55 protein-coding genes and 1 pseudogene are annotated in these 55,042 nt (G+C 70.8%); 33 read left to right on the top strand and 23 right to left on the bottom strand.

From position 1 onward, the window contains the following. The first annotated feature begins 70 nt into the window (after positions 1-70). Complete coding sequence (locus ACIO52_RS30055) at positions 71-1,693, top strand: PucR family transcriptional regulator (protein WP_402648623.1); 1,623 nt, start codon at positions 71-73, stop codon at positions 1,691-1,693. 81 nt (positions 1,694-1,774) lie between these two features. After that, entirely contained in the window at positions 1,775-3,817 is a 2,043-nt protein-coding gene (locus ACIO52_RS30050; RefSeq protein ID WP_308248417.1) for an alkyl sulfatase dimerization domain-containing protein, read from the top strand. 3 nt (positions 3,818-3,820) lie between these two features. On the opposite strand, the gene ACIO52_RS30045 is transcribed toward ACIO52_RS30050, so the two are convergent. Beyond that, the gene (locus ACIO52_RS30045) at positions 3,821-4,267 is read right to left on the bottom strand and encodes a cupin domain-containing protein (RefSeq protein WP_308248418.1); all 447 of its coding nucleotides are present in this window, start codon (positions 4,265-4,267) and stop codon (positions 3,821-3,823) included. Positions 4,268-4,330: 63 nt separating this feature from the next. Then, complete coding sequence (locus ACIO52_RS30040; RefSeq protein ID WP_218717419.1) at positions 4,331-5,131, bottom strand: VOC family protein; 801 nt, start codon at positions 5,129-5,131, stop codon at positions 4,331-4,333. Positions 5,132-5,385: 254 nt separating this feature from the next. On the opposite strand from ACIO52_RS30040, the gene ACIO52_RS30035 reads away from it, so the two are divergent. Together ACIO52_RS30035 and ACIO52_RS30030 are read left to right on the top strand one after the other, a co-directional pair. After that, on the top strand, positions 5,386-7,425 hold the full coding sequence (locus tag ACIO52_RS30035; RefSeq protein ID WP_316574624.1) for a CocE/NonD family hydrolase: 2,040 nt from the start codon (positions 5,386-5,388) through the stop codon (positions 7,423-7,425). A gap of 122 nt (positions 7,426-7,547) precedes the next feature. Then, positions 7,548-8,030 carry a gluconokinase gene (locus ACIO52_RS30030; protein WP_402648695.1) on the top strand — a complete coding sequence of 161 codons (483 nt, stop codon included), beginning with the start codon at positions 7,548-7,550 and terminating at the stop codon, positions 8,028-8,030. Here ACIO52_RS30030 and ACIO52_RS30025 read toward each other — a convergent pair. Together ACIO52_RS30025 and ACIO52_RS30020 are read right to left on the bottom strand one after the other, a co-directional pair. Further along, the gene (locus tag ACIO52_RS30025; protein WP_402648618.1) at positions 8,021-8,767 is read right to left on the bottom strand and encodes a M50 family metallopeptidase; all 747 of its coding nucleotides are present in this window, start codon (positions 8,765-8,767) and stop codon (positions 8,021-8,023) included. The genes ACIO52_RS30030 and ACIO52_RS30025 overlap by 10 nt on opposite strands. A 9-nt stretch (positions 8,768-8,776) precedes the next feature. Then, a complete protein-coding gene (locus ACIO52_RS30020) occupies positions 8,777-9,382 on the bottom strand; it encodes a pyridoxamine 5'-phosphate oxidase family protein (RefSeq protein WP_218717421.1) in 606 nt (201 codons plus the stop codon). Positions 9,383-9,515: 133 nt separating this feature from the next. On the opposite strand from ACIO52_RS30020, the gene ACIO52_RS30015 reads away from it, so the two are divergent. Then, positions 9,516-10,343, top strand: a complete 828-nt coding sequence (locus tag ACIO52_RS30015; RefSeq protein ID WP_402648615.1) for an NADPH-dependent oxidoreductase — start codon at positions 9,516-9,518, stop codon at positions 10,341-10,343. A 12-nt stretch (positions 10,344-10,355) separates the two neighbouring features. On the opposite strand, the gene ACIO52_RS30010 is transcribed toward ACIO52_RS30015, so the two are convergent. Next, entirely contained in the window at positions 10,356-11,348 is a 993-nt protein-coding gene (locus ACIO52_RS30010; protein ID WP_402648612.1) for an LLM class flavin-dependent oxidoreductase, read from the bottom strand. Between the two features lie 146 nt (positions 11,349-11,494). Between ACIO52_RS30010 and ACIO52_RS30005 the strand changes: the two genes are divergently transcribed. Together ACIO52_RS30005 and ACIO52_RS30000 are read left to right on the top strand one after the other, a co-directional pair. Then, positions 11,495-12,910, top strand: a complete 1,416-nt coding sequence (locus tag ACIO52_RS30005) for an amino acid permease (RefSeq protein ID WP_402648609.1) — start codon at positions 11,495-11,497, stop codon at positions 12,908-12,910. 133 nt (positions 12,911-13,043) lie between these two features. Continuing rightward, positions 13,044-14,051: a hypothetical protein gene (locus ACIO52_RS30000; RefSeq protein ID WP_402648606.1), complete on the top strand. Its 1,008-nt coding sequence runs from the start codon at positions 13,044-13,046 to the stop codon at positions 14,049-14,051. A gap of 3 nt (positions 14,052-14,054) precedes the next feature. Here ACIO52_RS30000 and ACIO52_RS29995 read toward each other — a convergent pair whose 3' ends face one another. The 3 genes from ACIO52_RS29995 to ACIO52_RS29985 form a co-directional block, all read right to left on the bottom strand. After that, complete coding sequence (locus ACIO52_RS29995; protein WP_402648603.1) at positions 14,055-14,918, bottom strand: class I SAM-dependent methyltransferase; 864 nt, start codon at positions 14,916-14,918, stop codon at positions 14,055-14,057. Positions 14,919-15,038: 120 nt separating this feature from the next. Further along, positions 15,039-16,472 carry an MDR family MFS transporter gene (locus tag ACIO52_RS29990; protein ID WP_218717448.1) on the bottom strand — a complete coding sequence of 478 codons (1,434 nt, stop codon included), beginning with the start codon at positions 16,470-16,472 and terminating at the stop codon, positions 15,039-15,041. An 87-nt stretch (positions 16,473-16,559) separates the two neighbouring features. Beyond that, positions 16,560-17,312, bottom strand: coding sequence for an IclR family transcriptional regulator (locus ACIO52_RS29985; RefSeq protein ID WP_316574631.1), 753 nt, complete (start codon positions 17,310-17,312; stop codon positions 16,560-16,562). 213 nt (positions 17,313-17,525) lie between these two features. Here ACIO52_RS29985 and ACIO52_RS29980 point away from each other — a divergent pair, with 213 nt between their 5' ends. From ACIO52_RS29980 to ACIO52_RS29945, 8 genes are read left to right on the top strand one after another with little or no spacing between them, the layout of a single operon-like run. Continuing rightward, a complete protein-coding gene (locus ACIO52_RS29980; protein WP_218717426.1) occupies positions 17,526-18,563 on the top strand; it encodes an NrtA/SsuA/CpmA family ABC transporter substrate-binding protein in 1,038 nt (345 codons plus the stop codon). A gap of 1 nt (position 18,564) precedes the next feature. Then, positions 18,565-19,380: an ABC transporter permease gene (locus ACIO52_RS29975; RefSeq protein ID WP_316574633.1), complete on the top strand. Its 816-nt coding sequence runs from the start codon at positions 18,565-18,567 to the stop codon at positions 19,378-19,380. After that, positions 19,377-20,141: an ABC transporter ATP-binding protein gene (locus ACIO52_RS29970; RefSeq protein WP_218717428.1), complete on the top strand. Its 765-nt coding sequence runs from the start codon at positions 19,377-19,379 to the stop codon at positions 20,139-20,141. Before ACIO52_RS29975 ends, ACIO52_RS29970 begins: the two co-directional genes overlap by 4 nt. Next, a complete protein-coding gene (locus ACIO52_RS29965; protein ID WP_402648598.1) occupies positions 20,138-21,163 on the top strand; it encodes an ABC transporter substrate-binding protein in 1,026 nt (341 codons plus the stop codon). The genes ACIO52_RS29970 and ACIO52_RS29965 overlap by 4 nt, the downstream gene beginning before the upstream one ends. After that, complete coding sequence (locus tag ACIO52_RS29960) at positions 21,160-22,260, top strand: LLM class flavin-dependent oxidoreductase (protein ID WP_316574635.1); 1,101 nt, start codon at positions 21,160-21,162, stop codon at positions 22,258-22,260. Before ACIO52_RS29965 ends, ACIO52_RS29960 begins: the two co-directional genes overlap by 4 nt. Then, positions 22,257-23,426 (top strand): LLM class flavin-dependent oxidoreductase, encoded by a 1,170-nt coding sequence (locus ACIO52_RS29955; RefSeq protein ID WP_402648595.1) that lies wholly within the window; start codon positions 22,257-22,259, stop codon positions 23,424-23,426. Before ACIO52_RS29960 ends, ACIO52_RS29955 begins: the two co-directional genes overlap by 4 nt. A 16-nt stretch (positions 23,427-23,442) precedes the next feature. Further along, positions 23,443-24,162, top strand: coding sequence for a class II aldolase/adducin family protein (locus tag ACIO52_RS29950; protein WP_402648592.1), 720 nt, complete (start codon positions 23,443-23,445; stop codon positions 24,160-24,162). Next, positions 24,159-25,103 (top strand): ABC transporter substrate-binding protein, encoded by a 945-nt coding sequence (locus tag ACIO52_RS29945; RefSeq protein ID WP_218717433.1) that lies wholly within the window; start codon positions 24,159-24,161, stop codon positions 25,101-25,103. The genes ACIO52_RS29950 and ACIO52_RS29945 overlap by 4 nt, the downstream gene beginning before the upstream one ends. A gap of 57 nt (positions 25,104-25,160) precedes the next feature. Here ACIO52_RS29945 and ACIO52_RS29940 read toward each other — a convergent pair whose 3' ends face one another. Next, the gene (locus tag ACIO52_RS29940; protein ID WP_316574638.1) at positions 25,161-25,709 is read right to left on the bottom strand and encodes a hypothetical protein; all 549 of its coding nucleotides are present in this window, start codon (positions 25,707-25,709) and stop codon (positions 25,161-25,163) included. Positions 25,710-25,802: 93 nt separating this feature from the next. On the opposite strand from ACIO52_RS29940, the gene ACIO52_RS29935 reads away from it, so the two are divergent. After that, the gene (locus ACIO52_RS29935) at positions 25,803-26,966 is read left to right on the top strand and encodes a histidine kinase (RefSeq protein ID WP_316574639.1); all 1,164 of its coding nucleotides are present in this window, start codon (positions 25,803-25,805) and stop codon (positions 26,964-26,966) included. Then, complete coding sequence (locus tag ACIO52_RS29930; RefSeq protein ID WP_402648588.1) at positions 26,963-27,604, top strand: response regulator; 642 nt, start codon at positions 26,963-26,965, stop codon at positions 27,602-27,604. Before ACIO52_RS29935 ends, ACIO52_RS29930 begins: the two co-directional genes overlap by 4 nt. A 68-nt stretch (positions 27,605-27,672) precedes the next feature. Here the strand turns inward: ACIO52_RS29930 and ACIO52_RS29925 are convergent, their stop codons facing one another. Next, positions 27,673-27,819 carry a hypothetical protein gene (locus tag ACIO52_RS29925; protein WP_316574641.1) on the bottom strand — a complete coding sequence of 49 codons (147 nt, stop codon included), beginning with the start codon at positions 27,817-27,819 and terminating at the stop codon, positions 27,673-27,675. 278 nt (positions 27,820-28,097) lie between these two features. Here ACIO52_RS29925 and ACIO52_RS29920 point away from each other — a divergent pair, with 278 nt between their 5' ends. From ACIO52_RS29920 to cynR, 3 genes are read left to right on the top strand one after another with little or no spacing between them, the layout of a single operon-like run. Then, positions 28,098-28,379, top strand: coding sequence for a hypothetical protein (locus ACIO52_RS29920; RefSeq protein ID WP_218717450.1), 282 nt, complete (start codon positions 28,098-28,100; stop codon positions 28,377-28,379). 41 nt (positions 28,380-28,420) lie between these two features. Further along, on the top strand, positions 28,421-29,005 hold the full coding sequence (locus ACIO52_RS29915; protein ID WP_402648585.1) for an NAD-dependent epimerase/dehydratase family protein: 585 nt from the start codon (positions 28,421-28,423) through the stop codon (positions 29,003-29,005). Positions 29,006-29,057: 52 nt separating this feature from the next. Beyond that, positions 29,058-29,942: a transcriptional regulator CynR gene (cynR, locus tag ACIO52_RS29910; RefSeq protein ID WP_218717438.1), complete on the top strand. Its 885-nt coding sequence runs from the start codon at positions 29,058-29,060 to the stop codon at positions 29,940-29,942. A gap of 46 nt (positions 29,943-29,988) precedes the next feature. Here the strand turns inward: cynR and ACIO52_RS29905 are convergent, their stop codons facing one another. From ACIO52_RS29905 to ACIO52_RS29870, 8 genes are all read right to left on the bottom strand, one after another. Continuing rightward, positions 29,989-31,242: a serine hydrolase gene (locus ACIO52_RS29905; RefSeq protein ID WP_402648582.1), complete on the bottom strand. Its 1,254-nt coding sequence runs from the start codon at positions 31,240-31,242 to the stop codon at positions 29,989-29,991. A 333-nt stretch (positions 31,243-31,575) separates the two neighbouring features. Then, entirely contained in the window at positions 31,576-34,311 is a 2,736-nt protein-coding gene (locus tag ACIO52_RS29900) for a fumarate reductase/succinate dehydrogenase flavoprotein subunit (RefSeq protein WP_402648579.1), read from the bottom strand. Next, on the bottom strand, positions 34,308-35,051 hold the full coding sequence (locus tag ACIO52_RS29895; protein ID WP_402648576.1) for an ABC transporter ATP-binding protein: 744 nt from the start codon (positions 35,049-35,051) through the stop codon (positions 34,308-34,310). The genes ACIO52_RS29900 and ACIO52_RS29895 overlap by 4 nt, the downstream gene beginning before the upstream one ends. Continuing rightward, entirely contained in the window at positions 35,048-35,842 is a 795-nt protein-coding gene (locus ACIO52_RS29890; RefSeq protein ID WP_402648692.1) for an ABC transporter permease, read from the bottom strand. Before ACIO52_RS29890 ends, ACIO52_RS29895 begins: the two co-directional genes overlap by 4 nt. Positions 35,843-35,925: 83 nt before the next feature. After that, on the bottom strand, positions 35,926-37,356 hold the full coding sequence (locus tag ACIO52_RS29885; RefSeq protein WP_402648573.1) for an ABC transporter substrate-binding protein: 1,431 nt from the start codon (positions 37,354-37,356) through the stop codon (positions 35,926-35,928). A gap of 17 nt (positions 37,357-37,373) precedes the next feature. Continuing rightward, entirely contained in the window at positions 37,374-37,601 is a 228-nt protein-coding gene (locus tag ACIO52_RS29880; protein ID WP_019046727.1) for a ferredoxin family protein, read from the bottom strand. Continuing rightward, positions 37,602-38,378, bottom strand: a complete 777-nt coding sequence (locus ACIO52_RS29875) for a GntR family transcriptional regulator (RefSeq protein WP_342801980.1) — start codon at positions 38,376-38,378, stop codon at positions 37,602-37,604. A 198-nt stretch (positions 38,379-38,576) separates the two neighbouring features. Next, the gene (locus tag ACIO52_RS29870; protein ID WP_218716304.1) at positions 38,577-39,251 is read right to left on the bottom strand and encodes a PaaI family thioesterase; all 675 of its coding nucleotides are present in this window, start codon (positions 39,249-39,251) and stop codon (positions 38,577-38,579) included. A gap of 192 nt (positions 39,252-39,443) precedes the next feature. On the opposite strand from ACIO52_RS29870, the gene ACIO52_RS29865 reads away from it, so the two are divergent. Next, positions 39,444-40,100, top strand: a complete 657-nt coding sequence (locus ACIO52_RS29865) for an HAD family phosphatase (protein WP_218716305.1) — start codon at positions 39,444-39,446, stop codon at positions 40,098-40,100. A 5-nt stretch (positions 40,101-40,105) separates the two neighbouring features. Here ACIO52_RS29865 and ACIO52_RS29860 read toward each other — a convergent pair whose 3' ends face one another. Then, positions 40,106-40,630, bottom strand: a complete 525-nt coding sequence (locus ACIO52_RS29860; protein ID WP_218716306.1) for a DinB family protein — start codon at positions 40,628-40,630, stop codon at positions 40,106-40,108. Between the two features lie 112 nt (positions 40,631-40,742). Here ACIO52_RS29860 and ACIO52_RS29855 point away from each other — a divergent pair, with 112 nt between their 5' ends. Further along, positions 40,743-41,222 carry a hypothetical protein gene (locus ACIO52_RS29855; RefSeq protein WP_316574648.1) on the top strand — a complete coding sequence of 160 codons (480 nt, stop codon included), beginning with the start codon at positions 40,743-40,745 and terminating at the stop codon, positions 41,220-41,222. Here ACIO52_RS29855 and ACIO52_RS29850 read toward each other — a convergent pair. From ACIO52_RS29850 to ACIO52_RS29840, 3 genes are all read right to left on the bottom strand, one after another. Further along, a complete protein-coding gene (locus ACIO52_RS29850; protein ID WP_316574649.1) occupies positions 41,219-41,479 on the bottom strand; it encodes a hypothetical protein in 261 nt (86 codons plus the stop codon). The genes ACIO52_RS29855 and ACIO52_RS29850 overlap by 4 nt on opposite strands. A 64-nt stretch (positions 41,480-41,543) precedes the next feature. Beyond that, positions 41,544-42,329, bottom strand: a complete 786-nt coding sequence (locus ACIO52_RS29845) for an ABC transporter ATP-binding protein (RefSeq protein ID WP_218716309.1) — start codon at positions 42,327-42,329, stop codon at positions 41,544-41,546. Continuing rightward, positions 42,326-42,997, bottom strand: a complete 672-nt coding sequence (locus ACIO52_RS29840; protein ID WP_316574650.1) for an FCD domain-containing protein — start codon at positions 42,995-42,997, stop codon at positions 42,326-42,328. The genes ACIO52_RS29845 and ACIO52_RS29840 overlap by 4 nt, the downstream gene beginning before the upstream one ends. A 262-nt stretch (positions 42,998-43,259) precedes the next feature. On the opposite strand from ACIO52_RS29840, the gene ACIO52_RS29835 reads away from it, so the two are divergent. Next, positions 43,260-44,921, top strand: a complete 1,662-nt coding sequence (locus ACIO52_RS29835) for a 2-isopropylmalate synthase (protein ID WP_402648689.1) — start codon at positions 43,260-43,262, stop codon at positions 44,919-44,921. Positions 44,922-44,964: 43 nt separating this feature from the next. On the opposite strand, the gene ACIO52_RS29830 is transcribed toward ACIO52_RS29835, so the two are convergent. Continuing rightward, positions 44,965-45,972 carry a YeiH family protein gene (locus tag ACIO52_RS29830; RefSeq protein WP_402648565.1) on the bottom strand — a complete coding sequence of 336 codons (1,008 nt, stop codon included), beginning with the start codon at positions 45,970-45,972 and terminating at the stop codon, positions 44,965-44,967. 107 nt (positions 45,973-46,079) lie between these two features. Between ACIO52_RS29830 and ACIO52_RS29825 the strand changes: the two genes are divergently transcribed. The 10 genes and pseudogenes from ACIO52_RS29825 to ACIO52_RS29780 form a co-directional block, all read left to right on the top strand. Further along, the gene (locus ACIO52_RS29825) at positions 46,080-46,685 is read left to right on the top strand and encodes a YdcF family protein (protein ID WP_402648562.1); all 606 of its coding nucleotides are present in this window, start codon (positions 46,080-46,082) and stop codon (positions 46,683-46,685) included. Positions 46,686-46,721: 36 nt separating this feature from the next. Then, complete coding sequence (locus tag ACIO52_RS29820) at positions 46,722-47,705, top strand: LysR family transcriptional regulator (protein WP_402648560.1); 984 nt, start codon at positions 46,722-46,724, stop codon at positions 47,703-47,705. A gap of 66 nt (positions 47,706-47,771) precedes the next feature. After that, positions 47,772-48,593: a GntR family transcriptional regulator gene (locus tag ACIO52_RS29815; protein ID WP_316574654.1), complete on the top strand. Its 822-nt coding sequence runs from the start codon at positions 47,772-47,774 to the stop codon at positions 48,591-48,593. 5 nt (positions 48,594-48,598) lie between these two features. After that, positions 48,599-51,264, top strand: a pseudogene (locus ACIO52_RS29810) (fumarate reductase/succinate dehydrogenase flavoprotein subunit). Then, positions 51,264-51,491, top strand: coding sequence for a ferredoxin family protein (locus ACIO52_RS29805; protein ID WP_316574655.1), 228 nt, complete (start codon positions 51,264-51,266; stop codon positions 51,489-51,491). Before ACIO52_RS29810 ends, ACIO52_RS29805 begins: the two are co-directional and overlap by 1 nt. 16 nt (positions 51,492-51,507) lie before the next feature. Continuing rightward, complete coding sequence (locus ACIO52_RS29800) at positions 51,508-52,929, top strand: ABC transporter substrate-binding protein (RefSeq protein WP_402648556.1); 1,422 nt, start codon at positions 51,508-51,510, stop codon at positions 52,927-52,929. A gap of 29 nt (positions 52,930-52,958) precedes the next feature. Then, a complete protein-coding gene (locus ACIO52_RS29795) occupies positions 52,959-53,822 on the top strand; it encodes an ABC transporter permease (protein ID WP_342802225.1) in 864 nt (287 codons plus the stop codon). Then, positions 53,819-54,574, top strand: a complete 756-nt coding sequence (locus tag ACIO52_RS29790; protein ID WP_402648552.1) for an ABC transporter ATP-binding protein — start codon at positions 53,819-53,821, stop codon at positions 54,572-54,574. Before ACIO52_RS29795 ends, ACIO52_RS29790 begins: the two co-directional genes overlap by 4 nt. Beyond that, the gene (gene fdxA, locus ACIO52_RS29785; protein ID WP_218716318.1) at positions 54,571-54,906 is read left to right on the top strand and encodes a ferredoxin; all 336 of its coding nucleotides are present in this window, start codon (positions 54,571-54,573) and stop codon (positions 54,904-54,906) included. Before ACIO52_RS29790 ends, fdxA begins: the two co-directional genes overlap by 4 nt. Further along, the coding region (locus tag ACIO52_RS29780; RefSeq protein ID WP_402648687.1) for an FAD/NAD(P)-binding protein at positions 54,903-55,042 on the top strand (140 nt) is incomplete at its 3' end. The genes fdxA and ACIO52_RS29780, both read left to right, overlap by 4 nt.

Genomic DNA, 55,042 nt, shown 5'->3' with positions numbered 1-55,042 from the left:
ATAATCAGCTGATCGGACGAAGAACCCGACCGATGTTCGTCCGATCGGACAAAGCAACGGGAGGTTCGTGATGCCGGAGGACGCCACCACCCTGGGTGAGCTGCTCGCCGCCCTCGACCACACCGTCGCCACCCTCGTCGCCGCGCCGGCGGGGGAGTCGGTCCCGCTGCGCTCGGTCGCGCTCGCCGAACCCGCCGATCTGCCCGACCAGCTCGACACCGAGGGCCCGCTGCCGGAGGTGTATCTGCTCGTGGGCGTCGACGCCGAGGCCATGGTGCGATGGCTGCGCGGGGTGGGTGCCCGCGATCCCGGCCAGCGCCCGCGCGTACTGATGACCAAGAGCGCCAACGACTCGCCCGCCGTGCGGGCCGCGGCGTCGACGGCGGGCATCGCCCTGGTGCATGTGCACCGGCAGGCACGCTGGGACCAGGTGTTCGCGCTGGTACGCCGGATGCTGGCCCGCTCGCCCGGCCAGCGCGCCGCGGCCGACGACCACGACCTGCTCGCCCCCGACACCGACCTGTTCGGGCTCGCGCAGGTGGTCGCCAGGGAGACCGGCGGGATGGTCTCCATCGAGGACCCGCACTCACACGTGCTGGCCTACTCCGCCTCCGACGCCTCCGCCGATCAACTGCGTATCCGGTCCATCCTCGGCCGCGAAGGACCCGGCGACTACCTGCGGATCCTGCGCGAATGGGGTGTGTTCGACCGGGTGCGGCGCAGCGACGAGGTCGTCGACGTGCCCGAACATCCCGAGCTCGACATCCGGCGCAGGCTGGTGGTCGGCATCCGGCGCGGCACACCCCCGCGGATGCTCGGCACCATCTGGCTGCAACAGGGTCACCGCCCGCTGCGCCCCGATGCCGCCCAGGTGCTGCGCGGCGCGTCGGCGGTCGCGGCGCGGATCATCGCGCGCGGACTGGACGCGCCCTCGACCGAGGCCCTGCTGGTGCGCAGGCTCTTCGGCGCGCACGGTGACGGCGTGGACGTCCCGTCCGTGGCGGCCGCGCTGCACCTGCCGACCACCGGCCCCGCCGCGGTGATCGGCTTCGCGCCGGTCGGCCCGGGCGCCGACCTGGCCGCCTCCAGCGCCCTGATCCGCTTGCACGCCAGTGCTTTTCGCGACGACTCGGTGACCGAGGCGATCGATGACCGGGTGTATGTGCTGCTGCCGTCGTATCACTCCGAGCGCAGCGTCGGCTCCTGGCTGCGCAAGCTCGTCGAGCAGCTCGAACAGGCGCGCGGGCTGGTGGTGCGCGCGGCCGTCGCGGCTCCGGTGGCCGGGCTGACGGCGGTCGCGAGCGCCCGCGCCGAAGTCGATCGGGTCCTGGACAGCCCGGCCGCCGCGGCGTCGGGCAGTCGGGTCGCCACGCTGGCCGAGGCCAGGACGGCGGTGCTGCTGGCCGAGATCGTGGGGCTGGTCCGGGACCGCCCACACCTGCACGATCCCCGGCTGAGCGCGCTCGACGCCTACGACCGCGAACACGCCGCCGAACTGCGCCGCTCGGTACTGGCCTACCTGCGGGCACACGGCGAGGTCAGCGCCGCGGCCGCCGTGCTGCGCGTGCATCCGAACACGCTGCGGTACCGGTTGCGCCGAGCCGAGTCCGTGCTCGGCATCGACCTGGCCGATCCCGCCGACCGGTTGCTGCTCGAGATCCAGCTGGCCGCGGTGCCGATCGCCGCGCCCTAACTCGGCTATTGCAGTTATGCTGCAATAGCGACGCCTGGTCGCACCGCCGCGGCGGGACGTGAGCACCTGAGTGAGGTTGTCGTGGTGGACGGGACGAATACCCAGCGGTTCGAGGTGTCGCGCCGCGGCATGCTCGGCGTCGGAGCCGGGACGGCCGCCGCGCTGGCTGTCGGCCTGACCGTCACCAGCTGCGGCGACGACACCGGCGCGATCACACCGTCGAGGACGCAGACGGACCCGACCGAGGCCGTCGCGGACGCCAATCGCGCGCTGGCCGACAATCTGCCCTTCGGCGACACTGCCGATTTCGCCGATGCCGATCGGGGCTGGATCGCCTCCCTCGAGCCGGGCAAGATCACCGACGCCTCGGGAAAGGTGGTGTGGGACACCGACTCCTACGACTTTCTGGCCGGTGCCTGTCCGCGATCGGTGAATCCGAGCCTGTGGCGGCAATCCCAGCTCACCGTGAAACAGGGACTCTACGAGATCGCGCCCGGCTTCTATCAGATCCGCGGCTTCGACCTATCGAACATGACGCTGATCGAGGGCGACACCGGGGTCGTCGTCATCGACCCGCTCGTGTCCGCCGAAACCGCGGCCGCGGGGCTGGCGCTGTATCGCGAGCATCGGGGTGACCGGCCGGTGACCGGTCTGATCTACTCGCACTCCCATGTCGACCACTTCGGCGGCAGCTACGGGGTCCTCGCCCCGCAGGATGTCGCGGCGGGCCGCTGCCCGGTGCTCGCGCCTGTCGGCTTCCTGGAACACGCGGTCGCCGAGAACATCTACACCGGCACCGCGATGGCCCGCCGCGCCGCCTACATGTACGGCGCCGCGCTGCCGCGCGGGCCGAAAGGCCAGGTCGGCTCGGGTCTCGGGCAGACCACTTCGACCGGCACGGTCAGCCTGATCCCGCCCACGCTCGACATCACCCGCACCGACCAGGTCGAGACGGTCGACGGCGTGCGGATGGTCTTCCAGCTCACGCCGGGCACCGAGGCGCCGGCGGAGATGAACATCTACTTCCCCGACCGTCGCATCCTGTGCATGGCCGAGAACGCCACGCACACCATGCACAACATCGTCACCCTGCGCGGCGCGCTGGTCCGCGACCCCCACGTCTGGGCGAAATACCTGACGGAGTCGATCAACCGGTACGGTCGCCGGGCCGAGCTGGTGTTCTCCTCTCATCACTGGCCGATCTGGGGCACCGACCGGATCGTCGAGTTCCTGTCGCTGCAACGCGATCTCTACGCCTACCTCAACGACCAGACGCTGCGGTTGCTGAACAAGGGCTACGTCGGCGCCGAGATCGCCGAGATGATGACGATGCCGCCCGCGCTCACCGCCACCTGGTCCACGCACGGCTACTACGGCTCGATCAGCCACAATGTCAAAGCCGTCTATCAGCGCTACATGGGCTGGTTCGACGGCAACCCCGCCCACCTCTGGGAGCATCCGCCGGTGGACAACGCCCGCCGCCACGTCGAGGCGATGGGCGGGATCGCCGCGGTGTTGCAGCAGGCGCAGCGGGCCTACGACGCCGCCGACTTCCGCTGGGCGGTGCAGTTGCTGAACTACGCGATCTTCGCCGAGCCGGGCAACGACACCGCGAAAGCGTTGCAGGCGAGTGCTTTCGAACAGCTCGCCTACGGCGCGGAGAACGCCACCTGGCGCAACTTCTACCTCAGCGGTGCCCATGAACTACGCCACGGCGCCTTCGGCACCCCGACCGCGGCGAACTCGGCGGCGCTGGCGGCGGCACTGAGCGTGGAGCAGGTGTTCGACGCGATGGCCCTGCGCATCGACGGGCCCAAGGCTTGGGACGTGAAGCTCACCAGCGACTGGCGGATCAGCGACGAGGGCAACCGGATCCACCGCGTGGAATTGCGCAACGGCGTGCTCGTGCACTACGACCGGTTCCCCGGCGACGAGCTGCCCGCGCCGGAGGCCACCCTCACCCTGACACGGCCCGTGCTGATCCGCAGCCTGGCCGGCGGCGGCGATCTGAAGAAGGCAGTGCTCAGCGGTGACATCGTCGTCGAGGGCGATGTCACCGCGCTGACGAAGCTGCCCGGCCTGATCGACAAGCCGGACCCGAACTTCGCCATCGTGACGCCCTAGCCGCTACCGCTTGGCGTAGTCGGCGACGCCCTGCCAATCGAGCATCACGCAGGCTTCGTCACCGACCACCCAGGCGTCGTGGCCGGGCGGCACCAGCATCAGGTCGCCCGGCCCGAACTCCTGCTGTTCGCCGTCGTCCATCACCACCACCATGCGCCCGGACAGGCAGTAGCCCATGTGCGGCGCCTGGCAACTGTCGGTCCCGGCGATCGGTTTGACGTGTAGTGACCACCGCCAGCCCGGTTCGAACACGGCGCGGCCCACCGGTCCGCTGTCGAGATTCACGAGATCGAGCCGGCCTTTGTCCTGCTCGAAGGGCCGGGTTTCCTCGGGTGCGTCGAAATTCTTGCGGGTCAGGGCGGACATCATCGGCTCCTGTGTTGTCGAAGGTGGCCGAGGAGTCGTGTCCACCAGGGCGCGTCCACGCGCTCGGCCCGCGACGGCAGCCACCGCACAGCTCATCGTTCGCCGATAGGGGACTATGCGCAAGCGAACGGCAGTGCGGATTCGCCGTCAGGCGCCGGTGGGGACCTCGCCCACGGCCTCGGCCGGATCGATGACGCCGAACACCTCGCCCTGGGGCGCCTGCAGGATGCCCATCCGCCCGAACGGGCTGTCGTCGGGGCCCATGATCACCGAGGCGCCCAGTTCGGTGGCCTTGGCCAGCGCGGCGTCGGCGCCGTCGACCTGGATCCAGGTGAGCCAGTAGGTCGGCGTGCCAAGCGCGGACGCGTCCATCATCCCGCCGATGGTGTGGGTCTGGCCGGGCAGCGCGAAGGTGGAGTAGACGAAGTTCTCGCCGTCGCCGATCTCGGTGTAGTGCCAGCCGAAGACGGCGTTGTAGAAGTCGTGGGCCCGGTCGTAGCCGCCGGTGTGCAGTTCGTTCCAGCAGTAGGCGCCGTGCTGGTTGTAGACGCCGGCGCCGGTGTGCGCCTTCGCCTCCCAGACACCGAACACCCCGCCGGTCGGATCGGCGCCGATGAACATGCGGCCCACGTCGAGCACGTCGAACGGGGGCATGAACACCTGGCCGCCCGCCTTGCTCACCTTCTCGGCGATCTCGTCGGCGCGCTCGGCCGCGAAGTAGGTGGTCCAGGCCGAGGGCATCGGCATGCCGTCGGGCTTCGGGCCGATGCCGGCGGCGGGCCTGCCGTCCAGTGTCGCCATCAGGTAACCGCCCGCATCGGCGGGCCCGTCCTGGATGTCCCAGCCGAACAGGGCACTGTAGAAGTCACGGGCGGCGGTGGTGTCGTCGACCTGACAGTCGATCCAGCAGGGCGTGCCCTGCGGCCAAGCTTCGTCACGTGTCGGCATTGTCGAACGTCCTTCCTCGGTGATGGATGGAAGCCGGCCGGAACCGCGCCGGCGGGTGCCAGTCAACCATCAGCCTCCGACAGTCGTGCGACCCGCACAGCGCGCTGAACTGGAACAACGGGTATTCACTGCGACAGTCCGAGCGGGCCGACGCTCGGCTCGCCAGGTCGTTACCCCTGTTACAGTTTCCGCGCTCGATCGTGTGGTGGCTAGGTCAACAGTGGAGACGAACGAACCGGTCGGGGAGCGACGCAATGGCAGTGAGAGGTTCCGAACGTGGGTTCGTCCGGATGCTCGTGACGATCCTCGCGGTGATGCTCGTGCTCGGATGCGGCGGCGGACCGGCGGCGGGTGACCCGGCCGAACCGCCCGCGGCCCGGTGGACGGCCCTGCACGACGGGCCGGGCGCCTATCCCGAGGTGCGAGTGGAGCGCGGCGTGCGGATCACCATGAGCGACGGCGTCGTGCTCAAAGCCGACGTCTACCGGCCGGCGAACGCCGCGGGTGAGATCGAGCAGCAGCCGCTGCCGACGATCGTCAGCCTCACGCCCTACTCGAAACTGATGACCGGCCTGATCGAATCCGCCGCCGCCATCCCGGGCCTGCAGGCCACGGCGGTCGACATCGTGCGCAGGCTGAACCTGTCGGCCACGCCGATCAGCGGGTTCGGCGACCTGATGCAGGCACTCGACGGCGGCATGATCCAGACCATGCTCGGCGTCGACCGCAAGCTCATCGGCAGCGGGTACACCGTCGTCGTCGCCGACGTGCGCGGAACCGGCCTGTCGCAAGGCAAATGGGACACCCTCGGCGCCCGCGAACAGCTCGACACCCGAGAGGTGATCGACTGGGCGGCCCGCCAGCCGTGGTCGAACGGGCGGATCGGGATGAGCGGCGGCTCCTATTCCGGCATCAATCAGCTGCGCGCGGCCGAGAACGCCCCCGCCGCGCTGCAGGCGATCTTCCCTGTGGAACCGGGCAGCGACCTGATGCGCGACGTGGTCGCCCCCGGCGGCGGCGTCGGCACCACCTTCCTGCCGCTGTGGCTGAACTCGGTCAACCAGCTCAAACTCGTGCCCGATGTCGCCTCGATGGCCGACGGCACCTTCGACTGGACCTGGTTCCACGATCGCCTCGCCGACCCGACCACCAATTTCGACCTGCTCGCCCAGTCCCTGCTCACCCCCTCGCTGTCGAATATGCCGCCCGCGCTCGACGGCGCCCTCGACGACACCTCCGCGTTCCGCGAGGCGATCATGGGGCATCCCGAGCAGGTCACCGTGCCGACCTTCGTCTACGGCGGCTGGCACGACATCTTCGCCAACAGCGCGACCAAACTCTACGAGCAGATCCCGCTGCCCGCCGGGCGCAAACAGCTCGTCGTCGGCGACACCTATCACGCCAATCCCGGTGCGGGGACCGGTGTTCCGGGCGCACCGCCGCGTCTGGACGTCTTGCAGCGGGCCTGGTTCGACAAGTGGCTCAAGGACATCGACAGCGGCGTGGACACCTTCGGGCCGGTCACGGTCAAGCAGCAGGGCGGTAGCTGGATCACGCTGCCGGAGTTCCCGATGCCCGGTGTCACCCACCGTCGCGTCTATCTCTCGGCCGCGCCCAGCGGCAGTACCGAGGACAGCCTCCACGACGGATCGTTGAGTGCCACCGGGCCGACGACGACCGAAAACCTCACCGTCGCACCCGGTCTGAGCACGATCTGCTCGCGCGACGCGGCGCAGGGCTCGGCCGGGATGGCCGCCGCGCTGGACACCTGCGCGAAGGACTCCCGGATCGCCGAACGCAACGGGCTCACCTTCACCAGCGCCCCGCTCACCGAGCAGACGGTGATCTCCGGTCCGATCAATGTGCGGCTCAACACCGTGCACGACACGACCGACGGCTTCTGGAATGTCACCGTCAACGACGTATCGCCCGACGGCACCTCGACGGTGCTGACCACCGGTCAGCTCACCACATCGATGCGCGCGATCGACGAACGGCGCAGTGCCCGCTCGGTCAACGGCGACCTCACCGCGCCGTTCAATCCGCTCACCGTCGACGATCTGCTGCCCGTGGTGCCCGGCGCGCCCACCGACCTCGACGTCGCCGTCATCCCGACGCAGGCGGTCCTGGCGCCGGGGCATCGGCTGCGCATCGATGTCTACGCGGGCAACGCGCCCAAAGCGCTGCCGTTCCGGCCGATGCTGAACGCGAGCGGCATGGAACCCCAGCACCTGCGTCTGGATCCGGCCGCGCCGAGCTTCGTCAACCTGCCCACCGACCGCCCGATTCCCTGAAACGGCGCACGGATCGACCGCCGGTCCGGCGTTTCCCGAACCCGGTCGCGGCGGGGTGTGTGAGCCTGTAGGGCAGTGGCTCGGACGAGGAGGTCGGTGTGGTGCAACCCGTCATCGTGGTGATGGGCGTGTCCGGATGCGGGAAGACGACCGTCGGCGCGCTCACCGCCGAACGGCTCGGGGTGCCCTACGCCGAGGGCGACGACTTCCATCCCATCGAGAACATCGAGAAGATGGCGGCGGGGATCCCGCTGACCGACGAGGACCGCGCGCCCTGGCTCGACATCGTCGCGGGCTGGCTCGGTGAGCATCAGGAATCCGGCGGTGTCGCCGCGTGCTCGGCTCTGCGGCGCACCTACCGTGACCGACTCCGCCGCGGCGCCCCGAACACCTACTTCGTGCACTTGGCCGCGGGCCGCGAGGAACTGCTGCGCCGGATGACCGGCAGGCTCGGCCATTTCATGCCGACGGCGCTGCTCGATTCCCAGCTGGCCACGCTGGAACCACTACAGCCCGACGAAGCGGGGATCACCCTCAACGCGCTCGAGCCGCCGACCGTCCTCGTCACCGAGGCCGTCGAGGCCTGGCGCGCTGCTCACCGCTGAAGCAGCGGGTGCAGCTGCTGGACCGGCGCCAGCAGCAGTGCACCGCCGACCACCAGCGCGGCCAGGCACAGCACCGCGAAGATCCCCACCCACAGCAGCGCGGGCAGATGGGTGAGCCGGGCCAGCTGGTCGGCGTCGGAGGCGGTGTGACCGGGCTGCCTGCGGCGGCTGCGCTGCAGTTCGATCACCGGGCGGACCGCGGCGGCCAGCAGGAACCAGGCGGCGAGATAGGCGAACGCGGCCTGCATCTGGTCGGTTCCGAACCAGGACACCCCGAACACCAGCGCGCCGAGCACGGCCACGGTCAGCAGCCCATAGATGTTGCGGACCTTGATCAGCACGGCGGCCAGCATCAGCAGCGTCGCCCACAGCATCAGCGTCACCCGGCCCGACCCGAGCAGCGCCGCGTACCCCAGCCCGAGCAGCGCGGGCGCCGGATAGCCCGCGGCGGCGGTGAGGATCATGCCGGGACCGGTCGGCTTGCCGCTGGACACGGTCAGGCCCGAGGTGTCGGTGTGCAGGGTGATCGCGTGCAGCCTGCGCCCGGTGAGCAGGGCGACCAGCGCGTGGCCGCCCTCGTGCGCCATGGTGACCGCGGCCCTGGTGAGCCGCCACAGCGGCCGGTAACCGACCAGGACGAGCGCGACGGCGGCGGTGGCGAGCACCAGCCACCAGGCGGGCGCGGGTTGGGTGGCGAGGAGACGATCGAGCAGCGAGCTGGCGGATCCGGTGTTCACCGCCGCACTTTAGCCGTCCACGGCGGGTGGCGTGGGTTCGCGCGTGAGCTGGGACGGCAGTGGATGATCCGGTTCCAGCGCCGGCAGGCCGTCGATGCTGGTGGCGTTGTCGCCGGCGATGCGGCGGGCGAAATCGGCGTCGGTGCGGCGGGTGTGCGCCTCGTCGAGGATCGAGCGTTCCTCGACGAGGTCGAGATAGGGCACCGACCAGCCGCACGAGTCGGCGATCCGCTCCACCGACACCACGACCACCGCCCGGATACCGGGGTGGTCGGTGCCGAAATGATCACGCAGCGTGGCGAATTCGGCCGAGTCGGGCCGCACCACGCGGCCGGTGCCGAACAGCCGCAGGATGCGGGCGGTGCGGGTGAACGAACAGAACATCACGGTGATCCGGCCGTTGTCGCGCAGATGGGCGATGGTTTCGGAGCCGCTGCCGAACAGATCGAGATAGGCGACGGTGTGATCGTCGAGGACCGCGAAGGTGTCGCGGTAGCCCTTGGGGGAGACGTTGACGTGGCCGCCGGCCGAGGGCGCGGTACCGACGAAGAACATCGGCTGCTCGCCGATGAAGGTTCGTAGTCTGTCGTCGATCCGATCGAACACCTTGCCCATGACGCACTCCCTCGTCCCACCCGTCGGTGGGTTCCCCCGCACCACTGTATCGATCGGCCGTGCCGGGGTCGTCGTTCGGTTCACGCTGAGGGTTACCGCAGACGTGCGCGGCCCGTGCGGCGACGATGGCGAGATGACGCAGACCGCCCCCAGCCCCGTCCACCTCGTGCAGCAGCGTTACGCCGATCCGGCGACCGAGGTTCCCGCGCAGTGGAACCCGGTGCTGGAGGTGCTGCACAGCCACAAGTCGGTGCGCCGCTACCTGCCCGATCCGGTGCCGCCCGCGACGATCCGGCTGCTGGTCTCGGCCGCGCAGTCCGCGGCGACGTCGTCGAATCTGCAGGTGTGGAGCGTTGTCGAGGTGCGCGATCCGGCGCGCAAGGCCCGTCTCGCCGAGGTCGCCGGTGGGCAGGAGCACATCGTGCAGGCTCCGGTACTGCTGGTGTGGACGGCCGACTTCGCCCGTCTGCGCCAGCTCGCCGACGATCGCGGCGTGCCGCTCGACGGCGCCGACTACCTCGAATCCAGCTACGTCGGTTTCGTCGACGCGGCATTGGCGGCGCAGAACGCGGTGGTCGCCGCCGAATCCCTGGGCCTGGGCACCGTCTACATCGGCGCGCTGCGCAACGATCCGGAGCGGGTGGCCGCCGAGCTGGGGCTGCCCGACCACGTGTTCGCGGTCTTCGGCCTGGTCGTCGGCCATCCCGACCCGGCCGAGGGAACCCGGGTGAAGCCGCGCCTGCCGCAGGCCGCCGTCCTGCACCAGGAGACCTACGACCTGGCCGGTCAGCGCGCCCCGATCGACACCTACGAGGAGCGGATCGGCGAGATCTACGCCGACCAGGGTCTGCCGTTCTCCTGGACCGAGCGGGTGCTGGCCCGGCTCGCGTCGGTGGCCTCGCTCAACGGCCGCCACCGCCTGCGGGAGTCGTTGCAGACCCGGGGATTCCGGCTGCTGTGAGCCGGGTCCGGCTCAGCCGTTGATCGCCTTGCTGCTGAGCTCGAGCGAGCGGATCCTGGCGTCGATGTCGTAGACGAGGGTGTTGAGCATCAGCTCGTCGGGCGCGGTGGCGGCCAGCAGCGCGGCCGCCTGTTCGCGCACCGTGTCCGGCGAGCCCTGCAGCTGACCGGCCTTGCGCTGCTCGGCGAAGCGGCGCTCGGCGTCGCTGCCGGGGAAGGCGGCGGCCTGCGCCGGTGTGGCGAGTGCCTGCGGGCGGCCCGCGCGCAGTTGGGCGAAGGCGAGGTCGCGCGGCGCGGCGAGCCGGTCGGCCTCGGCATCGGTGTCGGCGCAGATCGCCGAGGCGGCCACGATCGTGTACGGCTCGCTCAGCACGTCCGAGGGCCGGAAGTTGTCGCGATAGAGGGCCAGCGCGGCGGCGGTGTTGTCCGGGGCGATGTGATGGGCGAACGCGAAGGGCAGCCCGAGGACCGCCGCCACCTGGGCGCTGTAGCCGCTCGAGCCGAGCAGCCACACCGCCGGTTCGGTGCCGCGGCCGGGGCTGGCGACGATGCCTTCGCCGTCGGCGCCGCGGAAGAACCCGATCAGCGCGGTGAGCTCGCGGGGGAACGACTCGCCGCCGAGCCCTTCGGCGCTGCGGCGCAGGGCGCGCGCGGTCACCGGATCGGTGCCGGGGGCACGGCCGATCCCCAGATCGATCCGGCCGGGATGCAGTGCCTCGAGCGTGCCGAACTGCTCGGCCACCACCAGAGGCGGATGGTTGGGCAGCATCACCCCGCCCGAACCGACCCGGATGCGCGAGGTCGAGGCCGCCAGATGCGCCAGCACCACCGCGGGCGCCGAGCTGGCGATGCCGGGCATGTTGTGGTGCTCGGCCACCCAGAATCGGCGAAAGCCCAGTTCCTCGGCGTGCTGGGCCAGCCGCGTGGTGGCGCGCAGGGCATCGCCCGCGCTCACGTCGGCTTGCACCGGCGCCAGATCCAGAACCGACAGCGTGACCGCGCTCATGAGCCTCCTCGACCGTGACGAACCCCCGCAAGGGGCAACTCGTGCGCGGCGGCCGGTATTTCCGTGCCCGCGGTGGGGGTGACTGGGGCCACGCTTGCCGGGCGGTAGCGTGCAGGACTGATCGACGCGACGGAAGGACACGATCCATGTCAGCTGACGGCCCCGGGCTATCCACCGCAGCCGTGCAGGCGCCCACTCCGACGACCGAATCGGAGGGCTACGCGCGGGGGCTGAGCCCGCGCACCATCCAGATGATCGCCATCGGCGGCGCGATCGGCACCGGCCTGTTCTACGGCTCCGGCGCCGCCATCGAGCAGGCCGGGCCGTCGTTGATCCTGGCCTACCTGGCCGCGGGCCTGGCGATCTTCGTCATCATGCGCGCGCTCGGTGAGTTGCTGACCTATCGACCGGTGTCGGGCAGCTTCGCCGAATACGCGCACGAATTCCTCGGCCGCTTCGCCGGTTTCGCCACCGGATGGTCGTACTGGGCGGTGTGGGTGTCGACCTGCATGGCCGAGATCACCGTCGCGGGCAAATACGTGCAGTACTGGTTCGACATCCCGCAGTGGGTGACCGCGCTGGTGGTGCTGGCGGTGCTGTTCGCCGCGAACCTGATCTCGGTCCGGATCTTCGGCGAGGGCGAGTTCTGGTTCTCGGCCATCAAGGTGACCGCGATCCTGGCGATGATCCTGATCGGCATCGGCGTGCTCGTGTTCGGCTTCGGCCATGCCGCGAACCCGACGGTGACCAACCTGTGGGCCGACGGCGGGGTCTTCCCGCACGGCTTCGGGCAGACCCTGCTGGTGCTGCAGATCGTCGTGTTCGCCTATGTGGGTGTGGAACTGGTGGGTGTGACGGCCGGGGAGGCCCGCGATCCGAAGGCCACCCTGCGCAAGGCGATCAATACGCTGCCGTTCCGCATCGGCCTGTTCTATGTCGGCGCGCTCGTGGTGATCATGTCGGTGGCGAGCTGGCGGACCTTCCACGCGGGCCGCAGCCCGTTCGTGGAGGTGTTCGAGCAGATCGGTATTCCCGCCGCCGCGGGCATCATCAACTTCGTGCTGCTCACCGCGGCGCTGTCGTCGTGCAACTCCGGCATCTACTCCACCGGCCGGATGCTGCGCAGCCTCGCGCTGCGCGACGAGGCGCCCGTCGGCTTCGCGAAGCTGAGCAAGCAGTCGGTGCCGTTCACCGGCATCTGCGCCTCGGCCGCGGCGATGGTCATCGGCGTCGTGGTCAACCTGATCTCGCCGGACAAGGCCTTCGCCTACATCACCTCGGTCAGCACCGTCGGCATCATCGTCGTGTGGGGCGTGATCCTGATGTGCCACCTGAAGTATCGCGCCAAGGTTCGGGCGGGGGAGCTGCCCGCCAGTGACTACCGGCTGCCCGGCGCGCCCGTGACGAACTGGGCCGCACTGGGATTCCTCGGCCTGGTCGTGGTCCTGCTGCTGTGGACCGACGGTGGGCGCACCGCGCTGGTCGTCGGCGCGGTCTGGGCGGCGCTGGTGTGCCTGGGCTACTACGCCTTCGGCCGCCGCGGCGTCGCGCACACCGGCTGAGCAGCACCCCCGTTTGCTGGAAAGCCGCTGGCAGACAAGCGTTTTCTGTCATACCCCACCGGTATCGTCGAAGGGTCACACAAACGAGCCCGGCGCGAGTGTGGCCGGGCGGTGCGAGAACGGGGGCACGGGGATGAGTGACGACGACCGTGGCGATCTGCAGCCACCGAGCAGGCATGGGACCACCTGGCGGGAATCGGAATACCGGGTCCTGGCCGATGATCTGCGCGCGGGGGCCGACCTGGCGCGCACCGCGAGGACGGTGGGGCGCACCGAGTCCGCGGTGCGCGCCGCCCTCCGCAATTTCGTGCCACCCGAGGAACGGGTGCCCACGGCCGAGCGGGAACGCTGGATTCGCGGCAGGCTGGTCGCCGAGCCCGAATGGGATTGGTGGGCAGTGGTCGTCGATCAGCACCGCCGCACCCGCAGCGGGCTGTGGTTCACCCGGCACGAACACTGCGCCCGGATCGGCTGGCGCCGACGCACGCCGATGACCGCGCTGGCGCAGGAATTGGGGACCTCGGAGCTGTCGGCGGCCGAGCTGCTGCGCTCGCTCGGGCTCGTCGCGAGCATCGAGGAGGCGGCCGACCAGCTGGGCGCCACGCCGGGACTGGCCCTGGCCAAGCGGGTCTCGGCCCGCCGCGACGACGCCGTCGGCGCCCGGTGGATCCTGGTGATCGACGGCGCGGCGGGCACCACCCGCTCCCGCAACGCCCCGGTCCGCAGGCAGGTCTCCCTGCACGAGACCCGCGCGGCCGCCGAGGCAGAACGCGATCGGGTGCTGGCCTGGCACGCGCGCGTCGGGGCCGGCGAACCGGAATCGACGGTGTGGTGGACGATCGCCGAGCGCGGCCTCGGCGCGACCACCGGCCACACCCGCTGCGGCACCTTCGATCCCACCGCGGCGTTCGGCGGCCCGGTCCGGGCCGAGGCGCTCACGGTCGGTGACGTCATTCGCGTCGGCGTCCCCGACGGCGGCTTCCTCCAGGACCGGATCACCGCGGTCGCGCAGGAGGGCCCGGGCGCGCCGATCGTCGTCGACCTGGCGCCCGTGGCCAATTCACGGGTACGCCGGGTCGTCGAGTTCGCGCCGGGCGAGGTCGTCGACGTGGTGCGTGGCCTGGCGGAACGCGCGAGCTGACGCTCAGTGCCGAGGTGATCCGCGCAGCACCGCCCGGATCACCTCGGTACGCAACGGGAAGTCGAACTCGCCCTGTGCGGTCTCCGGTGTCGCGCGCAGGTAGTCCCGGATGCGGTCGAGCAGCGCGGTGCGCTGCTCCGGGGAGATCACCACGGTGTGCGAATGGGTGCCGATCGTCGTTACCAGCGATTCGGCGGTGCGTCGCTGTGCGTGCGTGAACTCCGCCTTCTCGAATGCCGTGAACAGTGGATGCGCCGGGAGCTGGTCCTCGGTCTCGGACGGGGTGAACGACACCGCCGACCGGGAGATCCGCTGGAGCCCGGCCACCCACTCGGTGCTGTCGTCGTCGGTATTCCAGAACGCCGCGAACACCCCACCCGGCCGCAGGACCCGCGCGATCTCGGGGAACGCGCTGTCCTGATCGAACCAGTGGAACGCCTGCCCGGCGACCACCGCGTCCACCGAGTCGTCGGGCAGCGGAATCGCCTCCGCCGCACCGGCGAGCGCCCTCACCGCCGGATACCGCCGCACCAGCTCCGCGAGCATCGCCGCATCGGGTTCGACCGCGATGGCCGTCGCTCCGGCCGCCAGCAATCCGTCGGTCAGCTTGCCGGTGCCCGCGCCCAGATCGAGGACCACCGGGTCTGTCCGCCCGACCCGGGCCAATGCCCACCGGATCGCGGCCGCCGCGTAGTCCGGCCGGTGCTCGGCGTACACCGCGGCCTGCGCCCCGAACGACCTCGCCCGACTCGCCCGTCGCCCCGCCGGATCCGTCGAATCCCCTGTTCCCCACACCGTCTCGACCCTACCGGCGCGCACCCCGGCGGTGCAGCGCAGCTCCGCCGGTGGCGTCCGATCGTTCGGCACTGCGCCGAGAGCTCGCGTGGCCGAGCGGGTTCGATCGGCCCAGTATCTAGCGCGGGTGTCGTGGCCGCTGGCAGTGAGGGTTCGGTGCCGCGACCGAATGCTCGTGCGGCGTAGCGGGGATCAGTCGACCTGGACGTCGGCGGGGGCGGTGGGCCGTGCGCCGGGCATGGTGGCCGCGGCGGCGAGCAGGACGACCGACATGGCCAGGAGGGTGACGAACACCAGGTGGATCGCGTCGGCGAGTTCGCCGGGGTCAGGGCGGTCGGCCGCGTCGACCCGCGCGTTGACGACGGCGCCGAAGACGGCGACGCCGACCGCGCTGCCGATGGAGCGGGCGAACATGGTCGCCGAGGTGACGACGCCGCGCTCGGACCAGGCCGCGTCGGTCTGGGCGGCGATCAGCGTCGGGTTGGCGACCAGGCCCATGCCCGCGCCGATGAGGAAACAGGCGCCCGCGAGCTGCCACGGACTCGCGTGATCGCCGATCGGGAGCAGCGTCAGGCAGCCGAGGACCGCGATCACGCTGCCGATGAGCGCGGTCGTGCGGAAGCCGAGTCGCAGGTAGAACCGGCCTGCTTGGGAGGCGGTGATCGGCCAGCCGATGGTCAGGGCGCCGACGGTGAGGCCGGCGAGGGTGGCGGTGGTGCCGAGGACGCCCTGGGCGAAGGTCGGGACATAGGAGGTGAGCCCGAGCACGATCGCGCCGATCAGCATCGACACCGCGCTCGCCGCGACGACCACCCGGCGGGTGAAGATCCACAGCGGCAGAATCGGATTCGCGGTGCGGTGCTCGACGACGCCGACGACGACCAGCACGACGGCGCTGCCCGCGAACAGCGCCAGGCTGACGGGGGAGTTCCACGCCCACGACTGGCCGCCCTCGAGCAACGCGAGGATCAGCGCGCCCGCGCCGAGGGTGAGCAGGGCCGCGCCGAGATAGTCGACGTGTCCGCGCGCCCGGCGCGGGGCCGGCTCGGTGAAGTTGCGCAGCAGCATCACCCCGGCCAGCGCCGCCAGCGGCAGGTTGACCAGGAAGATCCAGCGCCAGCTGGCGAAATCGGCGAAGGCGCCGCCGACCAGGGGGCCGAGCACCGCCGATCCGGCCCACACCCCGGCCAGATAGCCCTGTACCTTGGCCCGCTCGGGCAGGGTGTACAGGTCGGCGGCGATGACCATCGTCATCGGCTGGATCGCGCCCGCGCCGATGCCCTGGATCGCCCGGAACGCGATCAGCGCCACCATGCTCGTGGCGAGCCCACACAGCAGCGAGCCCAGCGCGAACACCGCGATGCCGAACAGGATCACCGGTTTGCGGCCGACGGTGTCGGCGATCTTGCCGTAGATCGGCACCGTCACGGCCTGGGTGAGCAGATAGATCGAGAACAACCACGGGAACAGCGCGAATCCGCCGAGATCGCTGGTGATGGTCAGGACGCCGGTGGCGATGATCGTCGAGTCCAGCGCGATCAGACTCGTCGACATCATCAGCGAGGCCAGGATCGCGCCGCGTTCGGAGCGCAGCCCGACCGCGGGACCTGCGGTATCGGTCGCCACCACCGCTCCCTTCATGAGCTCAACTAAACAAATACAAAGTATCGTCCCAGGAATTCGGGTGCACCCGAACGGACCCAAGGGGCGCGGTCAGTCCGCGGCGGCGGCGAAGGTGGCGGCGATATCGGCCGCGGTCACCTTGGCGAGTTCGACGAAGAACGGCACCCGTTCGTCGATCATCAGCGCGACCGGCCCACGCAGGCCGAGCGCGAAACGGCACCGGCCCTGCGGGTCGAGGATGGGCATGCCGATGGTGCGGTAGCCCGGATCGAGCTCCCGGTCGTTGAAGGCGTAGCCGCGGGCCCGGGTCGCGACCAGTTCCGCGCGCATCTCCTCGGCGTTCGACACCGACCGCTCGGTGCCCTCTTCGTAAGGAAGGGAACGCAATTCGTCGTTGTCGACGTCGGACCATGCGAGCAGTGCCTTGCCGAGCGCGCTCGCGTGCAGCGGCAGGCGCACGCCCTGTAGCTCGTGCCCGTCGCTCTCGCGCCAGCGGCTCGTGCCGAGCAACACCGCGTGGATGCCGTGGCGGGTGGCGACCGACCCGGTGGCGCCGGTGGTGGCCGCGAGCTGCTCGAGATACGGCTCGGCGAGGTAGATCTTGTGCTGGCGGTAGGCGATCTGCCCGTACTCGGCCAGCGCGCCACCCATGCGGTAACGGCTCGATTCGGCGTCCTTCTCCAGGAATCCGGCCTGCACGAGGGCGCTGAGCAGTCGGTGGGTGGTGCTCACCGCCAGGCCCTGGGCGCGCGCGACCTCGGAGACGCCCCGTTCCTCGCCGCCGCGGAAGCAATCGAGTACCGACAGGGCCCGGGTCACGGTCTGCACGCTGGAGGTCTCCACGGAGCCGACGGTAACACAGCGGTTCGGCGAGACGCCTCGTCATCTTTCCGATATTCGGAAAGGGATGGGGGTCTGTCGCGGAAGTGGCTATAGATCGCCCGATCGGCGGCTGTCAAGCTTTCCGATCCTTGGAAAGACATACCTCGTTCGGCGACAGGGCCGCTCCTACGCTGCGAAAGCACTACCCGCCCTTCCCCGAACACAGGAGCCCCGATGTCCCGCAGGCTGCCGGCCTTCTCGAGGATCGCGCTCGCGATCGTCCCCGTCGTCGCCCTCGTCGCGGCGTGTGGCTCCGGCTCCACGCCCGAACCGGGCGCGCAGGCCTCGTTCGTTCTCAAGGTCACCGATCCGGGCAATACCGGACCGCTCGCGGTCGGCAAGCGCGACGGCACTTTCGACGCGGCCCTGGCTCCGCTCGGCGCGAAGATCCAATGGGTCAGCACCACACCGGGTTTCAGCTCGATGCTGAAACTGTTCAACACCGAGGAGCTCGACGTCTCCGGCGCCGCGTTCAGCCCCGTCGTGGGGGCGCTGTCCAAGGACGTCGGCGTCAAGATCGTCGCCGTGGCCGATCCCGCCGGTCAGGATCAGAGCGGCATCGTCGTCACCCCCGAGTCCGGGGTCACCTCGGTCGCCGGGCTGGTCGGCAAGCGGATCGCGGTCAACCCCGCGGGCAAGGGCGAGTACATCACCCTGAAAGCCCTGGCACAGGCCGGCATTCCGGCCGACGAGGTGACCAGGGTCCCGCTGCAGCAGAAGGACGCCGCCTCGGCCTTCGCCACCGGCAAGGTCGACGCCTGGGCCTCGTTCCTGGTGCCCTACCAGGAGGCCAAGGCCGCCGGCGCCCGCGAGATCGTCACCGAGAAGGCCATCGGCTCGCACGACAACACCGTGGTCGTGTTCCGCACCGAGGTCCTCGAGCAGCGCCCGGACGTCGCCGCCAAGTACCTGGAAGTGCTGCAGGGACTCACCGCCGAGCAGAAGGCCGCGCCCGCCGACTTCGAAAACGTCTTCGACAAGACCGGTCCGCGCGCGCTGACCGGTGACCGCCTCGCCGACGCCGTGCGGGTGGGCTCCGAGGTCACCGTGCCGCGCCTGCCCGCCGAATCCGACGCCGCCGCCCTGGCCGACGTGGTGAACACCTTCGCCGACAACGGCGTGATCAGCCGTCGGATCACCGCCGCCGACATCTTCTACGACCTGCGCTCCAAGCTCAGCCCCGAGCAGCTGGCAGCACTGAAGGAAAAGTGACATGACCACCCTCGAACTGGCGCCGCCGCTGGCCCGGGTCACCGGGCAGCGTCCCCGGTGGCTGTCCCTCGGCCTGCGTGCCGCGCTGCCCGCGGCCGTCGTGGCGGCCTGGTGGGTCGGCTCGGCGAGCGGGGCGATCTCGCCCCGGGTGATCGCGAGCCCCGGCGCGGTCTGGGCGGCCTTGCTGGAACTGCTCGACGGCGGCCGGCTGATCGACTTCGCGCTGGCCTCCTTCGGCCGGGCCGCCGCCGGCGTCGCGATCGGCGTCTCGGTGGGCCTGGTGCTCGGGCTGCTGTCGGGGCTGTCGAGCCTCGGCGAGGAACTGGTCGACTCGACGATGCAGATCGTGCGTGCGGTGCCCTTCCTCGCGCTGGTCCCGCTGTTCATCTCGTGGTTCGGTATCGACGAGCTCTACAAGGTGCTGCTCATCGCGGTGGCGACCACCGCGCCGATGTATGCCTACACCTATCTGGGCGTGCGCAATGTCGACCGCAAGATGGTCGAGGCCGCGCGCAGTTTCGGACTCACCGGCACCCGGCTGGTCGCCGAGGTGATCGTGCCCGCCGCGCTGCCCGGCATCCTGATGGCGCTGCGGATCTGCCTGTCGATCAGCATCACCGGCCTCATCGCCGCCGAGCAGGTCGGCACGCAGGAGGGCGTCGGCTATCTGGTGACGCTGGCCCAGGAATACAACCGCACCGACTACATGGTGCTGTGCGTCGTGCTCTACGCGCTGCTCGGTCTGGTGTTCGACGCACTCGTACGGCTCGCGGAACGCTACGCGATGCCCTGGCGCAAGCAGGTGGCGATCCGATGACCACGACAGCGGCCGCGCCCGTCGAGCCTGCGGTCGATCAGCAGGCGCCGGTGGCGGTCTCGATCACCGGGCTGCGCAAGGCCTTCGGCGACAAGACGGTGCTCGACGGCGTCGACCTGACCATCCGGCGCGGCGAGTTCGTCGTGCTGCTCGGTCCGAGCGGCACCGGCAAGACCACGCTGCTGCGCCTGCTCACCGGCCTGGAGGTGCCCGATGCCGGGGAGGTGCTGGTGCCGCCGCGCCGCACCACGGTCTATCAGGAGCCCCGGTTGATCCCGTCCAAGCGGGTGCTGGCCAATGTGCTCGTCGGCCTGCGCCGCACCAAAGCGCAGCGCGAAGCGGGTCTGCGGGCCCTGAGCGAAGTGCACCTCGACGGCAAGGCGGGCCAGTGGCCCGCCACCCTGTCCGGCGGCGAGGCCCAGCGCGCCGCCCTGGCCAGGGCCCTGGTCCGGGAACCGGAACTGCTGCTGCTCGACGAGCCGTTCGCCGCGCTGGACGCGCTGACCCGGCTCCAGATGCAGGACCTGGTCGGCGATCTCGTCGCCCGGCACCGCCCCGCCGTCCTCATGGTCACCCACGACGTAGACGAGGCGATCCGGCTCGCCGACCGGGTGATCATCCTCGACCACGGGCGCTTCGCCGTCGACGAGGCCATCGACCTGCCCCGGCCGCGTGACCACGCGGCACCCGAAACCCTCGGTTACCGAACGCAATTCCTCGCCCAACTGGGCGTCGGACCACACATCAGGAGCCTGTCATGACCGAAACCCTGTGGTACACCCGCTGCCCCGTGCCGACCGCGAGCGGTCTCGCGCACAGCCTCGGCTGGCTCGGCGAGACCGCCGCGAGCGCCGGCCTCGACTTCGGTGTCCTGCAGGACGCGGGCCCCGAACTCGCCGGCCACCATTTCCTGCACGATCTGTCCGGACTGATCCGCGAGGGCGGCAACGTGCCCGCGCTGGCGGCCCGGGCGCAGGGCTCGCCCACCCGGCTGATCGGCCTGACCTGGATCGACGAATCCCAGGCGATCCTCGTCGGCCCCGACTCGCCGGTCACCGACGCGGCGGGCCTGGCCGGACTGCGGCTCGGCGTGCCCGCCTGGGCGCAGGACCAGGCCCGCAGCTTCCCGCGGGCGATGGCGCTGCACGGTTTCGCCAACGCGCTGCGCCCGGCCGGGCTGACCTTGGCCGACGTGCGCGTCACCGAACTCGACGTCGACCGGGATCCGCAGGTACGCACCGCGATCCAGTCGGCCCGCCGGTCCACCACCTGGGGTGTCGAGGAACTGCTGGCGGGCACGGTCGACGCCGTCTACGTCAAGGGCGCCCGCGCGCAGGAGGTCGCGCGGGAGCACGGGCTGCGCGTCGCGGTCGACCTGGACGCCTCGGCCACCAAGCACCTGCGCGTCAACAACGGGACCCCGCGACCGATCACGGTGCACGCGGACCTGCTCGAATCCCGGCCCGAGGTCGTCGTCGGCTTCCTCGCGCAGAGCCTGCGCGCCGCCGACTGGGCCGCCGGGGACCTCGACGGGGTCCGCGCGGTACTGCAACGCGAAACGCTGTCCGGCCCCGAGGGTGTCGTCGCCGCCTACGGCGACGAGTTCCATCGTGGGCTGCACCCGTCGCTGAGCGAGGAACGCATCGAACTGCTCGGCGTGCAGAAGCAGTTCCTCTACGCCCACGGCTTCCTGGCCGCGGACTTCGACCTCGAATCCTGGGTCGCCGCCGAGCCGTTGGCCCGGGCGAAGGAACTCGTCGCCGCCGAGCGGGTGCCCGCATGACCGAGTTCGTCTGGACCCTGCCCAGTCGGGGCGACGGTCGCCGCGCCGTCCCCGCGCTGCGCGGTCGTGGCGGATTCGGGCCGCAGGCGCCGCGCACCGAGGCCACCGATGTGCGTCCCGGCCGGTTCGGCCCGTTCGACGATCTCGCCCAGATCGTCGACGCCGCGGAACTCAACGGCTTCGACGGCGTACTCGCGCCCTATGATCCACTCGGCGAGGAATCCTGGATCGTCGCCGGCGCCGCGCTGCGCTCGACCCGCTACGCGCGGGTCACCGTCGAATTCCAGCCCGCCTTCGGCACACCGGTGTACGCGGCCAAGATCTCGGCCACGCTGCAGCGGCATTCGCGGGGCAGGCTGAACTGGCGGCTCGCGGTCGAGACCGACGACGCCGAGGCCCGCTCGCGCGGCGACCAGGTCGGCGGGGACCAGCGCTACCGGCGCGCCGCGGAGTTCCTCACCGTCGCCCGCGGGGTGTGGAACGAAACCGAGGTCGGCGCGGCCGGATTCGCGGGCACCGGGTTCGAATACGCGGGGCAGTACTACGACGTGGTCGACGGCGGGTTCCGTGGCATCCTGTCCGGCCTGCCGTTCCCGACGGTCCATCTGAGCGGCACCTCGGCGGCCGCGCTGGAGCTGTCGGCCGCGCACGGCGACGTCCACGTCTTCGGCGAGGAACTCGACGGGATCTCCCGCGCCGCCGCGGAACTGGGGGAGCGGGCCGCCGCCGTGGGCCGCCGGGTCCGGGTGGCGCTCGACCTGCCGATCATCGCCAGGGAGACCGAGGACGAGGCCTGGGCGCGCGTGCACCGTCAGTGGGAGGAGCTGGGCCGCACCGATTCCGCGGCCGCGCACGCTCTCGGCGACGGCCGCTGGGCCGGCTTCGACGCGCTCGGCTACGGACAGCGCATCGGCCTGGTCGGCAGCTACGAACAGGTGGCCCGTCAGCTGTCGGTCTACGAGCTCGCCGGCGTGCAGAGCTTCGTGCTGTCCGGTCATCCGCAGATCGAGGAGATCCACCGCGCGGGCGAACACCTGCTGTTCCTCGCCGACCCGGCAGGCCGCACCCTCAGCACCGCGCAGGAGCTCACCGCATGACCATCGACGTCTACTGGCGCATCGGCATGGAAGGCGACCACGCCTCCCTGCGTACCCCGCGCCGCTACAACCGCGGCAACGCCGGCGGCTACGGTCCCGGCAATCTCGCCCCCGCCATCCGCGGCGGCGCCCTGGACGAGTACAGCTATCTCGACCACGTCGCCGCCGTCGCCAAGGCCTCCGAATCGGCGGGCTTCCTCGGCGGTCTGCTCCCGTCGTTCCCGGTGACCGACGATCCGTGGGCCGTGGCGTCCGCGCTGGCCGCCGAGACCACCACCTACCGCTTCATGGTCGCCTTCCAGCCCGGGTTCCTGCACCCGGTGCAGGCGGCCAGGATGTCGGCGAGCCTGCAACGCGCCACCGGCGGCAGGCTGGTCTACAACATCATCAGCGGCGGCGGGGGACCGGCGCAATTGTGGTGGGGCGACAAGGTGTCCCACGACGACCGCTACGCCCGCACCAGCGAATTCCTCGACGTCCTGCGCGGTGTGTGGGACGGCGAACCGTTCGACCACGACGGTCGCTTCTTCCGCACCGCCGGGGCCGCGCTGCCGTCCGGTCTGGCCGGGCAGCCGTTCCCCGAGGTGTACTTCTCGGGGTCCTCCGGCGCCGCGGTGGCCGCCGCGGGCCGCCACGCCGACTACTACCTGTCCTGGCTCGAGCCGTTCGCGGACCTGCGCGCCAAGTTCGACGGTGTCCGGCGCAACGCCGAAACACTCGGCCGTACACCGAAGTTCGCGGTCCGCATCGACGTCGTCGCCCGGCACACCGAGGAAGCGGCCTGGGCCGAGATCGAGAAGGGCTGGGCCTTCGTCGACCGCGACGCCGCCAACCGCGCCGCCCAGGGCGACTCGGTCGGCGCGGCCAGGATCGCCGGCTGGGTGCCCGAGACCATCACCGGCTACCGCGATCTGGAAGTCCAGCCCAATGTCTGGTGCGGCTTCAGCCTGATCCGCGGCGGACCCGCCTTCGGCCTCGTCGGCAGCTACGAGCAGGTCGCGCAGCGGCTCGACGAACTCATCGACCTCGGCGTCGACGCCTTCATCCTCGCGGGCAACCCACACCTGGAGGAGGCCTACCGGGTGGGCGAGGAAGTGCTGCCCCTGCTCGGCCGATCCCGGCTCACCACCCCGTCCACCGACACCGTCCTCGCGACGGTCCGATAATCATAGGAGTCCTTCGATGACCACCACCGAAACCCGTCTGCCGGAGGCCGTCACGGCCTTCGTCGCGGCGGCGACCCGCGACGCCGAGACCGCGTTCCGGGTGTTCCGCGAGACCGGCACCGTCACCGGCAACGGCACTGTCAACTTCGTCGAGCGGGTGCCGGGCGAGGAGATCGCCGTCGCGCTCAACGAGCCCGGCCCGTGGGCGGCCGAGCGCACCGTCGAACCCGTCGTCGCCACCTTCGACGGGCACGTGCTGTCCGGCAAGGGATCCGCCGGTTTCGTGACCGGCTACGCCGAGGTGTTCCGCGCGCATCCGGAGATCACCTCCGTCGTGCACATCCACACCCCGTGGCTCGGTGGCTGGGCGCAGACCCATCGCACCCTGCCCATCCGCTACGCCGCCGCCCAGCGGCTGACCCTGTCGCGGGAGATCCCGCCGCACATCGACCGCACCATCGGGGCGGGCGAGTTCATCCTGAACAAGCTCGAGACCGACCCGCACCTGGTCGCGATCTTCGAGGCCAACGGTGGTGCCAATGTGCTCGGCCGGGCCGGACTGCTGGAACTGGCCGAGTTCGTCGTCCTGCTCGAGGAGGGCGCGCAGTATCAGGCCATCGCCGAAACCCTCGGCGGCTCGGTCGAATTCGATCCCTCCAATCTCGCGGTGCAGTGGCGCCGGAGCGGCCTGGCCGAGGAGGCCCGTCGGCTCGGCCTGATCGGAGACGCCCGATGAGCCTGCGCGTCGGGTACTTCCCGCACAACAACTCGCTGTTCGTCCTGCGCCACCGGGGCATCCTGGAGCGCGCGATCCCCGACGTCGAGTGGGTCGATCTGCGCGCCCTGCCGCAGGCCGAGCGCGTCGACCCCACGACCGGTCTGCCCGGCGAGCACTCGGATTGGCTGTTCACCGAAGGCGGCTACGACATCATCGGCACCGGCTTCACCCCGCCGTTGACCGCGCTGGCCAATCAGCGCGACATCGTCTACCTCGGCATCTCCGGCCCGCGGGTGGAGAACGGCAGGCTGGTGGCGACCGCCGCGAGCGGCATCACCTCCGCCGCCGACCTGAAGGGCAAGCGGGTCGGCATCGCGCACGGTTCGTGGCAGACCACACTGCTGCTGTTCGCCCTCGACCGGGTCGGGCTCAGCTGGGCCGATGTCGAGCCCGTCGACGTCGACGTGCGCGGTGGCGGCGCCGCGCTGCTGTCCGGGGAACTCGACGCGTGGGTCGGCACCTATCCCGGCCTGCGGGAGGTCGAGGCCGCCACGGAGTTGACCACGCTGGTCGACACCGCGTCGGTGTTCAGTCACCCGTCGCTGTGGTTCACCCGCCGCGATCTCGCCGAGCACAACCGGGCCGCGGTCGAGGCGGTGCTGGCCGCGCTGCAGGAGTCCGACGCCTGGATCGTCGCCGACCCGCGCGCGGCCGCCCAGTACTTCGTCGACGACGCGCGGTCTCGCGACCTGCCCGCCGACCTGGACGCCTGGGAAGCCGCGCTGCGCGGCCGCCCGTTCGGCGTGCACCCGGTGAGCGAGGACTTCCTCGACGAACAGCAGCGCGCCGCCGACCTGCTCGCCGCCAACGGTCTGCTCCCGCGCGCGGTCGACGTGCGCTCGGCGGTCCTGCCGTGGATCGGGGAGATCCTGGCCGAGAAGGCGCCCGCCGCCGTCTGAGCTCCAGCCGACGATGCCCCGGAACCGAATCGGTCCCGGGGCATCGGTCGGTGTGGGTCAGTCGCGCTGGGAGCCGGTGACCCACACCGGTCCGGTGAGCAGCCAGATCACGGTGATCACCCCGAGCGAACCGAACACGCCCATGAGTTGCTCGCGCTGCTGGGCGTCGGCCACCGTGTAGCTCAGCGCCAGTGTGAGCGCGCCGGCGATGGCCGCCGCGCCGAGCCAGCGCGCGAAGTCGGCCCACTCCTTGCGGGTGCGTTCGGGACCGTACTTCGGCACCTTCACCGGCGGCGGTCCACCGGCGAAGCGGTAGGCGAAGCGCGCGTCGAGCCATTCGATCAGCCGATGCCCGAACATCACCGTGCAGCCGAGATAGATGCCGGCCAGCCGGTGGGCGAAACCCACCTCGCCGCCGCGGTGCAGATCGATGGCCACCGCGACCACCAGGACCACGTCCAGCACCGGAACCAGCGCCAGCGTCACCAGGCCCGCGCGGCGCAGCCGCACCACATAGCGCAGCAGCAGACCACCCACCACCAGCACCCAGAAACCGACCTCGCACGCGGCGATCGTCAGCAGTACGGGGTTGTTCAATGCGTCCATTTCCCTACTGTGCCGGGCCCACCGGTGCGTCGTCGTCCCGCTGACGGCGCGGGTGTGGTCCACCTTTCGGGGGACCCGAGGCGCGGTCGCGGTGTGCTGAAATGGGGCATGCCCGCTGCCCGCCCGTCCCTGTCCCGGCTCGTGGCGGTGTTCGACACCGCGACCGCGGCCGCCGTCGGGGTGTTCCTGGTCGGGGTGCTGTTGTGGGTCGCCGGCGGCTGGCCGGTGGTGATGGATCGCGATCTGTATCCGGCCGCCGCGAAGCTGGCGCTGCTGTGCGCGGCCTTCGCGATCCAGCTGACCGCGCAACGCAGGCCCGGCCTGGCCTTCGGGCTGATGGTCGTGCTGCTGGCCGGTGACTTCGTTCTCGGACCGTCGTTGCCACTGTGGATCGCGCTGTCGGACGTGATCTACCTGGCCGTCAGCACCGGATCGGATCGGCTCGGCGCGGTGGTCGCCGGGTTCGCGCTCGCGGTGACCGCGGGCGGAGCTCTGCTGGCGCTGACCGTGCTGGGGCTCAGGGCGGCCATCTACACCGTGCTGATCGGTGTCGCGATCACCTGGTCACCGGTGGGCTACGCCCGGTCGGTGCGGGCCTCGCGCCGCATGGTCGGGGTCGAACGCGCCGCGGCCAGAGCCGAACTCGCGGCACGCGACGCCGAGCGGTCGGCCGCGCTCGGTGACGAACGCAGACGGGTCGCCCGGGACCTGCACGACACCGTCGCCGGTCACCTCTCGGCGGTCGCGATCCTGGCCGAGGTGGCGCAGAAGAAGCCCGGTGATACCGCCGTCCTGCAATCGATCCGCGCGGGCAGCCTGGCCGCGCTCGACGAGATGCGCGCGACGATCGACCTGCTGACCTCCCCCGGCGACACCGCCGTCACGGCGCGGCTCTCCTCCCTGGACGGGCTGATCGATGCCGCCGAGGCGGCGGGCGGGACAGTGACCCTGCGACGCCAACCCGACCTGCCGCTGTCCACCGCCGTGGAAGCGGTGCTCACCCGCATCCTGAGCGAGACGATCGCGAACGCGACCAAGCACGCGCCGGGCGCGCCACTGGCCATCGACGTGCGCCGCGACGCGGGCCGGGTGGTCGTGACAGCCGCGAATCCGATCCCGCCGGGTCGGCCCGAGGGGGAAGGAAACGGATTGCGCAACATGATCTTCCGCGCCGAATCGATCGACGGCACTCTCACCGCGGGCGCCGAGGACGGCATCTGGCGCGTGCGCGCGCGGCTGCCGCTGGGGGAGCGATGACGGTCACGGTGGTGGTGGCCGACGATCACGCCACGATCCGGGCCGGGATCACCATGCTGCTCGAGTCGTCCGGGCAGATCCGGGTCGTCGGCGAGGCCGGCGACGGTGTCGCCGCGCTCCGCCAGACCCGCGCGCTGCGTCCGGACGTGGTGCTGATGGACGTGCGCATGCCGCGCGTCGACGGGCTGGAGGCCACCGCGGCGGTCGTCGCCGAGACGGACGCGAAGGTCCTGGTGCTCACCACCTTCGCCATCGACGACTACGTCCTGGGCGCGCTCGCGGCGGGCGCGAGTGGCTTCCTGCTCAAATCCGTCGGTGGCGACGAGCTGGTGCGTGCCGTCCTCGCCGTCGCCGACGGTGACGCGGTGCTCGACCCGAAGGTGACCCGCGCGGTCATCGCTGCGCTGCCCCCGGCGACGACACAGGCGCCACCGGACCTGTCCGCCCTCACCGACCGCGAACGACAGGTGCTCGCCGGTCTGGGGGCCGGGCTGTCGAACCAGCAGATCGGCGGCCGCCTGCACATCGGCGAAGCCACCGTGAAGACCCACGTCTCGCGGGTACTGACCAAACTCGGTGTGCAATCGCGCGTCCAAGCCGCGGTGATCGCCACCCAGGCGGGGCTGGAACCGTCCTGACCGCGCTACGGCGATGCCCCCGCGGACCGGTGTCGGTCGCGGGGGCATCGGGGTCGGCGGGGCGGTGATCAGCGTGCGGGGTGTGGGTCCGTCCGATCGTGACGGATCCGTCGAGATTCAAACCAATAGGTCAGGGAGACGGTGGCGTAGGAAGCCACGACCACTGCTGCGGTCACCAGAAGAAACGCGACGATCAAGGAAATCAGGAAAGCCATGTGCCCTCCTCGCGGTACGGTAGATATGCGATGAAGGTGGTGGTCAGCGCCTCGTCGCGCCGATTCCGGACAAGCCCCGCGCTGTCGATAGTAGGGGCACGGCGCGACGGTGACACGGCCCGACGAGTGTGACGCCGGTCATGATCGTCGCGGAGTGTCGGCTACCCCATCGAAGCGGCCTGAGGTTGAATGTTCAATGGATCTGGGGTTCTACCGCGTCACGAGTTCTCGACATCGGCTTCACCACGAACATCCGACGAAGGAGCACGATCGTGAGCATGATCCTGGCTGTGTTGGACGGCGCTGTTCTCGCGCAGGTCGGCAATCCCACGCCGGAAGCCCCGCCGATGGCGGAGAAGATCTTGCAGTTGGGCCGGTACTTCACCTGGATGATCCTGCTGTCCGGCGTCACCGCCATCACCTACGGTGGCGGCCGGTTCGCCTGGGAGAAGTGGAGCGGCGGCGGTCTGCAGTCGCCGAAGATGATCGCCAGCGCCATGGCGGGCGGCGCGGTGGCGACCAGTGCGGGCACGATCATGAACGCCGTGATCGGGGCCTGACCACCGGCCCCGTGGCGCGCGGCCCCGGCTAGGGTCGGGGCGTGCGTATCTTCCTCGCCGGCGCCACGGGCGTCATCGGAACGCGATTGCTGCCGTTGCTGATCGGCGCGGGCCATGAGGTAGCCGGCCTGACGCGCTCCCCTGGCAAGGCGGCGGCGATCCGCACCGCCGGAGCCCAACCGATCGTGCACGACGTCTACGACGCGCCCGGCCTGGCCGCGGCGGTCACCGCCTTCGCGCCCGATCTGGTCATGCATCAGCTCACCGACCTCCCCGACGATGTCGCCGAGCTGGCGAGCTCCGGCGAGGCGAACGCGCGCATCCGCACCGAAGGCACCGCGAATCTGCTGGTCGCGGCCGCCTCCGCCGGCGCGGAGCGCTTTCTCGCCCAGAGCATCGCCTGGCAGCCGCCCGCGGGCCGCGGCGCGGTGATCGCCGCGCACGAGGCCGCAGTGCTCGGCGCGGGTGGTGTCGTGCTGCGTTACGGCCAGTTCTACGGTCCCGGAACGTATTACGAGTCGACCCCGCCGCAGCATCCGCGCGTCCACGTCGACGCGGCCGCCGCGCGCACGGTGGCACTGCTCGACGCGCCCACCGGGACGGTGGTCGTCGCCGAGCCGCAATAGACGAACGCGCAGACCTGCGGCGGTTCGATAGAGGCTATCTATCATGATGGCCATGGAGCTGCGTCATATCCGGTACCTGCTCGCCGTCGCCGACCACGGGAACTTCACCCGGGCCGCCGAATCGCTGCACATCTCCCAGCCGACGCTGTCCCAGCAGATCAAGCAGCTCGAGCGGCTGCTCGATGTGCAGCTGCTCGACCGTTCCGGCCGGACGGTAACCCTCACCGACGCCGGCCTGGTGTACGCCGAACACGCGCGTAACGCGTTGCGCGACCTCGAAGCCGGGGAGCGCGCCGTTCACGACGTGCAGGACCTGACCAGGGGGCACCTGCGGGTGGCGATGACGCCCACGCTCACCGCCTATCTCATCGGTCCGCTGATGGATCGGTTCCACCGCGCGCATCCGATGGTCACCGTGTCGGTTACCGAGACCACTCAGGATCGGCTGGAAGAGGACCTGCTGGCCGACGCCATCGATCTCGGCATCGCGTTCAGTGGCACCCACACGGCGGGGATCGACGCCACAGCCCTGTTCACCGAGCACCTGAGCCTGGTGGTCGGCGCGGACCACGCCCTCGCCACGCACGCGGGGCCGCTGCCGATCGCCGATCTGGCGGTCCAGCCCTTGGCGCTGCTCAGCCGCGATTTCGCGACCCGCGTCCATATCGACGGCTACCTCGCCGACCATGACGTGGCCCCGCGTGTCGCGATCGAGGCGAATTCGATCAGCGCGCTGGTCGAGTTCACCCGGCGGGGCACGCTCGGCACCGTCCTGCCCGATGCCATCGCTCGCGCCCACCCCGACCTGCGCCCGGTCGCGCTCGTGCCCGCGCTCCCGAGCCGGACGGTGGAGTTGCTGCGCCGCCGCACGGTCTATCACTCGGCGGCCGCCCGCGCCTTCGCCGCGATCGCCGAGGACGTCACCGCCATGCCATAGAAGCCATCACATCGAACTGTGAGAACCGCGTATCGGGAGCTACAGCTCACCTGAGACGCAGCCACTCCGGTGCGCGATCCAGGCGCGGCAAGGTGTCGGAAATCTGCGTGACCAGCTGCCAGGGGCGGTTCGTGTCGGTGGCGGCCTTGCCACTGGTGAGGATCGCGCCCGCGAGGCCGCGTTCGGGGTCGGCCCAGCCGTACTGGGTCGTCAGACCGCTACGGCCGAAGTGGAATCGGGTGTCGCGGCCGAATTTCGATCGGCGACCGCCCAACTCGAAGCCCGCGCGGCTGACCCGGCCCGCCGCACCGGGAATCCGGTCGGCCGGCCGGATCGCGTCGGCGAGCGTAGCGGGGTCGATGATCCGGATGCCGTCGAGTTCGCCGCCCCGCGTGAGGATTTCGTAGAAGCGGGACAGTTCGAACGCGGTGGTCACCAGGTTGCCGGAGGGCAGTTCGGCGGTGAGGAACGCGTCGTTGTCGGCCTTGGACGCCTTGTCCATCCGCCCGCCCAGCGCCTTGCGCGCGAGAAACAGCGACAGCCGCGACGGTGGCGGACCGGTCTTCACGCTCGGCACGACCTTGTCGAGATCGGCCGGGTCGACGCCGAAGTTGTTCCAGCGGAAGCCGAACGGGATCAGGACCTGCTCGGCGAGGTGCTCGCGCATGCGCTTGCCGGTCGCCCGCTGGACCAGCAGTCGCTGGATCAGGCCGCTGGTCAGCGCGTGGTAGACCCGGAAGCGGCCGGGCGGCCAGCTCGGCACGAGATCGGCGAGCGCCGCGACGGCCAGATCCTCGTCGGGCACGACCTCGCTGCCCCGGTAGGGCGGCGTGATGAACGGGATGCCCGCCGAATGCGACAGCACAGCACCGATGGTGATCCGGTCCTTGCGATGCGCGGCGAACTCCGGAATGTAGTCGCACACCCGGTCGTCGAGCGCGAACGCGCCCTGCTCGACCAGCATGGACATCACCGTCGCGGCGACGCCCTTCGCGGTGGAGAAGCCACAGAACGGGGTGTCCGGTGTCGCCAGGATCTTCTCGGCGTCGGGAGCGTCCCTCGGCGCGTTGCCCCACCCGTGACCGATCGTCCGGTTCAGCACGATCCTGCCGTTGCGTCGCAGGCACACCTGGATCGCCGGCGAGGTTCCCAGCGCGTACCAGTCGCGCACCGCATCCCACAGCCGCGCGACCGCCACGGCGGACGTGCCCGCCTCGATGGGGTCGTCCTCGTGGCCGATCGTGGTCACCGTGTCCAGGTCCTCGGCGACCGGCACCAACGTGGCAGGGAGTGCGCTCATGCGACCCAGCCTATCGACGCCGCGGATCACCGACACTGTGACGCGGGCACCTCGGGCCGGTGAGCTGAGCAGACGCCGGGGAGGCCGGCTCGATGGGGACCGCGGGTGGATCGCACGCCGGCCCGGTCGCCGACGCCACAACGGCATCAAGTGTCGCCGAGGCGCCGACCTCGCCCGGTGATGTCGGGGTGGCGCAGCCCTGCCCGGCGGTGCCGGACCGACCCGGCGCCGGTCGACCCCCCGGGCGGCCTGCCCGGCGCCCGGTGCCGACCGCGCGCCCGAGCGGGGACCGTGCCGCAGCGGCGCTCCGGCACGGTCCCGATCCGGTGCCGGTCACGCGCTCGCTTCGGTGAGCACGGCGGCCCGGGGCGGTTCGCCCGGAGTGCGGCCCGCCGCGACCACGGCGCGCCGGGCGTAGGCGCGGACATCGGCGTCCGGGTCGGCGATCGCGGTTTCGAGCGCGTCCACGGCCGCGCTGTCGGCCGGCCAGGTCGCCAGCGCCAGCACCGCGGCCTTGCGGACGTCGAGGTGCCGGTCGGCGAGTGCCTCGGTCAGCGGCGGTACGGCCGCTTCGGGTGTGGCACCAGCAAGGCCGCGCGCCGCGCCGACGCGCACCTGCCAGGCCGAATGCCGCAGCGCGGCAGCCAGTTCGGTGTCATCGGCGGGCTCGGTGCCCAGTGCCGCGTACGCCGTCAGTGCGGCCGCCCGCACCAGCGGATCGGGATCGCCGAGGAGCACCCGGATCACCTCGACGCCGCCCGCGCCGATCGATGCCAGACCGTGGGCGACGGCGATGCGCACCTCGCGATTGACATCACCGGCGATGGAGGCCACCGCCCCGGCGTCGTCGAGCGACACCAGCGCCCGCACCGCCTCGATCCGCACCCGATGATCGGGATCACCGAGCGCCGCACGGTATTCCGCCGCCGTGCCCGCGCGCAACGCCCGCAGCAGATCGACCACCGTCGCCCGCACCAGCGGATCGGGGGAGCCGAGATGCTCGGCCAGCGCGCCCGTGCCCGGCAGCACCTCCACCAGTTCGCGCAAACTCTCGGTGGCGGCCCGGCGCACCGACGCGGCCTCGTCGCCGAGTGCCCGCACCAGTTCGTCGGCGAATCCATCCGGGGTGTTCTCGGTGAGCACCGACAGCGCCGCTACCCGCACCACCGGATCCGGATCGCCGAGATAGCTCGACACGTCGTCGACCGCAGGGGAATCCAGGGCGAGCAGGGTGACCAGCCGGGGTGAGGACGGCGAGGCGGCGACCGGCTGACTGCGCGTCGGCGCGTCGTGCTGCGGCGCCCGGGTGCCGACCAGTTCGGGCTGGGCGATCACCTCGACGATCGGCACAGCCGAGGGCACCTCGTCGAGTCCGGGCACGGGAACCAGATACGGCGCGACCGACCGCTTCACGAACTCCATCTCGCCCGCCTCGGTCTTGCGCAGGTTCAGGTGGAAGTTCCACGATTCGTCGTCGCGCTCGGGCAGATCGGCCCGGTCGTGATAGAGCCCCCAGCGGGATTCGGTGCGGGTCAGCGAACTGCGCGCCGCCATCTCCGCGCAATCCCGGATGAACGAGACCTCGGCGGCCCGCATCAGCTCGTGCGGTGTGCGCGCGCCGATGCCCTCGACCTCGCCGCGCATCCGCTCGAAGGTCTCCACCGCGATCGACAGCTTGGCCGCGGTCTTCGGCGGTGCCACATAGTCGTTGACGAAACGCCGCAGCTTGTATTCGACCTGTGGCTGCGGCGGGCCCTCCGGCTGCCGCAGGGGCCGGTAGACGAGTTCGTGCGCGTCGGCCAGCTGGTCCTCGGGCAGGTCGGTGGGCGCCGCGACCTCGGTCAGCGTCGACGCCGCGTGCGCCCCGGCGAGATCGCCGTAGACAAACGCGCCGATCATGTAGTTGTGCGGCACGCACGCCAGATCACCCGCCGCGTACAGGCCGGGCACCGTGGTGCGCGCGTTTTCGTCCACCCAGACACCCGAGGCGGAATGCCCACCGCACAAACCGATCTCGGAGATGTGCATCTCGATGTCGTGGGTGCGGTAGTCGTGGCCGCGATTGGCATGGAAGGTGCCGCGGGTGGGTCGCTCGGTGGTGTGCAGGATGGATTCGAGGGTGGACAGCGTCTCGTCGGGCAGGTGCGAGACCTTCAGATAGATGGGTCCGCGCGCGGATTCGATCTCCTGCTTCACCTCGGCCATCATCTGCCCCGACCAGTAGTCGGAGTCGACGAACCGCTCGCCCTCGGCATTGACCTGGTAGCCGCCGAACGGATTCGCCACGTAGGCGCAGGCGGGGCCGTTGTAGTCCTTGATCAGCGGGTTGATCTGGAAGCACTCGATGCCCGACAGCTCGGCGCCGGCGTGATAGGCCATCGCGTAGCCGTCACCGGCGTTGGTGGGGTTCTCGTAGGTGCCGTAGAGATAACCCGAGGCGGGCAATCCGAGGCGGCCGCACGGACCGGTCGCCAGGATGACCGCCTTCGCGCCGACGGCGACGAATTCGCCGGTGCGCGTGTTCAGCGCGGCCGCCCCCACCGCCCGTCCGTTCTCGGTGAGCACCCGCACCGGCATCAGCCGGTTCTCGATCCGGATCTTCTCGCGCATCGTGCGCTGGCGCAGTACGCGATACAGCGCCTTCTTCACGTCCTTGCCCTCGGGCATCGGCAGCACGTAGGACCCGGACCGATGCACCCGGCGCACGGCGTACTCGCCGTACTCGTCCTTCTCGAACTTCACGCCGTAGCGTTCGAGCCGCTGCACCATGGCGAAACCCCGGGTCGCGGTCTGATAGACGGTGCGCTGGTCGACGATGCCGTCGTTGGCCCGGGTGATCTCGGCGACGTAGTCCTCCGGTTCGGCCTTGCCCGGGATGACGGCGTTGTTGACCCCGTCCATGCCCATGGCGAGCGCGCCGGAGTGCCGCACGTGCGCCTTCTCCAGCAGCAGCACGTTCGCCCCGGACTCCGCGGCGGTGAGCGCGGCCATGGTGCCCGCGGTGCCGCCGCCGACGACCAGGACGTCACAGTCGAGCCGGACGCGATCGGACAGGTCGGGAATGTTCACAGTGACTCCAGGATTCGGTCCCGTAGCGCCTGCCGGTCCACCGGCTCACGCGGGTCGGGCACCTCGACGAGCGCGCGCAGGCAACCGTCGCCGAGGACGGCGATCCGGTCGCCGAGCAGCAGGGCTTCGTCGAGGTCGTGGGTGACGAAAACGATGGTGGTGGGATGCGCGCGCCAGGTGTCGACGAGCAGGCGCTGCATCTCCGCGCGGGTCTGGCTGTCGAGCGCGCCGAACGGCTCGTCCATCAGCACCGCGCGCGGCGAGCCGGCCAGGCTACGGGCCAGCTGCACCCGCTGGCGCATGCCGCCGGACAGATCGCGCGGCAGGTAGTCGGCGTAGCCGGTGAGCCCGACCTCGTCGAGCCAGCGCTGCGAGCGGGTCGCGCGCTCACCGCGCCCCACGCCCCGAAGCCGCAGGGCCAGTTCGACATTGGCGCGGGCGGTGCGCCACGGCAGCAGCGCGTCGTCCTGGAACACCAGCGCGCGATCGGCCGAGGGACCGGTGACGGTGTCCGCGTCGGCCCGGATGACGCCGCCGCTGGGACGGCGCAGCCCCGCGATCGCGCGCAGCAGCGTCGACTTGCCGCAGCCGGATTTGCCGACCAGGACCAGGATCTCGCCGGGCGCGATGTCGAGATCGATGCCGCGCACGACGGTCTTGGCGCCGTAGCCGATCCGCACCGATTCCAGGCTCAGCCGCATGCCGACCGAGACGGCGGGCGCGGCGGTGGTCGTGGTCATGACGCGACCTCTCTCGGCAGCCAGCGGGTGACCCGGCGGCCTGCCAGTTCGACGATTCCGGAGGTGAGGAAGCCGAGCACGCCGATGGTGATCATGCCGACGAACACGGCGGGGTAGTCGACGATGGTGTAGGACTGCCAGGTCCGGTAGCCGATGCCGAGCCGTCCGGAGATCATCTCGGCGGAGATGAGGCAGATCCAGGCCACGCCCATGCCCACCGAGAGGCCGCTGAACACCCCGGGCAGGATGCCGGGTACGACGACCCTGGTCAGCACCTCGCGCCGAGATGCGCCGAGGGTGCGGATCGCGTCCTCCCAGATGGTCGGCAGCGCCCGGGTGGCGTGGCGGGTGCTCACCAGCACCGGGAACAGCGACGCGGTGAAGGTGATGAACACGATGCCGGACTCGTCGCTGGGGAACAGCAGGATCGCCACCGGCACCAGCGCGATGGCCGGGATCGGGCGCACGAGTTCGGCCAGCGGACCGAAGACATCGGCCAGCAGCCGCGAGCGGCCCAGGCCGATGCCGGCCAGCACGCCGACCACCGCGGCCAGCCCGAATCCGGTGACGATGCGGATCAGCGACTGCGCGACATCGAGGTAGTACTGCCCGGTACCGAGGTGCTCGCCGAACTCGGCCACGATCTCGGTCACCGTCGGCAGCGTGTCGAAGCGCAGGCCCGCGCGGACATCGCCCGCGGTGAGCAGCTGCCACAAGCCGATCGCCGCCAGCACCGAGGCGACCCGGATCGTCCGCGAGATCCACACCGATCGGCCGGTGATGGCGTCCATGTCGTCCTGATGCCGGGGCGCGGCACCGGCCGCCAGGACGGTGTCGTCACCGGCGGCCGCGACGAGCGGCCCGGAAACCGTACTCATCCGCGGACTTCCGTCACGGCCTGGTCGTAGGCGATCGGCGCGGCGGCGGGATGGGCGGCGCGATAGCGGTCGGCGGCGGCCTGCGTGGTGAACGGCAGGTACCGGTCGCCGTCGCGCAGCCAGATCGCCTTGTCGGCGAACCAGCGGGTGCCCAGTTCGGCGTCGGGGAGGTAGACCGCCCGGATTCTCTTGCCCTGGGCCTTGGCGGCCTGCACCGCTCGCAGCAGGCAAGCCGGGTTGGCGGCGGGCTGCGGCTTGTCCGCGCCGTCGACCCAGATCTCCCCGGCCAGCGCCGGATCGGTCACGGGCACCGCGCAGATCGGGTCGGTCCCGGTGATCTTGCTCGGGTTCACCCGCGACGCCAGGGCGGTGTCGTAGTCGCCGCGCCCGGTCTCGGCGAAGGCCTTGCGCAGCGGTCCGTCCTGGACGAACGCGTCGATATCGAGGTCGGCGAAATCGCCGATCGACTTCAGATACGTCACATCGTCTTTGAACGCGGCGACGAGGTCGGCCTTGAGAGTGGTGTCGAAACTGGTGCCGCCGGGGCCGTTGTAGAGGTAGACGACCTCCTGCGGCAGGCCCGAGCCCTTCGCGACGAGATCGGCTGCCTCGAAAGGCTTCTCGTTGAGGAACGCGGTCGCGTCCAGCTGCGCGGCCAGGAAGGCCTGCAGTACCTCGGGGTGGTCGGCGGCGTAGGCGCGGCGGGCGACCACGCCGTGGAAGGTGGGCACGTTCAGCTCGGCGCCGTCGTAGAGCAGTTTGGCCTTGTTCTGCTGCACCAGCAGACCCGGCCACGCCACGAACTGCGAGAGTGCGCCGACCTGATGCGATTCCAGCGCGGTCGCGCCGACCTGCGGCTGCTGGTTGAGCACCTCCACGCCCTCGGCCGGGTCGATACCCGCCCGGCTCAGCGCCTGCACCAAGGTGCCGTGGCCCGCCGAACCGACACTGGCCGAGATCTTCTGGCCCGCCAGATCGGTGAGCGAGCGCGCCGGTGAATCATTCGGCACCACCACCATGTTCAGCGCGCCCTTGGGGTGGTAGCCGGTGATCGACACCAGCTCGGTGCGGGCGCGCTCGTTGGCCTGGGTGCGGGAACCGTTGATGAGCAACGGGTAGTCGCCCATCGAGCCGATATCGATCTTCTCGGCCACCATCTGCGCGGTGATCGGCGCGCCGGTGTCGTAGTCCTGCCACTCCACCTGGTACTTCGCGCCACCGGCGTCGGTGATCTTCTGCAACCGCTGCTCGAGGTAGCCCTGCGCCTCGAGCAGGGTGCCCGCGGTGACGGTGTTGATGGTCTTGGACTGGTACCCGACGACGACCTTGACGGTGCCCGCCGGTGCGGCGTCGGTGCTTTCGAGCGAGCAGCCCGTCGCGGTGAGCGCGAGCGCGAGCGCGGCGGGGACGAGACGAGTGATCTTCATGCGTGGAATTCCCGGGTTCAGCGGAGCAGATAGGGCATGTTGACGGTGACGGCGCCGGTCGGGCAGCGGGCCGCGCACGGCCCGCAGTACCAGCATTCGTCGACGTGCATGTAGGCCTTGCCCGAATCCTCGTGAATGGCAAGGGAATCGAGTGGACACATGTCGACGCACAAGGTGCAGCCGGTGATGCACAGCGATTCGTCGATCGTCACGGGGACGTCGGCACGCTGGGGGACGAGTGCCATCTAGAGGACCTTCCATTCGGGTGCGCTGCGGGTGAGGCTGCCGCGCATGGTGATGCGGTCACCGCGCATGCGGATGTATTCGAGGTCGACGGGTCTGCCGTCGTCGAGATGGGTGAGGCGCTCTAGCATCAGCAGGGGAGCGCCGGCGGGGGTGTCGAGGGTGGTCGCGGTGTGCGGGTCGGCGGCGACCGCTTCCAGGGCGAGGTCGGCCGCGCCGAGCGACTGACCGGTGACCTGCTCGAGCAGCACGAACACGTCGGTGGTCGCGAGATCGTTGGCCAGCACCGCGTCGCCGACGTCGGGCGCGAGATAGGTGAGATCCAGGCTCAGCGGCAGGTCGGCGAGGAAACGCAGCCGCTCGATGTAGACGACGCGATCGCCGGGTGCCAGGCCGAGCCTGCGCGCGACGGCCGGGGGAGCGGTGATGTGGGTGGCCGCGCGTACCTCGTTGCGGACGGTGCCGTGCTCCGTGAGCGTCTCCTGCAGGCCGAGCAAGGCGTCGAGGCCGTGGTCGTACTTGCGGGCGGCGACGCGGGTGCCGACCTTGGGCGCGCGATCGATGAGGCCCTCGGCACGCAGCAGGGCCAGCGCCTCGCGGATGGTGTTGCGGGAGGTGTCGTGCTCGGCGGCGAGCTCCTGCTCGCCGGGCAACGCGCCCTGCACCGCGCCGGCCAGGATCTGGTGGCGCAGGATGTCGGCCACCCGGCGCGCCCGATCGGCGCGCTGGCCTCGAATCGGAGTGGGTTCTGCGGCTGCCGTTTTCTCGCTGACCTGCATGAACAGCGACGATAGCGGCCGCTATGCGGCCCGGGGCCCGTCGTGCGTCGGGCCCGAATTCAGGGGATGTTTCTACGCCGGGTGACCGTCGCCGGGACCTGCGGCGATCGGACCACGCGGCGGCATTGCGCCACCCCGGCCGGTGCGGGCGACATTCGGATCACGTCGATCGCAATGTCGCCCGGCGGCCGGGCTCGGTCAGGGCTGACCGGGCTTGAGGAGGATGAACAGCCCGTTCGCCTCGGCGCACAGGCGCTCGCCGTCGTGCATCGTCGCGCGCAAGTACACCTTGCGGCCGTCGGTACGCTCCACCCACGCGCGCACCGTCAGCTTCTTGTTGAGCGGGGTGATCGAGCGGTAGTCGATGGTGAGCGAGGCGGTCCGGGTGACGGCCTTGGTGTGCACCGCGGCGGTCATGCCGAGGATGTCGTCGAAGGCGACGCCGATCTGCCCGCCGTGCGCGGCGTTGTTGCCGCCCAGGTGGAAGGTCCGGAAGGTCAGCTCGGCGGTGACACCGTCGACGTCGGCGCTGGCCACCGTGTACGGCGGCAGCGTGATGTTGCCGCGCGAGGGCAGGTCGGTGCGGGTCCAGGTCGGTGCCGACCACTCGTCTACGACCGCGGCGTCCAGGCGCGCGTTGAGCTGCTCGAGCGTCGCGATGGTCTCCTTGGCCAGCTCGTCGGACGGGTTCAGCAGGCGCGCGCGGTCCATCAGCTCGCGCACCTGTTCGATCAGTTCGCCGTAGTGCGGGCCGCCGATGGTGTGGTCCTGCTTCGCTTGCCTGCGCTGCTGGATCAGCTCGGCGACCGGCCGGAACCCGCCCTCGTGGTGCTCTGCGTCCGGCAGCGAGTTGCCGACCTGTGTATCGTCCATATGCAACACGTTATCGCTGCGGAGCTGGATGTTCGCGTTCGGTGTCCCACTTGTGTCCGTGCTCGTGACACGGCTCACCGCCGCGGGTGCGCCTCTATTAGGCTGGTCGGCGATCACCGAGCAGGTCTGTACGTACCGAGAGTCGGCGCGCCCGCGTGGTGCCCGGCGGATGAACGGCGAAAGGCTGAGCGCATGGGTATCGCGGCGGTAGTGTTCGACATGGACGGCGTGCTGATCGATTCCGAACCCATCTGGGAACAGGTCCGGCGCGACTACGTCGAACTCAAAGGTGGCCGGTGGCAACCGGATTCGCAACGCAAGATGATGGGCATGAGTACCCAGGAATGGGCCGCCTATATGAGCGACGATCTCGGGGTCGCCATGCCGCTCGACGACATCTCGACCAAGATCATCGATCTGATGGCCGACCAGTACGCCCACCACGTGCCGTTGCTGCCGGGCGCGGTCGAGGCGGTGCAGCGGTGCGCGAGCCAGTGGAAACTGGGTCTGGCCAGTTCGTCGCCGCGCTCGCTGATCGACCTGGTGCTGGCGAAGTCCGGTCTGCTCGAGTACTTCTCCGCGATCCTGTCGACCGAGGAGGTCGGCCGGGGTAAGCCCGCGCCCGATGTCTACCTCACCATCGCCCAGCGGCTCGGGGTCGACCCGAACAGCTGTACCGCCGTGGAGGATTCGACCAACGGCCTGCGCTCGGCCCACGCGGCGGGCATGCGGGTCGTCGCCGACCCCCGTCCGGAGTTCCCGCCGGTTCCCGACGCGCTGGCGCTGGCCGCCGTGGTCATCGACGACCTCGATCAGCTGACCACCGAGGTGATCACCGGGACCGCCTGAGGCGGTCAGAAGCTGCCGGTTACGCCGTCGATCCGCTCCCGCAGCAGGTCGGCGTGGCCGTTGTGCCGGGCGTACTCCTCGATCATGTGCAGATACACCCAGCGCAGGGTGTAGCCGTCGGACCGCCACGGGACGTGGAAGACATGGTCGAGCGGCAGAGCGGCGACCGCCGCGTCACAGGCGGCGATCTCGGCGTGGAAGACCGCGAACGCCTCCGCGGCGGGCAGCGAGGTGAGGTCGTCGAAATCGGCGTCCGGTTCGGTCTCGGACCCGTAGACCGGTTCGAGGGACTCCCCGGCGGCCGACACCCGGAACCAGCCGCGCTCGACCTCGGTGAGGTGCCGGATCAGTCCCAGCAGCGACAGCGTGGACGGCGGCACCGAGCGGATCGCGAGCTGGTCGCCGTCGAGGCCGCCGCACTTGTTGAGCAGGCTCTGGCGATGGAAGTCCAACCAGGACTGCAACATCGGGCGTTCGTCCACCCCGACCAGCGTGCGCGTCGGGACGACTTCGGGCGCTGTCCACGTCATCTCGGTGACGGTACCGGCCGCTGTGGCGACGCGCAGGCCGATGACCGGTCGCCGGGTGCCGATTCCGCGCTACCCCTGGTCCGGCCCTGCCTCCATCCGGCACACTGGCCGGATGGAGGCCCAGCGTGACGAATCGCCGGAGGTCGTGGTCCACCTCGGCGACGGCTTGGATGCGCCACGGGCCGTCGACCCGGCCGATCCCGGCACCGCCGCGACCGACCCGGCCCCCGATCATCCGTTCCTGCTGCTGACGCGCACCGCGACCGAGCGGCTCCAGGCCAGGTACCTCGACGACGGCACCTACGAGGTCGAGCACATCGACGGCACCGACCGTCGCCAGTTGTTCACCACCGACGCCCTGCTGGTGCGCGATGTCGTCTGGTCCTGGGTCCAGCGGGACCGCTGGTGGCGCGACACCGTCGCCTGGACCACCGTCGATCCGGCGATCGCCGAATTGGACGCGCTGCGCGCCGAACTGTCCGAGATGCTCGACGGGATCTCGGTGCTGGACGCGGTCACCGACGATCTCGACCGCGCGCTGGCCAGGGCCGATGAACTCCTCGCCGCCGAACCCGACCTCGACTCGGACTAGTCGGCGTCGCCCTCGCACCAGTCGTCGAAGGCGTCGAAGACGGGCTCGACGACGGCCGGGACGTAATCCTCGACGGCGTCCTCGATCGGGTCCCAGACCCGGTCGCAGCCAGATGGGGCGGGCGGCCACGATTCGATGTACTCGACCAGGGGCGATTTCGGCGGTTCGGTGTCCTCGGCGGCGGCGATGCCCGCGGCCGCCAAGGTCAGTGCCGCGGTGGCTCCCGCGGTGGCGACGATCCGGTACCCGATCCTCATGACATCCTCCTGTCGGTTCCGACATGCGATGTCCCGCGATCGTAACCGCCGGGGGTGGGTCGTGTCAGCGGGCGCGGGCGCTCCAGCGGCCCTCGTCGTAGCGCACTTCAATGGGGTGGTCGAAGGCGGTGGAGACGTGGTCGGTGGTGATGACCCGGTCGGCGGGGCCGGTGGCGACGGTGCGCCCGTCGGCGATGAGCAGGGCGTGGGTGGTACTGCTCGGCAGTTCCTCGAGATGGTGGGTGACCAGCACCGAGGCGACCTCGGGGTGGGTGCGGTCGAGGGAGTCGATGGTGGTGAGGAGCTGTTCGCGGGCGGCCAGGTCCAGGCCGGTGGACGGTTCGTCGAGCAGCAGCACGCGGGGACCGCTGATCAGGGCGCGGGCGATGAGGGTGCGGCCGCGTTCGCCCTGCGACAGGGTCGGCCAGACCTCGCCGGCCTTGCCGGTCAGGCCGAGGGTGTCGATGATCGCGTCGGCGCGGGCCAAGTCGTCGGCGGTCGGCGACCAGCGCATCGGAGTGTCGATGGTGCCGGTGATGCCGGTCAGCACCACCTCGCGGACGGTGAGCGCGTACCGCAGGGGATGGCGCGGATCGACGTGCCCGATCGAGCGGCGCAGCCGGGCGAGTTCCACCCGGCCGAACTGCTCGCCGAGCACCCGCACCGTGCCGGTGGTGGGGAAGGTGACCGCGCCGCAGAAGCCGAGCAGGGTGCTCTTGCCCGCCCCGTTGGGCCCGAGCAAGGCCCAGTGCTCGCCGGCCCGCACGGTCAGGGAGATGCCGTTGATGATCTTCTTGCCCGCCCGCCGGAAGGTCACCCCGTCGAGTTCGATCACGGGCGCGCCGGTCATGCGAAAGCCTCCTTCAGGGCGGACAGGTGGGTGCGGCTGAATGCGGCCGCCGCCGTGGGGTTCCGGTCGGCGACGGCCTGGGCGAGTTGTTCGTGCGCGGCGTGGTCGGCCTGCTCGGAGGCGACGGGACGCAACTCGAGCATGTCGATCATGGCCAGGCGCAGGCGGGGCAAAAAGCTGTCGAACAGCTGGGTCAGCACGTCGTTGTGGGCGGCGACGATGACCGCGCGATGGAAGGCCATATCGGCGTCGACGTGCTCGGCCACGGTCTGGCCGTCGGCCCGGCGACCGGCCAGGGCCCGGCGGATGGCGCGCACGTCGGCGGGGGTGCGTCGCTGTGCCGCCAGCGCGGCCGCCTCGGCCTCGATCGCGATGCGCGCCTCGATCACCGCCGCGATGGTGGCGCCGCGCAGCACGACGTCCCAGTCCTCGCTCACGTCGAGCGCGGTGACGAACACCCCCGCGCCCTGTCTGCTGTCGAGCACGCCTTTGCCCGCCAGCTCCCGGATCGCCTCGCGCAGGGTGGACCGGCCGACGCCCAGCTGGGCGGCCAGCAGCGTCTCACCCGGTAATCGGTGCCCCAGCGGCCACTCGCCGGCGCGGATGCGCGTGAGCAGGAGTTCGGCCGCCTGAGCGGCCAGGGGCTGACGCCTGACCTGTGCAACCACCGAAAAACCTCTCTACTTGTCTGAGGAGTTGTGGTAGAAGTGTACCCATCATGACCTACACCGCGCTTCTCCTCCGCCGCCATGGCGGGGCCTGACCGACCGGCCGCCCCGCCGTGGGGCTCTGTCGTGGCCGGTCGCCGTCGTCTCGTGGCCCCCGCGGCCAGGAAGCAGAACCGTCATGACCCCCTTTCCCACCCTGATCACCCCCACCGGCGCCGTCGGCACCGACGCGCCCGCGTGGAACCGGCAGCGCCACTCGGCCATGCCGTCGCATCGCTACCGCGATGTCCACCGGCGCGTGGACGTGCCCGCCGGAGAACGGGACTGGCCGGATGCCAGGATCACCACCGCCCCGCTGTGGGTGCCCGTCGACCTGCGCGACGGCAATCAGGCGCTGGCCGAACCGATGGATCCCGACCGCAAGCGCCGGTTCTTCGAACTGCTGGTCGCGATGGGGTACAAGGAGATCGAGGTCGGCTATCCCTCCGCCTCGCAGACCGACTTCGACTTCGTCCGGTTGCTGGCGCGCACCCCGATCGCGCCGCCGGACGTGACCGTCGTCGTGTTCACCCCGGCCCGCCGCGACCTGATCGCGCGGACCGTCGAGTCGGTGCGCGGGATCGCCAACGAGGTGGTCATCCACCTGTACACCGCCACCGCGCCGGTCTGGCGGGAGGTCGTGCTGGGCAAGGATCGCGAGCAGTTGCGGGAGCTGATCCTGGCCGGTGCGCGCGAGGTGCTCGACACGGCGGGTGAGCTGCCGAACGTGCGATTCCAGTTCTCGCCCGAGGTGTTCAACCTGACCGAACCGGACTTCGCGCTCGAGATCTGCGACGCGGTGACCGCGCTGTGGCAGGCCTGCCCGCAGCGGCCGGTGACCTTGAATCTGCCCGCGACGGTGGAGGTGGCGACGCCCAACGTCTACGCCGACCAGATCGAGTACATGCACCGCCACCTGGCCCGTCGCGACGGGGTGATCCTGTCGGTGCATCCGCACAACGACCGGGGAACCGGCATCGCCTGTGCCGAGCTGGCAGTGCTGGCCGGCGCCCAGCGGGTGGAGGGCTGCGTCTTCGGCAACGGCGAGCGCACCGGCAATGTCGACATCGCGACCTTGGCGCTCAACCTGCACGCCCAGGGCGTCGACCCGATGATCGACTTCTCCGACATCGACGAGATCCGCCGCACGGTGGAGTACTGCACCCGGTTGCCCGTGTCCGAACGGCATCCCTACGTCGGCGATCTCGTCCACACCGCGTTCTCGGGTACCCATCAGGACGCGATCCGCAAGGGGATGGCCCATCATCGCGAGGTGGCGGCGCGCGCCGGTGTCGCCGAGCGTGAACTGCCCTGGCAGGTCCCGTACCTGCCGATCGACCCCGCCGATATCGGGCGCTCCTACGACGCCGTGATCCGGGTGAACTCCCAGTCCGGCAAGGGCGGCATCGCCTACCTGCTGCACACCGAGTACGGGCTGGACCTGCCGCGCCGCCTGCAGATCGACCTGGCCCGGCGGGTGCAGGTGCGCACCGACGACACCGGCACCGAGGTCACCGCGAAGGAACTGTTCACCCTGTTCGAGCGGGCCTATACGGTGGCGGATCCGCGCATCGTGCTGACGCGGTGGCGCATCGTCGAGGAGACCACCGAGATCGTGCTCGACATCGACGGACGCGAACTGCGCTCGGTGCACCACGGCATCGGCCCGGTCGACGCGGTCACCACGGCACTCGCCGCCGCGGGTCACCCGGTCGAGATCCTGGGCCTGACACAGCATTCCGTGGCCGAGGGCGCCGACAGCGCCGCGGTCGGCTACCTCGAATACCGGGTTGCCGGACGCACCGGCTGGGCCTTCGGGCGCAGTACCTCGGTGATCGCGGCGTCCCTGGATGCGGTGCTGAACGCGGTGAACGCGACTGCCTGACCGACGATCTCGTGGGGCGCCCGCGCCCCACGAGATCTCGGCGTCAGCACCAGCCGGTGAGGTACATCAGGCCGAGGCTGGCGATGCCCAGGATCAGGCCCAGCGCGCCACCGAGGACCAGGGGCCGCACGCCAGCGCTGCGCAGCCGCTCGACGCTCAACGAGGTGCCGATGGCGGCCAGCACCGCGGCGATCAGCCAGCCGCTGGTGGTGGCCAGCGGCTGGGTCAGCGCGGTGGGCAGGATGCCCAGCCCGGCGACGATCGAGGCCGCCAGGAACAGCACCACGAACAGCGGGAACGCCTGGCGCAGCGAACCCGCGGGGGCGCCGGTCTCCGCGGTCAGACGGCGGCGGCCGACGTGCAGGCCGATACACAGCGGGACGATCGCGAGACTGCGCACCAGCTTCACGATGACCGCGAAGTGCGCGGCGCCCGCGCCGAAGATGACCCCGGCGGCCAGCACCGAGGAGGTGTCGTTGATCGCGGTGCCTACCCACAGGCCGAACGCCTCCTGCGACAGGCCGAGCGCGCGCCCGAGCGGCGGATACACCAGCACCGCGGCGACATTGAAGACGAAGATGGTGCCGAGGGCGTAGGCGACGCGCTGCTTGTCCGGCCGCAGGACCGCGGTGGCGGCGGCGATCGCGGACGCACCGCAGATCGTGGTGCCCACCGCCACCAGCGTCGCCGACTCCCGGTCCACCGCCAGCATCCGGCCGACGAAGAACGCCGCCACCCCGCCGACGAGCAGTGTGCCGAGCAGCACGACGGCCGTCTCCTTGCCCACACTCATCACCGACCCCAGCGGCAGCCCGAGCCCGAGCAGCACGATCGCCGCGCCGAGCAGCCGCTGCCGGGCGAGGTCGAGGCCCGGGCCGAACGTCTCGCCCGCCGCGTCCCGACGGCGCAACACCATCCCGGCGACGGCGCCCGCGGCCAGCGCCAGCACGGGCGCGCCGATCATCGGCAGGGCCTTACCGAAGGGCACGGCCACGGTGGCCAGGAGTGCGGCGAGGGCCAGGCCGGGAGCGATGGTACGTACTCGGTTCACTCCTCCACCTTCGCCGCGCCGAAGACTCCGAGGTAGAGGCCCGTTTCCGGGGTTCTCATAAGGCAGGCTTATGGCTGGTGGTGCGGCGGGTGTGCTTTCCTGGAGTGGTGCGGACATCGACCCGGCTCGCGCTGACCGCCGCGATCGCAGCGACGCTGTGGGGCGAGTGGGCGAACTGGCGCGCCTCGCGCAGGCGCGTCGGCTCGGCGGGCCCGGGGTCCGAGGCGGTCGTGGTGCTCGGCTACCGCGACGCGGGCCCGCGAGCCAATGCCATGAACCGGTGGCGGGTGCGCGCGGGCCTGCGCTCCCTCGATCCGGCGGCGACCGAATCCCGGCTGGTCCTGTGCGGCGGTGCCTGCGCGGGTCCGGTGTCCGAGGCGGCGCTGATGGCCGCCTACGCCACGGACGCGCGCGGCTATCGCGGTGAGCTCGTGCTCGAGGAATCGAGCCGATCCACTTGGGAGAACATCGCTTTCGCGATTCCTTACCTCAAGGACGTCGACCGGATCAAGATCGTCTCCCTGCCCACCCACGCCGCGACCGGTCGTGACTATCTGGCGGAACAGAGCCCGGAACTTGCCGTGCGACTGGTGCCGGGGCGAGAGTACCGATTCGGGGAGTGGATGCCGCTGAAACCGGTGATCGCGCTCTACGGGGTGGTCAAGGACCTGCGTGGCCGATACGCGGCCGAACACGACGACGACAGTGCCTGATGCGGCGCCGCGGCGCGCGTCGCCCATAATCGGCGCATGACCCTGCCACCCGGAACCCCCGACCTGGAGGTCCTCGACCTCCTCGTGTCGGTGGCCGAGCTGGGCAGTCTGGGCGCGGCCGCGCGCCGCCACGGCATCAGCCAGCCCGCGGCGAGCATGCGGATCCGCGCCCTCGAACGACGGATGCGGGTCAAGCTCCTCGACCGCGGCCCGACCGGCTCGGCGCTGACCGACGCCGGGCATGCGGTGGTCGAGCACGCGCGCATCGTGCTCGCCGCCGTGCGTGATCTGGTCGACGACGTCGATCGCCTGCGCGCCGCGGCCGCGCCACGATTGCGCATCGCCGCGTCGAAAACGATTGCCGACCACCGTATTCCGCACTGGTTGGCGGCGCTGCGCACCGACCATCCCGAAGTGCTGATTTCGCTGGAGGTGGAGAACTCGACCCAGGTCGCGGCGCTGGTGCGCGACGGTGTCGCCGATCTGGGATTCGTCGAGGGCCCGCATCCGCCCGCCGGGCTCGGCAGTCGCGTGCTCGGCGCCGACGACCTGGTCGTGGTGGTCGCGCCGGAGCACCCCTGGGCGCGCCGGACCACCCCGGTCGCGCTCGCCGAACTCGCCGGCACCGCCCTGCTCTGGCGCGAGCCGGGCTCTGGCACCCGCGACACCGTCTGGGACCTGCTCAGCACCGCCGCGACCCCCGCGGGCCCGGCCGCGGAACTGGGCTCGGCCGCCGCCATCGTGGCGGCGGCCCGCGCCGGCATGGCCCCGGCGGTCCTGAGCCGGCTGATCGCCGCGCCGGATCTGGCGACCGGCGCGCTGGTGGCGGTGCCGTCGGCCGACGCCGCCCGGCTGACCCGCAAGTTCCGGGCGATCTGGCGCCGCACCACCCCACCCTCGGGCCCGGGCGAACTGCTCGTCGATCGGGCCGCGCAACTCGAGATCGCCCGCTCGCCGGTGGTGGGACTACCGGACACGGGGACATCGTCGCAGGTAGAGGGCTCGGAGTCGCAGCGGTAACTGGCGTAACGGCCCGGTAATTGCCCGAAACGTCCGCCGTAACGCGGCCTTCGGAGCATGTGCCGCATGACAGCCACTCCCTTTTCCTCGGCGCGGCCCCGGCCCCAGCCCCCCGATCCGGGCACGGGCCGACGCAGCGCACCGGCCCGCCGCATCCGCGACGTCCTGCGCGCCCGTATCCGCAGCGGCGTCTACGGCACCCGGCCGCTGCCTGCCGAGGCCCAGCTCGCGGCCGACTTCGCCACCAGCCGCAATATCGTCCGCGACGCCCTCACCCTGCTGCGCGACGAAGGGCTGATCGATCGGGTGCCGGGCGCGGGCACCTTCGTCGTCGCCGAGAAGGCCGTGCAGGGTCTGGACCGACTGCGCGGGCTCGCTGAGACCTTCCAGACCCACAGCGACCGGGTGGTGAACCGGGTCCTGCTCGCCGAGGTCGTGCCCGCCACGCCGCTGGTCGCCGAACGGCTCGAGCTGGAGCCGGGCGATCCGGTCGTCGCGCTGGAGCGGGTGCGCTATCTCGACGGCGCCCCGCTGTCGCTCGACGCCAGCTACCTGACGGCCGACGTCGGCATCCCCCTGCTCGACCAGGACCTCACCGGCTGCGACGTCTTCGGCCTGCTCGAAGCCGAACTCGGACTGCCGTTGGGCTCGGCCGCGGTCGCGATCGAGGCGGTCGCCGCCGACCCCACGGTCGCCGGCCTGCTGGAAGTCCGCGCCGGTTCGCCGCTGCTGTTCCTGGAACGGCTCACCTACACCGATTCCGGCCGGCCCGTCGATCTCGAATACATCCGCTATCGCGGTGACCGGTTCTCGCTGTCCGGGCGGTTGGACCGCGTCCCGGTGACCCCGCGGCGCACCGTCGCCCGCGACTCCAACGAAAGGGGTTGATCCCCATGCAGATCCCACCGCTCACCGAACGGCGCGAGCTCGTCTGCGACGTCCTGATCGTCGGCGGCGGCACGGCGGGCACGATGGCCGCGCTCACCGCGGCCCGCCACGGCGCGAACGTGCTGCTGCTGGAGAAGGCGCACGTGCGGCACTCCGGCGCGCTCGCGATGGGCATGGACGGCGTCAACAACGCCGTGGTGCCCGGCAAGGCCAGCCCGGAGGACTACGTCGCCGACATCACCGTCGCCAACGACGGCATCGTCAACCAGCGCACCGTCTACGAGACGGCCACCCGTGGCTTCGAGATGGTGCAGCGCCTCGAGGGGTACGGCGTCAAGTTCGAGAAGGACGAGCACGGCGAGTACGCGGTGCGCAAGGTGCACCGCTCGGGCTCCTACGTGCTGCCGATGCCCGAGGGCCGCGACGTGAAGAAGGTGCTCTACCGCACCCTGCGGGCTCGCGACGTGCGCGCCAAGGTGACGATCTCCAACCGGGTGATGCCGGTGCGGGTGCTCACCGTGGACGGGCGCGCGGTCGGCGCCGTCGGCTTCGATACGCGCACCGGCGAATTCGTCACCATCTCGGCGGGCGCGGTGATTCTGGCCGCGGGTGCGTGCGGCCGGCTCGGCCTGCCCGCCTCGGGCTATCTGTACGGCACCTACGAGAACCCCACCAACGCCGGGGACGGCTACGCGATGGCCTATCACGCCGGCGCCGAGCTGTCGGGCATCGAATGCTTCCAGATCAACCCCCTGATCAAGGACTACAACGGTCCCGCCTGCGCCTACGTCGCGAATCCGTTCGGCGGCTACCAGGTCAATGCCGAGGGCAACCGCTTCGTCGACTGCGACTACTGGTCGGGGCAGATGATGGCCGAGGTCAAACGGGAACTCGACAGCGCCCGCGGGCCGATCTACCTGAAACTGAGCCACCTGCCCGACGCCACGATCCGCGAGATCGAAGGCATCCTGCACACCACCGAACGACCTACTCGCGGCACCTTCCACGCGGGCCGCGGCACCGACTACCGCACCGGCGACATCGAGATGCACATCTCCGAGATCGGCTTGTGCAGTGGACATTCGGCCTCGGGCGTGTGGGTCGACGAACACGCCGCGACCACCGTCCCCGGCCTGTACGCGGCCGGTGACATGGCGCTGGTGCCGCACAACTACATGATCGGCGCGTTCGTCTACGGCGACATCGCCGGCGAGCACGCCAGCGCCTTCGCCCGCGGTGCGACCCATCCCGAGCTGCCCGCCGACCAGGTCGAGGCCGCCCACGAGCTGATCTATCGCCCGCTGCGCAATCCCGACGGTCCGCCGCAGCCGCAGGTGGAATACAAGCTGCGCCGTTTCGTCAACGACTACCTGCAACCGCCGAAAGCGCAGTCCTACCTGGCGCTGGGGGTGGCCGCCTTCGAGCGGATGCGGGACGAGATCGCCGCCATGGGCGGGCAGACACCCCACGAACTGATGCGTTGCGCCGAAGTGAGCTTCATCCGCGACTGTGCCGAGATGGCGGCGCGGGCCTCCCTGCGCCGGACCGAAAGCCGCTGGGGGCTCTACCATCAGCGCGCCGACTGGCCCGCGCGCGACGACGCGGAATGGTTCTGCCACCTCAACCTCTTTCGCGGCGCGACCGGGTCGATGGAGTTCCGCACCCGCCCGGTCGCGCCGTACATCGTGCCGGTCCCCGGATTCGTGCGGCCCGACGGCGTCGCCGATGTCGCGGCCCCCGAACTCGTCGGCGCGTGGGGTGCCCGATGAGCGCGCGCCTGCTGACCCTGCTCGACCTGGCCGAGGAGTGCCCGGAACTCGACGAGCTCACCCCGTATCTCCGCGACGTCGATCCCGAGGTCCGGCGGACGGCCCTGTCGGTGCTGAGCGAGACCACCGAGGACTGGGCCGCGGCGGCGCCGATCATCGCTGGCGCTCTGGCCGATGCCGATGTCGACGTACGCCACACCGCGATCGGGCTGCTCACCGAACTGCTCGAAGTGCTGATACCCGGGCCGGAGTTCGACGCGGCGCTGCGCGAGTGCCTCACCGCGCCCGAACCGGCCGTGCGCTCGGCCGCGATCGAGGCACTGTGGCGGCACCGCAGAGTGAGCGCCGGGGAACTGCTCGCCCGGCTGGCCGACCCGAACGCGGCCGTCCGGCGCACCGTCGTGGGCGGTCTGACCTCGGTCGACGCCATCGACGAACTCGCCACCGCGGCCGCCGACGAGGACCAGAACGTCCGGATCGGCGTCGCGAAAGGGCTTGCCGCCGTCGGTGACCCGCGCGGGGCGGTCACCCTGCTGACCCTGGCGCACGATCCGGAACCGCTGGTGCGCGCCGCCGCGCTGGCGAGCCTGGCCGGCACCGGCTGCGACGACCAGGCCGCCGCCGTCGCCACCGCGGCGATGACCGATCCGGCCTGGCAGGTACGGCAGGCGGCAGCGGTCGCGCTCGGCGCGGCCGACCCCGAACTCGCGGCCGCGCCCCTGCTCGCGGCCGTGTCCGATCCCAACCTCGACGTCCGTAAGGCGGCGGTGCGCGCACTGGCCGAACGGATCGCCGAGCGCCGCGACATCACCACGGCGCTGCAACGGGCACTCGACGACCCGGACGCCGACGTCCGCGCCTTCGCCCGCATCGGCATCGCCAACTCTGGAAAGGAACTCTGATGGCCCAGGTCAATGCCCGTCTCGATGTCCCCGTCTCGGTCGACGAGGCCACCTGTATCGAGGGCTGCACGCTGTGCGTCGACATGTGTCCGCTCGATTCCCTTGCCATCCATCCGGATTCGGGCAAGGCCTACATGCACGTCGACGAATGCTGGTACTGCGGGCCCTGTGCCGCGCGATGCCCGGTCGGCGCCGTCACCGTCAACATCCCGTTCCTGTTGCGTTGAGAAGAACGGACCGACCATGAGCTCGACCTGCTTACGCCTGACCGCGCTGCTGCTCGGCGCCGCCGCGGTCGCCACCCTGGCCTCCGGCTGCGGCGCCGGCGACGACGGAAAGACCGTCACGGTGAACATCGGCTACCAGTCCAAGACCATCAACACCGTTACCGCCGGTACCCTGCTGCGCGACCGCGGCACCTTCGAAGCCGAACTCGCCGCATTGGGCAAGACCAACGGCCTGACCTACCGGGTGGAGTGGAAGGATTTCGCCGCGGGCCCACCGCTGACCGCCCAGATGCTGGCGGGTCAGGTCGACATCGGTTCGATGGGCGACGCCCCGATCCTGGTGAACGGCTCCAAGACCCGCGATCACGCCGATGTGAAGTCCGAGCTGATCGCGGTCACCGGCTACAACCTGCGCGGCTCGCTCAACCAGATCGTCGTCCCGCTCGACGCGCCCGCGGCGACCCTGGCCGATCTGCGCGGGCAGATCGTGTCGACCAGTGTCGGCTCGGCCGCCCACGGCATGCTGGCCACCGGATTGTCGGCGGCGGGGATGACCCTCGACGACGTGAAACTGCTCGGCCAGGACCCCGCCGTCGGCGCCTCGGCGCTGCAGGGTGACCAGGTGGCCGCGCTGGCCCAATTCGTGCCGTGGCCACAGAAACTCGTCTACGACGGCAAGGCCCGACTGCTCTACGACGGTGGCAGCGCGGGCATCCCGACCTTCCATGCCGTCGTCGCCAACGAACGGTTCGGGACGCGGCACCCCGAGATCGTCACGGCGTTCCTCACCGCCCAGCGCAAGGTCACCGACTATCTCAACCAGCATCCGCTCGAGGCCGCGCAACGGGTCGCCGAGGTCACGGGTCTGCCCGCGGAAGTCGTCTACCTCTACAACGGCCCGAACGGCCTGGTCGGGTTCGATCCGACGATCAAGCCACAGCAGGTCGACGCGCTGGGCACCCTGCTGCCGTTCCTGAAGAGCCTGGGCGCGCTCTCCGACCTGAACCTCGATGAATTCGTCGACGATCGGTACGTGCGGGCCGTCTACGGCGCCGACTACGAGACCGCCCGAGCCTCGGTGGCCCCGCCGTCGACGCTCACCGGCACCGACAGCGTGTGCGGGGGAGCGGTCGACGGGCTCGCGACCGCCTCGGAAGCCTGGTTCGCCGACACCGCCACGACCGCGGTCGCCAGGACCCCTACCTGCCTGTTGCGCCGAATCGCGGCCGCGGGCGGCACCGTGCGCGCCGCCTACGTCCCCGACCACGGCACCGGAACCCGGCTGTTCGCCGCGACCGCGACCTGGGTCAGCGATCCCGGCGCGGGCCCCGACGATCGCCTGCTGCCGTTCGCGATCCGCGCCGACGCGCAGCGCTACGCCGCCGCTCATCCGGGCGCCGCGGTCATCGACTACCAGGCAGCGCTGACAGCCCGCTAGATCCGTCACGTGAGACCAGGAGGCTCACCATGACCGTTTCCGCCCAACCCCTCGCCGCCCCGGTCGCGGCACCCGAGACCACCGCGCCCCGCGCGCAGTCACCCACCCGCTTCACGATTCCCCGCAGAGCGCGCAGGACGGCACTGACCGCCGTTCCGTTGCTGGCGCTGCTGCTGGCCTGGCATCTGCTCACCACCTACCAGGTGGTGCTGTGGTTGCGCTTCGACAAAATTCCTACGCCCGCCGCGGTTTTCGACGCGTTCCGCACCCAGCTCGGCGCGGCGAGCTACTACCGCGACGTCGTCTCCAGCACTCGGCGGATCCTGGTCGGCTTCGGCCTGGCGACGGTGTCCGGCGTCCTGATCGGGATGGCGGTCGGCCGCTCGGCCGTCGTCAGCGCCCTGGTGCGGCCGGTGCTCGAGGTCTTCCGGCCGATCCCCGCGATCGCGCTGGTGCCGTTGGCGATCCTGCTGTTCCCGACGGGAGAGCAGGGGATCGTGTTCATCACCTTCTTCGCCGCGTTCTTCCCGGTGGCGGTGAGCACCATCCACGCCATGCACGCGTTGCCCCGCGTGTGGGAGGAGGCCGCGCACACCCTCGGCGCGCGCCGCCGCGACATCCTGTTCCAGATCGCGTTGCCGGGGGCACTGCCCGGCATCTTCTCCGGCCTGTCCGTCGCGATGGGGGTGGCCTGGATCTGCGTGATCAGCGCCGAGATGATCTCCGGCCAGTTCGGGATCGGGTATTTCACCTGGCAGTCCTACGGATTGCTGGACTATCCGGGCGTGATCGTCGGCATGCTCACCATCGGGCTGCTCGGCTGGTTCACCGCCTGGCTGGTGGAACTGGCGGGGCGCCGGGTGAACCGGTGGCTGCCGAGGGCACAGCGATGAGCGCCGGCGCCGCGGTGCGGCTGGCCGGACTGCGCGTCGCCTACGGCGAAAGCCTGGCGGCCGAAGTGGATCTCGACATCGCGGCCGGGCAGATCGTCGTGCTGCTCGGGCCCTCGGGCTGCGGCAAGTCCACGGTGCTGCGCGCGATGGCCGGACTGCTGCCCCCGATCGGCGGCACGGTCTCGGTCGACGGCGCGGCGGCGGCCCAGCACTGCTCGATGGTGTTCCAGGAAGACGCGCTGCTGCCGTGGCGCACCGCCCGCCGCAATATCGAATTCGCGCTGAAGTTGCGGGGTGTGGCCCGCCGGGACCGCCGGAGCGAGGCGCAGGACCTGCTGAACCTGGTGGGGCTCACCGACTTCGGTGATCATCTGCCCGGTGCCCTGTCGGGCGGGATGCGCCAGCGGGTGCAACTGGCGCGGACACTGGCGGCGCGACCGCGGGTGCTGCTGATGGACGAACCGTTCGGCGCGCTGGACGCGCAGACCCGCGCCGACATGCAGCGCCTGCTCATCTCGGTGTGGCAGCAGCGCCGGACCACGGTGCTGTTCGTCACCCACGACGTCGACGAGGCGCTGCTGCTGGCCGACCGCATCGTGCTGCTCACCCCGCGTCCGGCGCGCATCCAGCGGGTGATCGAGATCGACTCGCCCCGTGCGCCGGGCGCCCGTTTCGAGCCCGAATTCGCCCGTCTGCGTTATGAGATCCTCGCCGCGCTCGGCGAGCCGAACGAGAAGGAACGACAGCCATGACCTTCGTCATCGGAGCCGCCTGCGTGGACGTGCTGGACCGCGCCTGCGTGGAGGAATGCCCGGTCGACTGCATCTACACCGGTGACCGGATGGCCTACATCCATCCCACCGAATGCGTGGATTGCGGTGCGTGCGAGCCGGTCTGCCCGGTCGAGGCGATCTCGCTCGCCGAGGACATCGCGCCGGGGCAGGAGGACTTCGTCGCGGCCAATGCCGCGTTCTTCGACGTGCCGCTGCCCGGCCGCGATGCCGCGCTCGGGTCCCCGGGCAGTGCCGCCGCGGTCGGTGATCTCGGCGTGGACACCCCCTTCGTCGCGGAGTACCGGAAATGACAGCCGCCGATCCCGCCCTGCGCGTGGCGATCGTCGGGGCGGGACCGGCCGGTATCTACGCCGCCGACGCATTGATGAAGTCCGATGCCGATGTCAGCATCGACCTCTACGAGCGCATGCCCGCGCCCTTCGGCCT

The organism is Nocardia sp. NPDC087230 (genome assembly GCF_044744725.1).
GTDB classification, from domain to species: domain Bacteria; phylum Actinomycetota; class Actinomycetes; order Mycobacteriales; family Mycobacteriaceae; genus Nocardia; species Nocardia canadensis.
The sequence above is the reverse complement of the archived record's forward strand: the minus strand, read 5'-3'. Positions and strand labels throughout refer to the sequence as shown.

What these genes read in the sequence shown, in the direction of transcription:
- ACIO52_RS30055 (WP_402648623.1), top strand. Translation starts at nt 71, where the DNA reads ATGCCGGAGGACGCCACCACCCTGGGTGAGCTGCTCGCCGCCCTCGAC.
- ACIO52_RS30040 (WP_218717419.1), bottom strand. Translation starts at nt 5,131, where the DNA reads ATGCCGACACGTGACGAAGCTTGGCCGCAGGGCACGCCCTGCTGGATC.
- ACIO52_RS30035 (WP_316574624.1), top strand. Translation starts at nt 5,386, where the DNA reads ATGGCAGTGAGAGGTTCCGAACGTGGGTTCGTCCGGATGCTCGTGACG.
- ACIO52_RS30030 (WP_402648695.1), top strand. Translation starts at nt 7,548, where the DNA reads ATGGGCGTGTCCGGATGCGGGAAGACGACCGTCGGCGCGCTCACCGCC.
- ACIO52_RS30020 (WP_218717421.1), bottom strand. Translation starts at nt 9,382, where the DNA reads ATGGGCAAGGTGTTCGATCGGATCGACGACAGACTACGAACCTTCATC.
- ACIO52_RS30015 (WP_402648615.1), top strand. Translation starts at nt 9,516, where the DNA reads ATGACGCAGACCGCCCCCAGCCCCGTCCACCTCGTGCAGCAGCGTTAC.
- ACIO52_RS30010 (WP_402648612.1), bottom strand. Translation starts at nt 11,348, where the DNA reads ATGAGCGCGGTCACGCTGTCGGTTCTGGATCTGGCGCCGGTGCAAGCC.
- ACIO52_RS30005 (WP_402648609.1), top strand. Translation starts at nt 11,495, where the DNA reads ATGTCAGCTGACGGCCCCGGGCTATCCACCGCAGCCGTGCAGGCGCCC.
- ACIO52_RS30000 (WP_402648606.1), top strand. Translation starts at nt 13,044, where the DNA reads ATGAGTGACGACGACCGTGGCGATCTGCAGCCACCGAGCAGGCATGGG.
- ACIO52_RS29980 (WP_218717426.1), top strand. Translation starts at nt 17,526, where the DNA reads ATGTCCCGCAGGCTGCCGGCCTTCTCGAGGATCGCGCTCGCGATCGTC.
- ACIO52_RS29975 (WP_316574633.1), top strand. Translation starts at nt 18,565, where the DNA reads ATGACCACCCTCGAACTGGCGCCGCCGCTGGCCCGGGTCACCGGGCAG.
- ACIO52_RS29970 (WP_218717428.1), top strand. Translation starts at nt 19,377, where the DNA reads ATGACCACGACAGCGGCCGCGCCCGTCGAGCCTGCGGTCGATCAGCAG.
- ACIO52_RS29965 (WP_402648598.1), top strand. Translation starts at nt 20,138, where the DNA reads ATGACCGAAACCCTGTGGTACACCCGCTGCCCCGTGCCGACCGCGAGC.
- ACIO52_RS29960 (WP_316574635.1), top strand. Translation starts at nt 21,160, where the DNA reads ATGACCGAGTTCGTCTGGACCCTGCCCAGTCGGGGCGACGGTCGCCGC.
- ACIO52_RS29955 (WP_402648595.1), top strand. Translation starts at nt 22,257, where the DNA reads ATGACCATCGACGTCTACTGGCGCATCGGCATGGAAGGCGACCACGCC.
- ACIO52_RS29950 (WP_402648592.1), top strand. Translation starts at nt 23,443, where the DNA reads ATGACCACCACCGAAACCCGTCTGCCGGAGGCCGTCACGGCCTTCGTC.
- ACIO52_RS29945 (WP_218717433.1), top strand. Translation starts at nt 24,159, where the DNA reads ATGAGCCTGCGCGTCGGGTACTTCCCGCACAACAACTCGCTGTTCGTC.
- ACIO52_RS29940 (WP_316574638.1), bottom strand. Translation starts at nt 25,709, where the DNA reads ATGGACGCATTGAACAACCCCGTACTGCTGACGATCGCCGCGTGCGAG.
- ACIO52_RS29930 (WP_402648588.1), top strand. Translation starts at nt 26,963, where the DNA reads ATGACGGTCACGGTGGTGGTGGCCGACGATCACGCCACGATCCGGGCC.
- ACIO52_RS29925 (WP_316574641.1), bottom strand. Translation starts at nt 27,819, where the DNA reads ATGGCTTTCCTGATTTCCTTGATCGTCGCGTTTCTTCTGGTGACCGCA.
- ACIO52_RS29920 (WP_218717450.1), top strand. Translation starts at nt 28,098, where the DNA reads ATGATCCTGGCTGTGTTGGACGGCGCTGTTCTCGCGCAGGTCGGCAAT.
- cynR (WP_218717438.1), top strand. Translation starts at nt 29,058, where the DNA reads ATGGAGCTGCGTCATATCCGGTACCTGCTCGCCGTCGCCGACCACGGG.
- ACIO52_RS29905 (WP_402648582.1), bottom strand. Translation starts at nt 31,242, where the DNA reads ATGAGCGCACTCCCTGCCACGTTGGTGCCGGTCGCCGAGGACCTGGAC.
- ACIO52_RS29895 (WP_402648576.1), bottom strand. Translation starts at nt 35,051, where the DNA reads ATGACCACGACCACCGCCGCGCCCGCCGTCTCGGTCGGCATGCGGCTG.
- ACIO52_RS29890 (WP_402648692.1), bottom strand. Translation starts at nt 35,842, where the DNA reads ATGGACGCCATCACCGGCCGATCGGTGTGGATCTCGCGGACGATCCGG.
- ACIO52_RS29885 (WP_402648573.1), bottom strand. Translation starts at nt 37,356, where the DNA reads ATGAAGATCACTCGTCTCGTCCCCGCCGCGCTCGCGCTCGCGCTCACC.
- ACIO52_RS29880 (WP_019046727.1), bottom strand. Translation starts at nt 37,601, where the DNA reads ATGGCACTCGTCCCCCAGCGTGCCGACGTCCCCGTGACGATCGACGAA.
- ACIO52_RS29875 (WP_342801980.1), bottom strand. Translation starts at nt 38,378, where the DNA reads ATGCAGGTCAGCGAGAAAACGGCAGCCGCAGAACCCACTCCGATTCGA.
- ACIO52_RS29870 (WP_218716304.1), bottom strand. Translation starts at nt 39,251, where the DNA reads ATGGACGATACACAGGTCGGCAACTCGCTGCCGGACGCAGAGCACCAC.
- ACIO52_RS29865 (WP_218716305.1), top strand. Translation starts at nt 39,444, where the DNA reads ATGGGTATCGCGGCGGTAGTGTTCGACATGGACGGCGTGCTGATCGAT.
- ACIO52_RS29860 (WP_218716306.1), bottom strand. Translation starts at nt 40,630, where the DNA reads ATGACGTGGACAGCGCCCGAAGTCGTCCCGACGCGCACGCTGGTCGGG.
- ACIO52_RS29855 (WP_316574648.1), top strand. Translation starts at nt 40,743, where the DNA reads ATGGAGGCCCAGCGTGACGAATCGCCGGAGGTCGTGGTCCACCTCGGC.
- ACIO52_RS29850 (WP_316574649.1), bottom strand. Translation starts at nt 41,479, where the DNA reads ATGAGGATCGGGTACCGGATCGTCGCCACCGCGGGAGCCACCGCGGCA.
- ACIO52_RS29845 (WP_218716309.1), bottom strand. Translation starts at nt 42,329, where the DNA reads ATGACCGGCGCGCCCGTGATCGAACTCGACGGGGTGACCTTCCGGCGG.
- ACIO52_RS29835 (WP_402648689.1), top strand. Translation starts at nt 43,260, where the DNA reads ATGCCGTCGCATCGCTACCGCGATGTCCACCGGCGCGTGGACGTGCCC.
- ACIO52_RS29820 (WP_402648560.1), top strand. Translation starts at nt 46,722, where the DNA reads ATGACCCTGCCACCCGGAACCCCCGACCTGGAGGTCCTCGACCTCCTC.
- ACIO52_RS29815 (WP_316574654.1), top strand. Translation starts at nt 47,772, where the DNA reads ATGACAGCCACTCCCTTTTCCTCGGCGCGGCCCCGGCCCCAGCCCCCC.
- ACIO52_RS29805 (WP_316574655.1), top strand. Translation starts at nt 51,264, where the DNA reads ATGGCCCAGGTCAATGCCCGTCTCGATGTCCCCGTCTCGGTCGACGAG.
- ACIO52_RS29800 (WP_402648556.1), top strand. Translation starts at nt 51,508, where the DNA reads ATGAGCTCGACCTGCTTACGCCTGACCGCGCTGCTGCTCGGCGCCGCC.
- ACIO52_RS29795 (WP_342802225.1), top strand. Translation starts at nt 52,959, where the DNA reads ATGACCGTTTCCGCCCAACCCCTCGCCGCCCCGGTCGCGGCACCCGAG.
- ACIO52_RS29790 (WP_402648552.1), top strand. Translation starts at nt 53,819, where the DNA reads ATGAGCGCCGGCGCCGCGGTGCGGCTGGCCGGACTGCGCGTCGCCTAC.
- fdxA (WP_218716318.1), top strand. Translation starts at nt 54,571, where the DNA reads ATGACCTTCGTCATCGGAGCCGCCTGCGTGGACGTGCTGGACCGCGCC.